Source organism: Kitasatospora sp. NPDC096128 (genome assembly GCF_040303105.1).
Lineage (GTDB): Bacteria > Actinomycetota > Actinomycetes > Streptomycetales > Streptomycetaceae > Kitasatospora.
Genome location: NZ_JBEOSP010000036.1, coordinates 1 through 54,805, shown reverse-complemented (window position 1 = coordinate 54,805; position 54,805 = coordinate 1). Strand labels below are relative to the sequence as shown.

The 54,805-nt window shown below is 74.1% G+C and carries 55 protein-coding genes (1 of these 55 cut by a window edge); 38 read left to right on the top strand and 17 right to left on the bottom strand.

The window, feature by feature from the left end; genetic code table 11:
* Positions 1-154, bottom strand: the 5' portion of a protein-coding gene (locus ABTY61_RS31555) for a type II toxin-antitoxin system Phd/YefM family antitoxin (RefSeq protein ID WP_350508538.1). 128 nt of this gene lie to the left of the window's left edge; the window shows 154 of its 282 coding nt (coding positions 1-154); its start codon is at positions 152-154; the stop codon falls past the left edge of the window.
* A gap of 101 nt (positions 155-255) precedes the next feature.
* On the opposite strand from ABTY61_RS31555, the gene ABTY61_RS31550 reads away from it, so the two are divergent.
* The 4 genes from ABTY61_RS31550 (at position 256) to ABTY61_RS31535 (ending at position 2,708) form a co-directional block, all read left to right on the top strand.
* Positions 256-891: a class I SAM-dependent methyltransferase gene (locus ABTY61_RS31550; RefSeq protein ID WP_350508537.1), complete on the top strand. Its 636-nt coding sequence runs from the start codon at positions 256-258 to the stop codon at positions 889-891.
* Between the two features lie 131 nt (positions 892-1,022).
* Entirely contained in the window at positions 1,023-1,592 is a 570-nt protein-coding gene (locus ABTY61_RS31545) for a methyltransferase family protein (RefSeq protein ID WP_350508536.1), read from the top strand.
* 184 nt (positions 1,593-1,776) lie between these two features.
* Positions 1,777-2,055 carry a Sec-independent protein translocase subunit TatA gene (gene tatA / locus ABTY61_RS31540; protein WP_350508535.1) on the top strand — a complete coding sequence of 93 codons (279 nt, stop codon included), beginning with the start codon at positions 1,777-1,779 and terminating at the stop codon, positions 2,053-2,055.
* A 128-nt stretch (positions 2,056-2,183) separates the two neighbouring features.
* Positions 2,184-2,708 (top strand): ion channel, encoded by a 525-nt coding sequence (locus ABTY61_RS31535; protein WP_350508534.1) that lies wholly within the window; start codon positions 2,184-2,186, stop codon positions 2,706-2,708.
* A gap of 128 nt (positions 2,709-2,836) precedes the next feature.
* Here ABTY61_RS31535 and ABTY61_RS31530 read toward each other — a convergent pair whose 3' ends face one another.
* Together ABTY61_RS31530 and ABTY61_RS31525 are read right to left on the bottom strand one after the other, a co-directional pair.
* On the bottom strand, positions 2,837-3,109 hold the full coding sequence (locus ABTY61_RS31530) for a hypothetical protein (protein ID WP_350508533.1): 273 nt from the start codon (positions 3,107-3,109) through the stop codon (positions 2,837-2,839).
* Positions 3,109-3,474, bottom strand: coding sequence for an ATP-binding protein (locus ABTY61_RS31525; RefSeq protein ID WP_350508532.1), 366 nt, complete (start codon positions 3,472-3,474; stop codon positions 3,109-3,111). Before ABTY61_RS31525 ends, ABTY61_RS31530 begins: the two co-directional genes overlap by 1 nt.
* Positions 3,475-3,732: 258 nt before the next feature.
* Between ABTY61_RS31525 and ABTY61_RS31520 the strand changes: the two genes are divergently transcribed.
* From ABTY61_RS31520 to ABTY61_RS31505, 4 genes are all read left to right on the top strand, one after another.
* Positions 3,733-4,593: a helix-turn-helix domain-containing protein gene (locus ABTY61_RS31520; RefSeq protein WP_350508531.1), complete on the top strand. Its 861-nt coding sequence runs from the start codon at positions 3,733-3,735 to the stop codon at positions 4,591-4,593.
* Position 4,594: 1 nt separating this feature from the next.
* Positions 4,595-4,786 carry a DUF397 domain-containing protein gene (locus tag ABTY61_RS31515; protein ID WP_350508530.1) on the top strand — a complete coding sequence of 64 codons (192 nt, stop codon included), beginning with the start codon at positions 4,595-4,597 and terminating at the stop codon, positions 4,784-4,786.
* A 62-nt stretch (positions 4,787-4,848) separates the two neighbouring features.
* Positions 4,849-5,040, top strand: coding sequence for a DUF397 domain-containing protein (locus tag ABTY61_RS31510; protein ID WP_350508529.1), 192 nt, complete (start codon positions 4,849-4,851; stop codon positions 5,038-5,040).
* 162 nt (positions 5,041-5,202) lie between these two features.
* Complete coding sequence (locus ABTY61_RS31505) at positions 5,203-5,502, top strand: hypothetical protein (protein ID WP_350508528.1); 300 nt, start codon at positions 5,203-5,205, stop codon at positions 5,500-5,502.
* A gap of 103 nt (positions 5,503-5,605) precedes the next feature.
* On the opposite strand, the gene ABTY61_RS31500 is transcribed toward ABTY61_RS31505, so the two are convergent.
* Positions 5,606-6,370: a maleylpyruvate isomerase family mycothiol-dependent enzyme gene (locus ABTY61_RS31500; protein ID WP_350508527.1), complete on the bottom strand. Its 765-nt coding sequence runs from the start codon at positions 6,368-6,370 to the stop codon at positions 5,606-5,608.
* A 149-nt stretch (positions 6,371-6,519) separates the two neighbouring features.
* The gene (locus ABTY61_RS31495) at positions 6,520-6,870 is read right to left on the bottom strand and encodes a hypothetical protein (RefSeq protein ID WP_350508526.1); all 351 of its coding nucleotides are present in this window, start codon (positions 6,868-6,870) and stop codon (positions 6,520-6,522) included.
* A 377-nt stretch (positions 6,871-7,247) separates the two neighbouring features.
* Here ABTY61_RS31495 and ABTY61_RS31490 point away from each other — a divergent pair, with 377 nt between their 5' ends.
* From ABTY61_RS31490 to ABTY61_RS31480, 3 genes are all read left to right on the top strand, one after another.
* Positions 7,248-7,730, top strand: coding sequence for an iron-sulfur cluster assembly scaffold protein (locus tag ABTY61_RS31490; RefSeq protein WP_350508525.1), 483 nt, complete (start codon positions 7,248-7,250; stop codon positions 7,728-7,730).
* A gap of 38 nt (positions 7,731-7,768) precedes the next feature.
* On the top strand, positions 7,769-8,452 hold the full coding sequence (locus tag ABTY61_RS31485; RefSeq protein WP_350508524.1) for a class I SAM-dependent methyltransferase: 684 nt from the start codon (positions 7,769-7,771) through the stop codon (positions 8,450-8,452).
* A 370-nt stretch (positions 8,453-8,822) separates the two neighbouring features.
* Positions 8,823-9,287, top strand: a complete 465-nt coding sequence (locus tag ABTY61_RS31480; RefSeq protein WP_350508523.1) for a DUF4262 domain-containing protein — start codon at positions 8,823-8,825, stop codon at positions 9,285-9,287.
* Positions 9,288-9,354: 67 nt separating this feature from the next.
* Here the strand turns inward: ABTY61_RS31480 and ABTY61_RS31475 are convergent, their stop codons facing one another.
* Both ABTY61_RS31475 and ABTY61_RS31470 read right to left on the bottom strand, forming a co-directional pair.
* The gene (locus ABTY61_RS31475; RefSeq protein ID WP_350508522.1) at positions 9,355-9,729 is read right to left on the bottom strand and encodes a VOC family protein; all 375 of its coding nucleotides are present in this window, start codon (positions 9,727-9,729) and stop codon (positions 9,355-9,357) included.
* A 7-nt stretch (positions 9,730-9,736) separates the two neighbouring features.
* Positions 9,737-10,339 (bottom strand): CGNR zinc finger domain-containing protein, encoded by a 603-nt coding sequence (locus tag ABTY61_RS31470; protein ID WP_350508521.1) that lies wholly within the window; start codon positions 10,337-10,339, stop codon positions 9,737-9,739.
* An 80-nt stretch (positions 10,340-10,419) separates the two neighbouring features.
* Between ABTY61_RS31470 and ABTY61_RS31465 the strand changes: the two genes are divergently transcribed.
* Positions 10,420-11,163, top strand: a complete 744-nt coding sequence (locus ABTY61_RS31465; protein WP_350508520.1) for an MBL fold metallo-hydrolase — start codon at positions 10,420-10,422, stop codon at positions 11,161-11,163.
* 28 nt (positions 11,164-11,191) lie between these two features.
* Here ABTY61_RS31465 and ABTY61_RS31460 read toward each other — a convergent pair whose 3' ends face one another.
* From ABTY61_RS31460 to ABTY61_RS31450, 3 genes are all read right to left on the bottom strand, one after another.
* Positions 11,192-12,799 carry a protein kinase domain-containing protein gene (locus ABTY61_RS31460; RefSeq protein ID WP_350508519.1) on the bottom strand — a complete coding sequence of 536 codons (1,608 nt, stop codon included), beginning with the start codon at positions 12,797-12,799 and terminating at the stop codon, positions 11,192-11,194.
* Between the two features lie 434 nt (positions 12,800-13,233).
* Entirely contained in the window at positions 13,234-14,271 is a 1,038-nt protein-coding gene (locus ABTY61_RS31455; protein ID WP_350508518.1) for a hypothetical protein, read from the bottom strand.
* Positions 14,268-15,167, bottom strand: a complete 900-nt coding sequence (locus tag ABTY61_RS31450; RefSeq protein WP_502895459.1) for an RNA polymerase sigma factor — start codon at positions 15,165-15,167, stop codon at positions 14,268-14,270. Before ABTY61_RS31450 ends, ABTY61_RS31455 begins: the two co-directional genes overlap by 4 nt.
* A gap of 379 nt (positions 15,168-15,546) precedes the next feature.
* On the opposite strand from ABTY61_RS31450, the gene ABTY61_RS31445 reads away from it, so the two are divergent.
* From ABTY61_RS31445 to ABTY61_RS31430, 4 genes are all read left to right on the top strand, one after another.
* Positions 15,547-16,218, top strand: coding sequence for a hypothetical protein (locus ABTY61_RS31445; RefSeq protein ID WP_350508517.1), 672 nt, complete (start codon positions 15,547-15,549; stop codon positions 16,216-16,218).
* A gap of 159 nt (positions 16,219-16,377) precedes the next feature.
* The gene (locus ABTY61_RS31440) at positions 16,378-17,163 is read left to right on the top strand and encodes a VC0807 family protein (RefSeq protein WP_350508516.1); all 786 of its coding nucleotides are present in this window, start codon (positions 16,378-16,380) and stop codon (positions 17,161-17,163) included.
* A gap of 134 nt (positions 17,164-17,297) precedes the next feature.
* Entirely contained in the window at positions 17,298-18,035 is a 738-nt protein-coding gene (locus tag ABTY61_RS31435) for a tyrosine-protein phosphatase (RefSeq protein ID WP_350508515.1), read from the top strand.
* Positions 18,036-18,143: 108 nt separating this feature from the next.
* A complete protein-coding gene (locus ABTY61_RS31430; protein WP_350508514.1) occupies positions 18,144-18,908 on the top strand; it encodes a Clp protease N-terminal domain-containing protein in 765 nt (254 codons plus the stop codon).
* A gap of 76 nt (positions 18,909-18,984) precedes the next feature.
* Here the strand turns inward: ABTY61_RS31430 and ABTY61_RS31425 are convergent, their stop codons facing one another.
* Entirely contained in the window at positions 18,985-19,476 is a 492-nt protein-coding gene (locus tag ABTY61_RS31425) for an NUDIX domain-containing protein (RefSeq protein WP_350508513.1), read from the bottom strand.
* A gap of 107 nt (positions 19,477-19,583) precedes the next feature.
* Between ABTY61_RS31425 and ABTY61_RS31420 the strand changes: the two genes are divergently transcribed.
* Entirely contained in the window at positions 19,584-19,976 is a 393-nt protein-coding gene (locus ABTY61_RS31420) for a hypothetical protein (RefSeq protein ID WP_350508512.1), read from the top strand.
* Here ABTY61_RS31420 and ABTY61_RS31415 read toward each other — a convergent pair.
* The 4 genes from ABTY61_RS31415 to ABTY61_RS31400 all read right to left on the bottom strand — a co-directional run bounded on the left by ABTY61_RS31415 (position 19,884) and on the right by ABTY61_RS31400 (position 22,649).
* Positions 19,884-20,861 carry a sigma-70 family RNA polymerase sigma factor gene (locus tag ABTY61_RS31415; RefSeq protein WP_350508511.1) on the bottom strand — a complete coding sequence of 326 codons (978 nt, stop codon included), beginning with the start codon at positions 20,859-20,861 and terminating at the stop codon, positions 19,884-19,886. The genes ABTY61_RS31420 and ABTY61_RS31415 overlap by 93 nt on opposite strands.
* 161 nt (positions 20,862-21,022) lie before the next feature.
* Positions 21,023-21,292, bottom strand: coding sequence for a hypothetical protein (locus tag ABTY61_RS31410; RefSeq protein WP_350508510.1), 270 nt, complete (start codon positions 21,290-21,292; stop codon positions 21,023-21,025).
* A gap of 120 nt (positions 21,293-21,412) precedes the next feature.
* On the bottom strand, positions 21,413-21,679 hold the full coding sequence (locus tag ABTY61_RS31405; RefSeq protein WP_350508509.1) for a UBP-type zinc finger domain-containing protein: 267 nt from the start codon (positions 21,677-21,679) through the stop codon (positions 21,413-21,415).
* A 67-nt stretch (positions 21,680-21,746) separates the two neighbouring features.
* The gene (locus tag ABTY61_RS31400) at positions 21,747-22,649 is read right to left on the bottom strand and encodes a helix-turn-helix transcriptional regulator (protein WP_350508508.1); all 903 of its coding nucleotides are present in this window, start codon (positions 22,647-22,649) and stop codon (positions 21,747-21,749) included.
* A gap of 167 nt (positions 22,650-22,816) precedes the next feature.
* On the opposite strand from ABTY61_RS31400, the gene ABTY61_RS31395 reads away from it, so the two are divergent.
* Both ABTY61_RS31395 and ABTY61_RS31390 read left to right on the top strand, forming a co-directional pair.
* A complete protein-coding gene (locus ABTY61_RS31395; RefSeq protein ID WP_350508507.1) occupies positions 22,817-23,578 on the top strand; it encodes an SDR family oxidoreductase in 762 nt (253 codons plus the stop codon).
* Positions 23,579-23,639: 61 nt separating this feature from the next.
* A complete protein-coding gene (locus ABTY61_RS31390; RefSeq protein ID WP_350508506.1) occupies positions 23,640-26,270 on the top strand; it encodes a lysylphosphatidylglycerol synthase transmembrane domain-containing protein in 2,631 nt (876 codons plus the stop codon).
* Positions 26,271-26,288: 18 nt separating this feature from the next.
* On the opposite strand, the gene ABTY61_RS31385 is transcribed toward ABTY61_RS31390, so the two are convergent.
* The gene (locus ABTY61_RS31385; RefSeq protein ID WP_350508505.1) at positions 26,289-26,486 is read right to left on the bottom strand and encodes a hypothetical protein; all 198 of its coding nucleotides are present in this window, start codon (positions 26,484-26,486) and stop codon (positions 26,289-26,291) included.
* 182 nt (positions 26,487-26,668) lie between these two features.
* Between ABTY61_RS31385 and ABTY61_RS31380 the strand changes: the two genes are divergently transcribed.
* The 17 genes from ABTY61_RS31380 to ABTY61_RS31300 all read left to right on the top strand — a co-directional run bounded on the left by ABTY61_RS31380 (position 26,669) and on the right by ABTY61_RS31300 (position 43,931).
* The gene (locus ABTY61_RS31380; protein ID WP_350508504.1) at positions 26,669-27,136 is read left to right on the top strand and encodes a carboxymuconolactone decarboxylase family protein; all 468 of its coding nucleotides are present in this window, start codon (positions 26,669-26,671) and stop codon (positions 27,134-27,136) included.
* 292 nt (positions 27,137-27,428) lie between these two features.
* Positions 27,429-28,073: a class I SAM-dependent methyltransferase gene (locus ABTY61_RS31375; protein ID WP_350508503.1), complete on the top strand. Its 645-nt coding sequence runs from the start codon at positions 27,429-27,431 to the stop codon at positions 28,071-28,073.
* Positions 28,070-28,654, top strand: coding sequence for a TrmH family RNA methyltransferase (locus ABTY61_RS31370; RefSeq protein ID WP_350508502.1), 585 nt, complete (start codon positions 28,070-28,072; stop codon positions 28,652-28,654). Before ABTY61_RS31375 ends, ABTY61_RS31370 begins: the two co-directional genes overlap by 4 nt.
* 154 nt (positions 28,655-28,808) lie before the next feature.
* Positions 28,809-29,714 carry an ABC transporter ATP-binding protein gene (locus ABTY61_RS31365; RefSeq protein WP_502895458.1) on the top strand — a complete coding sequence of 302 codons (906 nt, stop codon included), beginning with the start codon at positions 28,809-28,811 and terminating at the stop codon, positions 29,712-29,714.
* Complete coding sequence (locus ABTY61_RS31360; RefSeq protein ID WP_350508500.1) at positions 29,708-31,312, top strand: ABC transporter permease subunit; 1,605 nt, start codon at positions 29,708-29,710, stop codon at positions 31,310-31,312. The genes ABTY61_RS31365 and ABTY61_RS31360 overlap by 7 nt, the downstream gene beginning before the upstream one ends.
* A gap of 209 nt (positions 31,313-31,521) precedes the next feature.
* Entirely contained in the window at positions 31,522-32,094 is a 573-nt protein-coding gene (locus tag ABTY61_RS31355) for a hypothetical protein (protein WP_350508499.1), read from the top strand.
* Positions 32,095-32,221: 127 nt separating this feature from the next.
* The gene (locus ABTY61_RS31350) at positions 32,222-33,154 is read left to right on the top strand and encodes a 3-oxoacyl-[acyl-carrier-protein] synthase III C-terminal domain-containing protein (RefSeq protein ID WP_350508498.1); all 933 of its coding nucleotides are present in this window, start codon (positions 32,222-32,224) and stop codon (positions 33,152-33,154) included.
* Between the two features lie 47 nt (positions 33,155-33,201).
* Positions 33,202-34,626, top strand: coding sequence for a preATP grasp domain-containing protein (locus ABTY61_RS31345; RefSeq protein ID WP_350508497.1), 1,425 nt, complete (start codon positions 33,202-33,204; stop codon positions 34,624-34,626).
* 2 nt (positions 34,627-34,628) lie between these two features.
* Positions 34,629-35,912: a type III PLP-dependent enzyme gene (locus tag ABTY61_RS31340; protein WP_350508496.1), complete on the top strand. Its 1,284-nt coding sequence runs from the start codon at positions 34,629-34,631 to the stop codon at positions 35,910-35,912.
* Between the two features lie 89 nt (positions 35,913-36,001).
* Positions 36,002-36,262, top strand: a complete 261-nt coding sequence (locus ABTY61_RS31335) for an acyl carrier protein (RefSeq protein WP_350508495.1) — start codon at positions 36,002-36,004, stop codon at positions 36,260-36,262.
* A gap of 2 nt (positions 36,263-36,264) precedes the next feature.
* Positions 36,265-37,158: a hypothetical protein gene (locus ABTY61_RS31330; RefSeq protein WP_350508494.1), complete on the top strand. Its 894-nt coding sequence runs from the start codon at positions 36,265-36,267 to the stop codon at positions 37,156-37,158.
* A complete protein-coding gene (locus tag ABTY61_RS31325; protein WP_350508493.1) occupies positions 37,155-37,985 on the top strand; it encodes a hypothetical protein in 831 nt (276 codons plus the stop codon). The genes ABTY61_RS31330 and ABTY61_RS31325 overlap by 4 nt, the downstream gene beginning before the upstream one ends.
* Positions 37,982-39,142 (top strand): acyl-CoA dehydrogenase family protein, encoded by a 1,161-nt coding sequence (locus tag ABTY61_RS31320; RefSeq protein WP_350508492.1) that lies wholly within the window; start codon positions 37,982-37,984, stop codon positions 39,140-39,142. The genes ABTY61_RS31325 and ABTY61_RS31320 overlap by 4 nt, the downstream gene beginning before the upstream one ends.
* Positions 39,143-39,342: 200 nt before the next feature.
* Positions 39,343-40,014 (top strand): 4'-phosphopantetheinyl transferase family protein, encoded by a 672-nt coding sequence (locus ABTY61_RS31315; protein ID WP_350508491.1) that lies wholly within the window; start codon positions 39,343-39,345, stop codon positions 40,012-40,014.
* 154 nt (positions 40,015-40,168) lie between these two features.
* Positions 40,169-42,394 carry an MMPL family transporter gene (locus ABTY61_RS31310; RefSeq protein ID WP_350508490.1) on the top strand — a complete coding sequence of 742 codons (2,226 nt, stop codon included), beginning with the start codon at positions 40,169-40,171 and terminating at the stop codon, positions 42,392-42,394.
* Between the two features lie 345 nt (positions 42,395-42,739).
* Positions 42,740-43,036: a helix-turn-helix domain-containing protein gene (locus tag ABTY61_RS31305; protein ID WP_350508489.1), complete on the top strand. Its 297-nt coding sequence runs from the start codon at positions 42,740-42,742 to the stop codon at positions 43,034-43,036.
* A gap of 136 nt (positions 43,037-43,172) precedes the next feature.
* Entirely contained in the window at positions 43,173-43,931 is a 759-nt protein-coding gene (locus tag ABTY61_RS31300) for an AfsR/SARP family transcriptional regulator (RefSeq protein WP_350508488.1), read from the top strand.
* Between the two features lie 91 nt (positions 43,932-44,022).
* Here ABTY61_RS31300 and ABTY61_RS31295 read toward each other — a convergent pair whose 3' ends face one another.
* A complete protein-coding gene (locus tag ABTY61_RS31295; protein ID WP_350508487.1) occupies positions 44,023-51,336 on the bottom strand; it encodes a non-ribosomal peptide synthetase in 7,314 nt (2,437 codons plus the stop codon).
* A gap of 245 nt (positions 51,337-51,581) precedes the next feature.
* Here ABTY61_RS31295 and sbnA point away from each other — a divergent pair, with 245 nt between their 5' ends.
* Positions 51,582-52,613 (top strand): 2,3-diaminopropionate biosynthesis protein SbnA, encoded by a 1,032-nt coding sequence (gene sbnA, locus ABTY61_RS31290; protein ID WP_350508486.1) that lies wholly within the window; start codon positions 51,582-51,584, stop codon positions 52,611-52,613.
* 63 nt (positions 52,614-52,676) lie between these two features.
* Positions 52,677-54,805 (top strand): condensation domain-containing protein (locus ABTY61_RS31285; protein WP_350508485.1); only part of this gene is annotated, 2,129 nt, incomplete at its 3' end.

The following is a 54,805-nucleotide window of genomic DNA, read 5'->3' as shown; positions in this document are numbered from 1 at the left end:
GGAGGTGCCGGTACTCGGCGATGTCGATCACCACCGCCTCCTGTTTGCCCCGCCTGGTGATGATCGTCGGCGTCTCGTCACGTCGCGCCCGTTCGATCACATCTGCCAGATGGCTTCGAACCTCGGCCATCGACTCGATCACTGGCTCAGTCATGACACGAACGTAGTAGATGTACATCTGCTGCAGCCGGCGGTCCGCCGACCGGGTTCGCGAAGACACGGCGCGGGGGCGGGCGGCCGTGCCAGGGTGGGCGTATGGGGACTGAACACGCGCGGGTGCGCGGGAGTTACGACGCGGTGGCGGAGGAGTACCTGGGGCGGATCGGGGGTGAGCTGGCGCACAAGGTGGTGGACCGGGCGCTGCTGGGGGCCGTCGTGGAGGAGGCGGCCGGCGGGCTGGTGGCGGACCTGGGGTGCGGGCCGGGGCACGTGGCGCAGTGGCTGACCGGGCAGGGCGCGCGGGTGGTCGGGATCGACCTGTCGCCGAAGATGGTCGAGCTGGCCGCGCGCGAGCACCCGAAGGCCGAGTTCCGCGCCGGCGACCTGCTGGCCCTGCCCGCCGCCGACGGCGAGTTCGCGGCGGCCGTGGCCCTGTATTCGGTGATCCACCTGGAGCCTGGCGAGCTGCTGCCCGCCTTCGCCGAGATGCTGCGGGTGCTGCGGCCCGGCGGGCTGCTGCTGGTCTCCTTCCACCTGGGCGAGGAGGTGCGGCACCTGGAGGAGTGGTGGGGCCACCGGGTCGACGTGGACTTCCACTTCCTGCGGACCGACGACGTCGCCGCCCGGCTCGCCGAGGCCGGTTTCGCCGTCGAGGCGCGGCTGGAGCGGGAGGGCCTGCCCGAGGAGGCCGACACCCGGCGCGGCTACCTGCTGGCGCGGCGGCCGCGGTGACCCTCGCACAGCGGCCGCGGTGACCGTCCACCCGGGGGTGGACGCACTGCCGTCCACCCCCGGGTGCGTGCCGCGGGGGCGCGGCCGGAGGACCGTGGAGGGGTAGTCCGCGACCGTCAGGAGCCCCCCTCATGTCCCTGCCGTCCCTCCTCTCCCTGCTCGGCATCCTCTGCTGGGTCGGCTACGAACTGCTGCTGCGCCGCCGCGAGGACAACGCGGCCGGAAGCTGGCGCGCGGACGACCGCGACCGCGGCTCGACCCGGCTGCTGCTCGGCTGCTACGCCGCGTCCGTCCTGGTGGTCGTGCTGTTCGAACGCGCCGACGTCGGCGTGCTGCCCACCGGGCCGCGCTGGTTCGGCGTCGCGCTGGTCGCCGCCGGGCTCGCGCTGCGCGCCTGGGGCATGCGGACCCTCGGCCGCTACTACACCCGGACCCTGCGCACCGTCGACACCCAGCACGTGGTCCGCACCGGCCCGTACCGGCTGATCCGCCATCCGGGTTATGCCGGCAGCCTGCTGGTCTGGACCGGCTACGCGCTCGGCACCGGCAGCTGGGCGGCGTCCCTGCTGGTCACGGCGGTGCTGCTCGGTGCGTACGGCTGGCGGATCGCCGTCGAGGAGCGGCTGCTGCTCGGCGCTCTCGGCCCCGCGTACGCCGACTACCAGCGGGTTTCCAAGCGGCTGGTGCCGTTCGTCTTCTGATGGCCGCCGACGGCGCGGGCGGTGGGATTCGCCGTCCGGGCCCTCGTGGTCCGCTCGAACGGCACCTGGTTTTCGGCCAGCGTTTCCCAGCCGGTGTATCCGTTCGGCGTCAGGTCCAGGCATACTGGCCGACAGGGCCTAGCGCCCTCCGTGACTCTAGACAAGAAGGGACCGGTGGCCAGGGATGCTGCGGAACGGTCTTGAGCCCTGGCACATCTTGGTGGTGCTGGCGGTCGTAGTCCTGCTGTTCGGATCGAAGAAGCTGCCGGAAATGGCGCGCGGCCTCGGGAAGTCGATGCGCATCCTGAAGGCGGAGACCAAGGCGATGCGCGAGGACGGCGACCAGACGGACGCCGGCACCGCGCAGAGCACGGCCGCCCCCCAGGACGCCGCCCGCCCGGCCGTCACGCCGACCAACGTGACCAAGGCCACCGAGACGAAGCACACCGAGACGACCGCCTGAGTCGCCCGAGCTTCCAGTCGAGCCCCCCGGTGAATCCACCGGGGGGCTCGACGCTTCTCCGCTTCCGCCCCGCCCGGGCGGAGTAGTCGGGCGGGCGCGGCGCGCCCGGGTCGACCAGGCTGGGCGGGATGTCCGAGAACCCTCCTCCCCCGCCCACCGACCTCCGGGCCGGAGCGTGGCTGCTGGGCGCGTTCGTACTGCTGACGGTCGGGTACTTCACGCTGCCGCTGGAATGGTTCGGCGACCGTCGTCCGGTGCTGAGCTGGACGGTCTTCGCGGCGGCGCTGGGCGGGTTGAGCTGGCTGATAGTGGCGAAGATCGTCGGGGTGATGCGGGGGACCGCGAAGCGGCCGGTGGTCTGGCTGGCCTTCCTGATCTTCCTGACGATGATCATCTTCTCGGCGACGTACTACGCACTGGGCTCGCACAAAGCCGAGTTCGCGGGGCTGGAGACGCGGTTGGACGCGCTGTACTTCACGGTCGTCACGATGGCGACGGTGGGGTACGGGGACATCACGCCGGCCGGGCAGACGGCACGGCTCGTGGTGGTGCTGCAGATCGCCTACAACTTCGTGTTCCTCGCGGCGGCGGCCGGGACGGCGTCCCGGACGATCCGCGGGAACGTGGAACGGCGGATCCGGCGCGACGAGTGAACCCGGGACGGCGGGCCCGGCTCAGTCGTCCTCATCGGGCGGCGGCGGGGTGGCACGGAGGGCGGTGACGACGCCCAGGGCGACGGTCGCGATCGCCAGCGCGAGGAGGACGGCGAAGGCGGCGGGGATCAGGAACCGCACGTGGTGTCCCGGCGGTCGCGCTCGGCGTCGAGGAGGAGGGAGAGGAGGTTGAGGAGCGTGGAGGCCGGGGCCGTGTTGAAGCAGACCAGGACCCGGCCGTCGAGGGTCCTGTCGGTGGCAGCCGAGGGGAAGATCAAGCCGAACTTCCGGCCGCGCTCCTGCACTTCGGCGAGGAGCGTACGGATGTGCTCGTCGGTGTAGTGCCGGATCCGGGGATCGGTCGGCAGCATCGGACGGCGGCGGGGGGCGGACTTGGGCATCAGGCGGCGTCCAGGTCGCACTCGAACCAAACGCACTTGCCACGCTCCTGCGGGTCCACGCCCCAGCGGTGGGTGAGCCCCGCGACCAGCTGGAGGCCCCGGCCGGACTCCGAGAGGAGGTCGGGGGCCTGCGGGGCGGGGAGCTTCGGGCTCTCGTCGGAGACGGAGACCCGGAGGGTGTTGTGGAGGAAGAGGATCTGGGTGACCGGCGCGGGGGTTTCGCCGTGCCGCCAGGCGTTCACCAGCAGCTCACCGAGGGCGAGTTCGGCGTCGAAGGTGGCGGAGGGGTGCCAGCCGGCGCGGACCATCGCGTCGCGGAGGGACTGGCGGGAGAGGGCGAAGGAGGGCGTGTTGAGGTGACGCATGGGAGAACTCCCGGGCGTGTGGGGTGTGGAGAACCGGCGGATACGTCACCGTGAGCCAGGCCGTGGAAGAAGACGTGGCTGCTCTGCGGTGCCTGCCAGCAAGCATTACTGACGATCCGTCGGGTCGACGTGGGATCAACCATAGCGCCCATCGACCTAATCTTAGGTCGATGGGCCGAAGTTCCCTCTCCCGGGGGACAGATGGCCCCATTGACTAGCGGCGCGGCACACTGGACCCACATGATCTGAGAGGACTCCATGCCAGGCCGCCAGAACCCAACCTTCCGTCAGCGCCGCCTGGGCGCCGAGCTTCGGAGGATGCGCGAGCAAGCAGGCCTCAGCGGCAACCAGCTTGCCCGCATGCTCGGAGTAAGCGCTCCCCAGGTCACGCAGATGGAGAACGGAAAGACGAGTGCCAGCGCTGACCGCATCCGGACCATCGCCGAAGCCTGCAAGTGCGAGAACCTGCCACTCATCAACGCCCTGGGCGGCCTCGTCACTTCACGCAGGAAGTCCTGGTGGGATCAGTATCGCGACTGCCTTTCTGACGGCCTACTCAAGACCGCCGAGCACGAAGACTTCGCCGCCGGTGTCATTCGGTCGTGGACGTCGGCCATCATCCCAGGCCCTTTGCAGACAGAGGACTACGCGCGAGGAGTGTTCAGTCGGCGGATCCCTCCGCTCTCCACTGAGGAGCTCAACCTGCGCATCGAGTTCCGCTCAGAGCGCAGAAGGAAAATCCTTCAGCACCCGAGCAAGAGCCATGAGGCCTATATCCACGAGTCCAGCCTCGTCACACGCTTCGGGGGCACCGAGGTGCTGCGGAACCAGCTTCACTCCCTGATAGACGACTCCCTCCGGGAGGACGTGATCATCCGCGTCGTTCCATTCACAGCTCACACTTACCCAGGCCCGATCGAGAATCTCGTCTACTCCTTCGGGGAGGTCCCCGAGCTCGACACAATTGAGGTGGAGTTGTCGCGTAGCCCGATCTACCTCGATGACCCGACCGAGCTCGCGTCCTATCGCAAGGTCTTCGACCGCATCGCGCGCACCGCACTCAGCGAGGAGGACTCCCAGGATCTGATCCGACAGACGCTCAAGAACTTGAAAGGCTGAGATGTCTCAGAACCAGTGGCTGAAGTCGTCCTTCAGCAGCTCCGGAGAAAACTGTGTGGAGGTCCGCAGGACCGACGCCCTGCTCGAACTCCGCGAGTCCGACGAGGGCGAAACCATCCTCCGCACCAACCCCACCGCCTTCGCCGCTCTCCTCCACGGCCTCAAGAGCGGCGAATTCGACCACCACGCCTAACGCTTCAGCGGCCCCCTCGCGTTCTCGCGAAGGGGCCGCTTCACATAGCTCCAGGAGGCCAGATGTCCAGCCCCCAGTGGCAGAAGTCCAGCTACAGCGGCGCGACCAACGAATGCGTGGAGGTCCGCAACGCTGACGGGCTGGTCGAAGTCCGCGAGTCCGACGAAGGCGAAACCATCCTCCGCACCAACCCCACCGCCTTCGCTGCCCTCCTCCACGGCCTCAAGAGCGGCGAGTTCGACCACCACGCCTAACGGGCAGCGCAGGAAGTCGGCCAGGCCGACTTCCTGCGCTCAACCACTCGTCCGTCCCTGTCGGGGGTGATTCAGGGGCGTCTCAGGGCTGCACCCCATACCCAGCGCCCCGGCGGACCGGGCAAGCTCGTCACGTTGCCGCGTTGACGACCGGAGAAAACAATGACCGCTGGAATCGCGCCCCGCCTGCTTCTTGCCCCGGTGCGCCTGCTGAATGTGCGCCAATCCGGTGCGGCACGCCTGCCGTTGGGGATCGTGCTGTCCCTGGCCGGCGTGATGCTGTGGTTCGACCTCCTGGCGAGGGGCGTCTGCTTCCCCCTGACCCAGCCGGACACGAAGACGTCCTGGGGCGGCCCCACCATGGCCGGCGCCTGGTCCGTCCACTTCGCCCTCCTGGCCGCCCTCGTCCTGGCCCTGCACACCGCCGCCCTGGCCCTCGGCCGAAAGACCCCGCGGCGCTGACCGCGCGGCTGAGCCGTCGAGATCCAACAGCACACCTGCGGACCCCGTTCGCGGCCTGCCCATCCGCCGCTCTACGAGCCGCTACCGCTGGGACAGCCGGGTCTCAGCCCCCGTTCTGCAGCCGCTGGAGCAGGTCGGCGTCGCCCTCCATCCGCAGCGAGGCGTTCGGGATGCGCATGTACATGAGCAGGGCCATCTCGCTCGCCGTGCCGTAGACGGCGGCGGTCGGCTTGCTCTCGGCGGCCTCCGCCGCGGTGAGGCGGGTGAAGCGGGAACCGCCGGCGTCCACCGTCTGGCGCCAGATGCCGGCCCCCTCCGCGTGGTAGTCCATGGTGGCGGGCTCATGCGGCCACGGGACGGTGACGGTGCAGACGGTGGCGAGGAACTCCTCGATGGCGTCGACCGCCTCGGTCGTCGGCAGCTCCTGCGGCGCACCGGAGGCCAACTGGGCGTCGTAGGTGTGGATGAGCGTCTCCGGAACGCGGCGGCGGGCCACGCCGGCCCCCGTGTGCGGCGAGGCCAGCGGCTCCCACCAGGCCCAGCAGCCCCGGTCCGGACCGGCCTCGCGCAGAGCGTTGATCAGCTGCTCCGTCGAGTCGGCCAGCCAGGCTATGAGGGCCTCGCGCTCCCTGGGCGCCGTCTTCCCGTCCTTGCTCGGCCGCTCGTCGCCCGGCGCGGTGTTCAGCACGATGTAGGCCCAGAAGCGGTCCCCCTCACTGAGGTGGTTCGCCAGGTCGTACAGCGTCCAGCCCGGGCAGGACGGGACGTCCGCGTCGAGGCTGGGGGCTGCGGCGACGGCGGCGCGGAACGCGGCGGACCGCTCGTCGATCATCTGCAGCAGGGCGGGGAAGGAGAATTGCTCAGTCACGCAGACCTTGTATCACCCGGGCCGGAACTCTCGCACTCGATTAGTCGGCTCTCCCCGGGCGGGACGGTCTGCGGCCAGGGCTCGGGAAGGGCCCCGGTCGCCGGGCTGCTCGCGGTGCGCCCGGGTTCGCGGACCCGACTGTGTCACAGTCAGTGACTCTGGCCGGCCTCGCGCAGCAACTCGCGGAATCCTGCCGTCGTCTGCTCGCGGAAACCGATGAAGAACTTGTTGGCCAAAGGGACGGCCCACCTACTGCCCCGGCCGGCCACGTTGAAGACCCGATGCGTGACCCGGGTGCGCCCGGCCTCCTCGGTGACCTCGTACTCTCCTCGATACCACCAGCCGCCCTGATAGGCGAACCGACCGTGCTCCCGGTCGATCTCGGCCCGCGCCGGATCCAGCCCCGCAACTCCGTTGAACCTGCGTGCGATGAGGTCCAGCACACGGTCGGCTGAAGCGTCCACAGTGTCGGTGAGTACGATCATCAGCTTCCTCGTCATACTGCCAGTTTGCCACGGTTGCAGACCCAAGTCCGGTGCAATGAGCTGAATATGACTGCCTGTCAGTAGCGCGCCCCTGCCCTCGCCCCGAAGAGCTCGTGCCGGTAAGCGCGAACTGCCGAACCGCACGAACTCAACGAGCAGGTCTGGGTGATGGCGAGCGCGTCGCCCCGGGGGTGTACACCAGATACGTCCTCGGGCCGAGCGCCCTGGGGAGAGGTGACATCCGCCGGCCGACGCGGTGGATCGTGGTCCGTCCCTAGGTTCATGGCCATGGCGAATGCACCGATGATCGATCTTCGCGGCACGACGAAGAAGTACGACGACGGCCCGCCCGCACCGGCCGGCGTCACCTTCTCCAACCCGCCGGCCGTGCCATGAGCGTCATCGAGCGATCAACGGCGAAGGCACTGCCCGGGTCGACCCGCGAGCACGCCGCTGCGGGCAAGCAGCCCGCGCAGCATCGGCGTTGCAGCCCTTGCCGGTGGCCTGCGTCGGCACTCATCGGCTGTGGAGTCGCCGTTCTCGCCTGGGCGTTCATACTCTGCACCACCCTGCCGTCGACAGCGACCGCTGTGCACTGGTCGGCCGCCTGGGCCGGGTTGGATGCCATGGAGGCACTCGGCCTCATCGTCACCGGGGTCCTGGCCGCTCGTGGCGATCTCCGCCGGGCCCTGCCTGCCGCGGCCACGTCGATGCTGCTGCTGGTCGACGCCTGGTTCGACCCGATGACCGCGGGGCCCGGCAGCGATCTCGCCGTGGCGCTGGCCATGGCGTGCTTCGCCGAACTACCGCTTGCGGTGGTCTGTGCCCTCGTCGCCTGGCGGGCGCTCCGCGCTCCGATGCCACGACCTGCCTGACTGACCGTCAATCTACAGAAACAAGAGGACTCTTGATCATGACTCTTCGCACTGCTCTCGGCCGCCCCGGAGTGCGATGGGGGTTGACCGCGGCGGCGGCCGGCACCGCGGCCCTGTCCTGGTGGGCGTTCGACTCCGCCCCCTACCCGTACGCGCAGCGGTGGCTCCTCGATCTGCCCCTGCCGCTGCTCAACCAGCAGCGGCTCGATTCGATGCTGGAGTTGCGTCAGGGCGAGCGGGTTCTGGAGGTCGGGCCGGGCACAGGCCTCCAGGCCCTGCAGACCGCCCCTCAACTGGGCACTGACGGCCGACTCGACATCGTCGACGTCCAGCAGGAGATGCTCGACCACGTGATGGGCCGGGCCGCACGGCGCGGTCTCACCAACATCGCGCCGACCCGGGCGGACGCCCACCACCTGCCGTTCGAGGACTCCGTGTTCGACGCCGCCTACCTGGTGACGGCCCTGGGCGAGATCCCGCAACCGGAGGTGACGCTGACGGAGCTGAGCCGGGTGGTGAAGCCGAACGGACGGATCGTGGTGGGCGAGTTCTTCGACCGCCACCAGGTGCGGCGTGCCACCCTGGCTCGCCACGCCAATGCTGCGGGGCTCCACGTGACCCGGCTGATCGGCCCGCCGTTCTCCTACTACGCCCGGCTGGCGCCATGCCGCCTGCACCGCGGCGCGGTGACGGGTGCCGACGGCTGTCAGCGGCGCCGGTGACCCCTACGGGACGGTCGAGCGTGCTCCTGGCAGGCGCGGGCGACCCGCACCGGGTCGGTGATCAGCTCGACGTGGGTCCATGTCGCGGGGTGACTGGTGAAGGTCTACGTATGCGCTGAAGATGTGGCGAGCGCAGTCGGCCGCCTGGAGCATGCCGACGATCAAGGAGTTCTCCCACGCACGCATGACTGGTGGGAGGACCACGGCCGCCCGGGCTTCGAGCGGTTCGGGCTCACCGTCGGCCCGGTGGTTGGATGTCCAGGTGAACGACCAGCTCGAATCCCCCGCCTGTCCCTGCGTCCTCTGCGACCCCGCCGCTTCCGCGACCGTCCTCGCGCGGTTCCGACGCCGGAGGCACTGGGGCTCGGAGATGGCGCACGTACGTGACCACGGCTGGCACGTGGTCGGCGTGGGCGGCGGGGAGATTCCGGACTGGGCGTTCACGGTCGGCCTGTGGCACTCGTACCGGATCCCCGAGATCGCCTTGTTCGGCCTGGAGCTGACCGGGCTGATGCACTGGGTCAACGAGGCCGCCGCGCTGCTGCGGGACGGGGCGTCCACGGAACCGGGCACGCTGCTCCCCGGTGTCATCGAGGGGTATCCGCTGCGGCTCCACCCGGTGGATCCCGGTTGGCACCTGCCCCTGTTCGGGACCGCCGCCGGCTTCTACCGGCGCGCCCCGTTCCCCGTCGTCCAGTTGGTCTGGCCCGACCGCGAGCAGCGGTGGCCCTCCGACGAGCGGGCCACTCCCGGCTGCCGTGCGCAGCCCAGCCTCTGGCTCCCGGTCGGCGAGCACCCGGAGGGCGTGTGGACGGAGGAAGCCGCCCTGCTCTGAGCCGCCCTGCTCTGAGCCGTCCCGCTCCCCCACAGGGTTTTCCACAGGGTGTGGACAACCCTGTGGGTCAACCGTGGGTGGTGTCGATGACGCAGAAGCGGTTGCCCTCGGAGTCGGCGAGGACCACGAAGTCCGGGTCCTCGGGGTAGAGGTCCCAGTCCACGGGCCGGGCGCCGAGGGCGAGCAGGCGGTCGACCTCGGCAGCCTGGGCGGCGGCGCCGTCCGCGTAGAGGTCGAGGTGGACGCGGGGGTGGTCCTGGACGGGGGTCTCGCTGTAGCCCAGGGCGAGTTGGACGCCGGTGCCGCCGTCGGCGGGGACCAGCACCGTCCAGCCGTCCTCGACCAGGCCGTCGCGCGGCACGTAGTCGAGCGCGGCCGACCAGAAGGCGACCGCGCGGGGCATGTCGGCGACACCGAGGACGAGGGATCCGATCGTCAGCACGGCGCCATTATGACGTGGCGTCGCCCTTGGTCCGGCGCGCGTAGGCCCGGGCCGCGCGGACCCGGTCTCCGCAGCGGACCGAGCACCAGTGGCGGGCGGCGTGGGTGCGGACCAGGAAGCGCAGGCACGGGCTCGCGCTGCAGGCGGCGAGGCGTTCGGCGTCCGGGCCGGTGAGCAGTTCCGCCGCGTCGGCGGCGATGACGGCCATGGCGTGCACGGCGACCCGGTCGGCCGGGTGGGCCAGGGCGCGGTACGGGCCGTGCGGCTCCTCCCAGCGCAGCAGGGCGGCCGAGGAGGTGGCGGTCAGCGCGGAGTTGAGCGCATCCACGGCCTCGGGCGGCGGCACGGCGCCGTCGACGCGGGCGGCGAGCAGGACCCGCAGGTGGGCCCGCAGTTCGCGCAGCCGCCCCGCGCAGTACTCGTAGACCTCCGCGCCGACGGGGGCGAGACCCCGTTCGACCAGCCACCGGGTGGCGTCGGCGGGGGCGGCCAGCAGGTCGAGGCGGCCGGCGGTGAGCGCGAGGTCGCTGTTGGCGAAGTCGAGGGCGACGTGCTGCTCCGAGCCGGGTGCGGGCGGCGGGGCGGTGAGGGCGGCGTTCACAGTTCTCATGGTAAACCTTGCGCTCTTCCGTGAGGGAGCGTTAGGTTTCATCACGTCAAACAGTGGCTTTCTCCGTGAGGTGAACCAGCATGTCGACCATTCGCGTCTTCGGCGGCCCGACCGCCCTCATCGAGTTCGGCGGCCTCCGCCTCCTCACCGACCCGACCTTCGACGAGCCCGGCGACTACCCGCGCGGCGGCGGCCGCGCCCTCACCAAGACCGCGCCCTCCCCCGTCACCCCCGCCGACCTCGGCCCGGTCGACGCCGTCCTGCTCTCCCACGACGAGCACCCGGACAACCTGGACACCTCGGGCCGCGCGTTCCTGCCGACCGCCCCGCTCGTCCTCACCACCACCAGCGGCGCCGAACGGCTCGGCGGCACCGCGCGCGGGCTCGCCCCCTGGGAGTCCGTGGAACTGGCCCGCCCGGACGGCGGCGCCGTCACCGTCACGGCCGCGCCCGCGCTGCACGGACCGGACGGGGCCGAAGCGGTGCTCGGCCAGGTGATCGGGTTCGTGCTGACCGCGCCCGACCTGCCGAGCGTCTACATCAGCGGCGACAACGCCTCGCTGGCCCTGGTGAAGGAGATCGCCGATCGGTTCGGCCCGATCGACACCGCCGTCCTGTTCGCCGGCGCCGCCCGCCCCGGGCCCTTCGACGGCGCGCTGCTCACCCTGGACAGCGCCCAAGCCGCCGAAGCCGCCGTCCTGTTGGGAGCGCGGCGCGTGGTGCCCGCGCACTTCGACAGCTGGGCGCACTTCACCGAAGGCCGTACGGCGCTGGAGGCGGCCTTCGAGGCGGCCGGGATCAGCGACCGGCTGCAGTTCGCCTGACGGAGGGCAGGAAGGGCGCCGACGGGACTCAGTCGTCCTGGACGTTGGACGCCGTGTGGAGGGTGGCGTACAGCGCGGACAGCCGGGCGTTCCAGTTGGCGTAGGTGGGGGCGTCGATGGCGCGCTTCTTGCCCAGGTCCTTGATCGTCTTCTGGGCGGCCCGGAGCTCCTGGGCGGCGTCGTCGGGGTTGCCCTCGTTCAACCGGGAGGCGGTCTCGTCGAGGATCTGCAGCAGTTCCTGCTGCTTGTCGCGCTCCTTCGTGATCGGCGCCTGGGCGACGGCCTGACGGAAGGACTGGAGCTGGAGCTCGGCGGGCTGATTGCGCGGCACGGCCTGGGTGGGGGCGGGAAGCGCGGCCGGAGTGGTGGCCGCGGCGGAGGCGGACGTGGCGCTCGGCGTGGGGGTCGCAGCCGGGGCGGTACGGGCGGGCGCCGTTGCGGCGGGCTTGGCGGCGGCGTTGCCGGCCGGCTCGTCGAAGGCGGTCACGGCCAGGGCGGTGATCCCGGCGAGGCCGGCCACACCCAGGGCGCCGAGCACCAGGGGCTTGTTGCGGCGGCTCCGGGCGGGGGCGGGGACGGGGACGAAGCCCGGTGCGGCCGGGTGCGCGGCGGGCGGCACCGCAGGGAGCGGCGCCATCACCGAGGTGGCGGCCGGGACCGGGGGGTTCGGCGACGCCTGCGGCGGGAGCAGGGTGGTGTGCTGCTGGTTCGGGTGCACCGGCTGGTTCGGGTGCGCCGGGGCCAGCGGGGCCACCGGCGGCAGCAGTTGAGTGGCGGCGGCCGTCGCGAGCAGCTCCGCCGTCGGGTCGCCGACCGCCAAGCCCGGTACGGTGCAGAGGAGTTCGACCCGCGCCGCGGCGGCGTCGGCCGGGCGGTGGGCCGGGTCCTTGGCCAGCAGGCGCAGCACCACCGCGTCCAGGGCCGGCGGCAGGCCCGGGCGCCGAACGGACGGCGGCAGCGGCTGCTCGCTGACGTGCTTGAAGGCGATCGCCACCGGGGTCTCGGCGGTGAACGGGGTCTCGCCGGTGAGCATCTCGGTCAGCACGCAGCCGACCGCGTACAGGTCGGTGCGGCCGTCCAGGGCGGAGGCGGTGGCCTGCTCGGGCGAGAGGTAGGCGGCCGTACCGAGCACGCTCGCGGTCTGGGTCAGGTTGCTGGACGAACCGGCCCTGGCGATGCCGAAGTCCACCACCTTCACGCCGCCGTCGTCGGTGATCATGATGTTGCCGGGCTTGATGTCCCGGTGCACCAGCCCGGCCGCGTGCGCGACCGACAGCGCCTCGCACACCGCCGCCGCGATGCCCACCGCGCGCTCCACCGGCAGGTTCGGCTGGTGGGCCAGGACGGCGGCCAGCGAACGGCCGTGGACCAGCTCCATGACGATGAACGGGGTGCCCTCGTCCACCCCCGAGTCGAAGACCATGACGATCCTCGGGTGCACCAGCATCGCGGCGTGCTGGGCCTCGCGACTGAAACGCTCGGCGAAGCGGGGGTCGTCGGCGAGGCCGCCGTTGAGGATCTTCACCGCGACCTGACGGCCCAGCACCCGGTCCACACCGCGCCAGACGGTGGCCATCCCGCCGACGCCGAGTATCTCGACGAGTTCGTAACGCCCGTTCAGCGCCCGTCCGATCACCTGGAACTCCCCTCACGTGCGGCCGCCGGGGTCCCGGGCGGCCTCGTGCACCTGTGCACGATAGCCGCCCCGGCCCGGGCGCCCGAGGGGGTGGCGGCCGGGGGACCGGGCAGCGATCCCCCGACCGCCGGATCGGGGTGCGGCCCGCCCTGACTGCGGGAGGGCGGGCCGCACGTTCCGGGCCGGCCGGGCCGGAGGCGCGTCCGGGGTGAGCGCCTGCCGGGCCGGCCGGGGCCGGCCGGGTGGACGGTGGGCACGGGGGAGCCGACCGTCCACCCGGGGTCTTCGGGTGGTTGTGCGTCCTGCGGGTGGTGCGGGGTGGTCCGGTTACTGCGGGGTGGTGCGGGTGGTGCCGGGTTACTGCGGGGTGGTGCGATCCGGGTGGGCGGCGAGCCCGGGGGGAGTCGCTCGCCGCCCACCCGGAGTTCTGGGGGTCATCTCCGGGCCGCCTGGTCGTCCTCGGAGTGGCCGGTCCTGCTCGGATGGATGTCCGGCAGGGTGGGCAGGCCCGACGGGGGCGGGAGCACTCCGCCCTTGCCGGGCTTGGCGCCGCCACCGCCGTTGGTGTCCTCGCCGTTGCTGTTGCCGTTGTTGCCGGAGCCGTTGCCGTTGGTGTTGCCGTTCCCGTTGCCGGAGCCGTTGCCCGAGCCCTTTCCGGCGCCCTTGCCGGAGCCGGAGGTGCCCTGGTGGTCGTCGCCCTGGTGGCCCTGGGCGCCCGCGCAGTAGTCCTGGACGCCGTCCGCCCCGCCGGCCGCCGCGATCAGCGGGGCGAAGAACGGGTCGGCGGCCAGCTGGCGCGGGCGTTCGCCCTTGCCCGTACGGTCCGCGAAGCCCTGGCAGAGGGGGAGCAGCGCGGCGGGCGGGGCGGGGCGGTCGTCGCCGTGCCCACCGGCCGTGCGGCCGTCGGGGTCCGGGGAGACCGGGCCGGACGGGAGCACCCGGTGCGGGTCGGTCGTCGCGCCGGTGGACGGCCGGGTGGTTCTGCCCGGGGAGGCGGAGCCGGTGCCGGTGCCGGTGCCGGTGGGGGTGCCGGACGAGGAGCCGGTCGGGCTGCCCGTGGTGGCGACCGTGTGCTCGGGTTCGGACGGGCCGCCCAGGCCGGACGGCAGGTTGCCGGTGCCGGCGGCGACCGCGACCCCGCACAGCGCGGTGGCGCCGAGCACGGCGGCAGCGGCCTTCGTGCTGAAGGCCCTGGCCAGCGCGGCGGTTGCCATCGATCGTCTCCGGACGGGTGTGACTACGGGGTCGGGCGTGAGACTCGCCTCCCGGAACGCGGCCAGGGCGGCCTCCTCCCCGGCCAGTTCCGCCGCCGTCGCCGGGGCGGCGGCCGCGGCCAGCACCCGGGCGAGCTGCCCGGGACCGTCCGGTCCGGTGAGCGAGGCGTCCTGCCCGGCCGACGGGCCGCCCACGGCGCCGCCGAGCAGCTGCTCGGCGGCATCACGGTCGATCCGACGGGATCGGTTGGTGCTCATCTCATGTCCTTCAGCGTCGCGGCCCGGCGTTCTGTCACACCCTGCGGAGAAGTTTTTTTCGCGGGTTCCCCGGCGGGTTGCCCCGCGGTTCCCCGCGCACGGGTCGACGGCGGTTCCGCGACGCCCGGTTCGGCCCGTCGGGCGGCCGGGAAACCGGTGCCGGCGGGGCCTCCGGCGGTACCGGCTGCCTCGGCGGCTCCGGCGGCTCCGGCGGTACCGGCTGCCCCGGCGCCTCCGGTGGCGAAGGGCTGCTCCAGCAGCTTGGCCAGTCGCCGCAGCCCCCGGTGGGCGGCCATCCGGACGCTGCCGGCCCGCTTGCCGAGCACCCGGGCGGCGCTCTCGGCGTCCAGTTCCATGACCACTCGCAGCAGCACCGCTTCGGCCTGGTCGCGCGGCAGCCGGGAGATCAGGGCCAGCGCGTCGGCGGTGCCGACGGTGGTGAGCGCGCTGCGGGCGGTGTCGTCCCCGGCGGCCAGTTCGGCGAGGTACTCGTACGGCAGGTCGGCGACCGGGCGGCGGCGCCGGGCGCGCAGGTGGTCCATCGCGCGGTTGCGGGCGATGGTGGCGGCCCAGCCGCGGAATCCGTCGCCGTCGCCGGAGAAGCCCCGCAGGTCGCGGGAGATCTGCAGCCAGGTCTCGGAGGCGATGTCCTCGGCGTCCTGGACGTCCTCGGGCCGCCCGCCGACGAGCACTCTCAGGTAGCGCAGCAGGCCCGGCTGCACGGTCCGGAACAGCAGCCGGAAGGCCTGTTCGTCCCCCTCCTGTGCGGCGCGGACCGCCTCGGTCAGGTCGACGGGAGCGGGGCCCCCGCCCGGTGGTGGGCCGGCGGGTGGTACTGGTCCGGACCGGCCGAGGGGGCTGCCGGTGCCCGCTCCGGGGCGTTCTGCACTCTGCACCCGCCACATGATGCGCCATCCGGGCGAACGGGTCGGCTCCGGTCGAAGGACCGGGCCGGACGGGGCCAAGGTCCCGCCGACTGCTGTCGTTCGCCCGCAGCCCCGGGGCACCGCCCCCGCCTACGTTGTCGGTAGGCGAAGCGATCCGGGCCCCCACCTGCCCGGACGCCCGGCTGGGCCCGGACGCCGGGCCCGCTGACCCGTCCCCGTGACCCCGCGCCCCCGCCGCGCCCGTTGTTCCGAGGCCCGCCCGAACCCGTTCGGGCGGGCACGTCCGGGCGCCACCGAGCGCTATCAGGCACGTCCGGGTGCCCGCGGCACCGCGCCACCGGCACGAGGACCAGCACCAGCACCGCACGACCAGCAGGGAAGACCACCGATGACGACTGCCCACGAGCTCCACGCGACGGGACTGCGCGAGCACCTCGCGCCCGCCCTGCGCGCCCTGGGCCTCACCGGTCGGCACCGGACCTTCGTCCTGCCCGACGACACCCACTGGATGCTGCTCGGCCTGGTCGAGCGCCCCGCCGCCGGCCGGGTCCCGTTCACCTTCGGGCTCAGCCTGGTCCGCCGGGCCGACTGGACGGCCGACGACCGGCCCGACCCGCTGGTCCGGTACGGCTCCGAGGTCTGGCGGGCCCGGGTCGGCGAGGTGCTGCCGGTCGGCGAGGACGTCTGGTGGGAGGTGCTGCCCGGGCCGCGCTGGCAGCTGCCGCTGGACGACGCCCTCGCCGCGGTCCGCGACTACGGCCTGCCGGAGCTGCGGCGCCGGGCCGCGGCGGACCGCTCCCCCGCAGGCGGGCCCTACCTCTCCCCCGCCGAGCTGGAGGACGTCAACGCCGCGCTGCTGACCGCCTCGGTGGCCCGGGTGCAGCGCGCCGAGCTGGCCGCCGACGCGCTGGTGCTGACCGGCGCCTGGACCCGCGGCGACGGCGTCGCCCGGACGGTGCTGGCCGGGGCCGCGCAGGGCTTCCTGTCCGCCGGGGACGAGCGGTTCCGGGTGGTGCGCTGCCTGGACACCCTGGGCCGGGAGTTGTGGACCTTCAGCTGATCCATAGCAGGTCAGCGGGGGTGTCACGGGCCGCACCGTGACACCTGTCATGCGGATCGGGCAACGGACGGCACTGCTCTGACGGAGGGTCGGACCGAAAGACTGGAGGCACGACGCGGGCAGCGGCCCGCGGCCACCAGTCCGGGGGAGAAACCCACCATGAGCAGCCAGACCGTCAGCGCCGCCACTGTTCCCGCCGCCACCGCCAGCGCCGCCCTCGCCACCGCCACCGCCACCGCCGTCAACGCCGCCACCGCTCCCGCCGTGGGCGAGGGCACCGCCGCGGCGCCCAACCCGGTGGCCGCCGGGCTCCGCCCGCTGCTCCTGGACGTGGCCGCCCCGCTGGCCGGCTACTACCTGCTGCACTCGGCCTGCGGTCTGAGCGAGTTCGCCGCGCTGGCCTGGAGCAGCGTCTTCCCGGCCGCCCGGACCGTCCTCGGCCTGCTGCGCGAGCGCACGGTCAACCTGTGGGCCGCGCTGATGCTGGCCGTCAACCTCGCGGGCCTGGCGCTCACCTTCGTCACCGGCGACGCCCGGATGATGATCGCCAAGGACGGCGGGCTGAGCGGCACCGTGGCCGTGGCCGTCCTGGTCTCCGGGCTGGTCGGCCGGTCGGTGATGACCCCGATGCTGATGCCCTTCGTCACCAAGGGCAAGAAGGACCGCGCCGCCGCCTGGCAGCGGCTGGTCGAGGGCCGGGCGGCCGGCTCACGGGCCTTCCGCCGCCACGAGCGGGTGTTCGCCGGCATCTGGGGCACCGCGCTGCTGGCCGAGTGCACGGCCCGGGTGGTCGGAGCCTTCACCCTGCCGGTGTCGACCATGGCCTGGCTGTCCACCGTGTTCATGCTCGGCGCGATCGTGGCCGGTTCGCTGTTCGGGCAGATCGCGGTCGAGCCGATCGAGAAGCTGGTCGCCGCCGAGGCCGGGGCTCCGGCTGCGGCCTGACTCCCGGTCGGAATCCCGGACGAACGAGCGGTGCCCGGCGTTCGAACAATTCAGGAACCATCGGGATCTCCCGGGAGTCCATATAACGAGGGGGTAACGGGACCCCCCGAGACGACGAACCGGGGAGCCCCACCATGCGGACGAACACGCTGACCACCACCGAGGACCGCACCCTCGTCTGGGACGGCTGCCTGAACGTCCGCGACCTGGGCGGACTTCCCACCGCCTCCGGCCGCCAGACCGCCCGCGGCGCGATAGCCCGGGCGGACAACCTGGACCGCCTCACCCGCGAGGGCTGGGACGCCCTCCTCGACCACGGTGTCCGCACCGTGGTCGATCTGCGTGACGCCGAGGAGTACAGGCCGCTCCTCCCGCTCCCCGAGGACGTCGAGCTGATCCGCGTCCCGCTGGACGAACTGGCCGGCCCCGCCTGGTGGGAGGCCCACGGCCGGCAGGACGGCACCCCGCTGGCCTTCCGCCCCTACCTGGAGCACTGCCCGCACGCCGCCGCCGCGCTGGTCACCGCGATCGCCGGGGCCCGCCCCGGCGGCCTGGTGGTGCACTGCGGCGCCGGCCGCGACCGCACCGGCCTGGCCGCCCTGCTGCTGCTCGCCCTGGCCGGGGTCGACCGGGCCGCGATCGCCGAGGACTACCTGCTGAGCGGCCCCAACGTCCGCCCGCTGTACGGGATGCTCGGCCTGCCGGACCCGTACCACCGGATCGACGCGGCGCTGGCCGAGGCCGGGACCACCGCCGAGGCCGCCCTGGCCGCCACGCTCGACTGGCTCGACCCGGCGGGCTACCTGCTCGCCGCGGGGGTCACGCCCGCCCAGGTCGCCGCCGTCCGAGCGCGACTGCTGCCCGAGGCGTAGACGCCGGCGGGGTCCGACCGCATTCGACAAGGGGCGAACGCAAGCTACCCAACGGTAAGCGTCAACCAATGGTTGACGATCCTCGGATCGACAACCTACGGTTGACGCATGGAGAATCCCGTTGTTCCCAGCACCACTCCGCTGCGCCTCGACGACCTGATCGCCGCGATCAAGAAGGTCCACACCGACGCGCTCGACCAGCTCTCCGACGCGGTCATCGCCGCCGACCACCTCGGCGACCTCGCCGACCACCTCATCGGCCACTTCGTGGACCAGGCCCGCCGCTCCGGCGCCTCCTGGACCGACATCGGCCGCAGCATGGGCGTCAGCAAGCAGGCCGCCCAGAAGCGCTTCGTCTCCAAGGGCCCCGGCAGCCCGGCCGACCTCGACCTCGACCCCAGCCAGGGCTTCGCCCGGTTCACCCCCCGGGCCCGCAAGGTCGTCGTGGCCTCGCAGGAGGAGGCCCGACGGGCGAACAACCCCGAGATCGGCCCCGAGCACATCCTGCTCGGCCTGCTCGCCGAGCCCGAGGGGATCGGGGTCAAGGCGCTCCTCGCCCAGGGCGTCACCCCGGAGGCCGTCCGGACGGCGGCCACCGCCGTGCTGCCGGTCGCCGTCGAGCAGCAGGTGCCCGCGATGATCCCGTTCGACGCGCAGGGCAAGAAGGCCCTCGAACTGACCTTCCGCGAGGCGCTCAAGCTCGGGCACAACTACGTGGGCACCGAGCACATCCTGCTCTCGCTGCTGGAGCTGGAGAACGGTGCGGGCGTGCTCGCCGGGCTGAACGTGGACAAGTCCGAGGCGGAGACCTTCGTCTCGGAGGCCATCGCCGCCCTCATCGCCGCCCGGGACGCCGCGCCCGAGCAGCAGTGAAGCCCTGCGCGCCGACTGCACCCCGGAGGGGGTGACTCCCCTCCGGGGTACGGCACTTCGGGCAGTCGCCCAGGGCTCAGAACCCGGAGACGCGGGTGGTGACGATCCGGACCCGGCCGTCGCCCGCCGCCTCCAGCGCCGCCCGCAGTCGGGCCGAACGGGCCGGGCCGAGCAGCTCCAGGGCCTCGTCCAGCGGGGCCCAGCGGTGGGTGTCCAGTTCGCCGGCCGGGACGGTCACGGGGGTGCCGTCCGGGACGGTGCCGAAGTCGAACATCAAGTGCTCGGCGGGGTGGTCGAGTTCGTTCGAGGGGTGGGTCCAGGAGATGGCCAGCAGGTCGCCGGCCTCCTTGACGATGCCGGTCTCCTCCTCCAACTCCCGCTCGGCGCACTCCACCGGGCCCTCCCCGAGGTCGATCGTCCCGCCGGGGAACTGCCAGTGCTCGCGGTACCCGGCCTTCACGATCAGGATCCGGCCGGACTCGTCGCGCAGCAGGCAGCCCGCCGCCGCGTAGATCCGGGGCAGGGACGCCAGCCACTCCTCGCGGGATCTCAAGGGCTCAGCCGTCACGGTGTTCCTCCAGGGCAGGGTGGGGCAGGGCGGTTCGATCGGCCCCACTCTGCCACCGGACGCGGCCAGGACCGATGAGTCCGGCGCCCGGAACCGGTCCAACCCGCATGGAGAGCACAGCGATCGGAACAGCGGACGAAGCCGTACTGGCCTGCGACCTGGGCGCCCTGACCGCCCCCGACCTGGCCGTCGTCGACGCCCTCGCCCGACTACGGCTGGCCGCCGCCCGGCACCGGGTGGACGTGGTACTGCTGAACGCCGGCGGCCCGCTGCGCGAACTGCTGGCGTTCAGCGGGCTCGCGGCACTGCTGCCGGGTGCGGTCGATCCGCTGGACGCCGTCGATCCGCTGGGCGGTGCGGCACCGACGGACGATCGGGCACCGGCGGGCGATCGGGCGGCGGCGGGCCTATTCGGCGGGGAGCCGGGCCGGGAGGCCGAACAGCGGAAAGAGCACGTCGGTGTCGAGGAAGCTGGTGAGCCCGGTGATCCGGCCCTCTGACACCTCCGGCACGACCAGCGCCCACGGCTCGTGCCCGCCGGCCGGGCTCGGCCGGTACTGGGCGAAGGCCGGGCCGCCGTTGGCCGTCACCGGGAGCAGCCGGGAGCCCCGGCAGCCGTGCCCCGGGCCCAGCATCCAGGCCCGGACCTCCCCCGGCCCGCGCAGCCACATCGAGAACGGCGGCATGTTGAGCGTGACGTCCTCGTGCAGCAGCGCGGCCAGGCCGTCCATGTCGTACGCCTCGAAGGCACGGACGTAGCGGTCCAGCAGCGCGCGGTGCGCCTCGTCCAACGCGGCGGCCGGGCGGGCGGCCGAGGCGTCCGCGGCGAGCACCGCGCGGGCCCGCTGCAGCGCGCTGTTGACCGAGGCGACCGTGACGCCGAGCAGTTCGGCGACCTCCGCGGCCCTCCAGCCGAGCACCTCGCGCAGGATCAGCACCGCCCGCTGCCGGGGCGCGAGGCGCTGCAGCGCGGCGACGAAGGCCAGCTTCACCGACTCGCGCTGGGCGGCCACCTCCGCCGGATCCCCCGTCTCGGGGAGCACCCGGCCGTCCGGCGCCGGGCCGATCCACGTCACCTCGGGCAGCTGGGTGCCACTCGCGGTGGCCACCGTCACCGGACCGGCGAGGTCCATCGGACGGGCCCGGCCCTTGCGGCCGTTCAGTGCGTCCAGGCAGACGTTGGTGGCTATCCGGTACAGCCAGGAGCGCAGCGCCGCCCGGCCCTCGAAGCCCCGGTGCCCGCGCCAGGCGCGGACCATGGTCTCCTGCACCGCGTCCTCGGCCTCGAAGACCGAGCCGAGCATCCGGTAGCAGTAGCCGGTGAGTTCGGTGCGGTACCGCTCCAGCCGGAGCTCGACCGGCTCCTCCGTGATCGCATCCGCCATGGTGCGCCCCCGTCGTCCCGCCGCGTGCTGGTGAACGGGACGAACGTAGCGCACCCCACTGACAGCGGGCCGGTGAGCCGGGCAGCCGGTCAGCCGGCCGATGGGGCGCGTCTGTCAGTGGGGTGCGTCGGTCGGCGGGCCCGCAACGCCGGGTAGGGCGGTCAGTGGGCCGAGTGCTTCTCGGCGCCGCGGTGGCGGTGTCCCTTGAGTTCCGCGTGCAGCGCCGGGGCGGAGTGCGGCAGCGCGGACGCCGCGTCCCGCCCGCCGTGGCGGAAGGCGTCCCCGGACGGGTTCCCGGCGGCGGCGGTCAGCGCACCGGCTCCGGGCTTGGGGCCGAGCCGGCTGGGCGTGGTCGCCATGCCCCGGCGTTCCAGCAGTTCCTGGGTGCCCCGGCGGAGCTGGGCGGTGCCGCCCGCGGTTCGCTTGGTCATGGTCGGCCTCCCTTCGGCGGCCGTGGCCGGACGGATGCCGGTCCTGGGGGCCGCTCGGGTGTTATGTCCGGATTTTATCCGGTCGGCGGGCCGATGCCACCGGTGGAGCCGGGGGCGGGCTCAGCCCATCTCCTCGTGGACGTAGCACCAGCGCCAGTCCTCCCCCGGCTCGTACGAGCGGACCACCGGGTGGGAGGAGTTGTGGAAGTGCGCGGTGGCGTGCCGCTGCGGCGAGTTGTCGCAGCAGCCGATGTGGCCGCAGTCCAGGCAGATCCGCAGGTGGACCCAGTCCCGGCTGCCGGCGGCCAGGCAGTCGGCGCAGCCGTCGACGGGCGGAAGGGGCTCGATGTCCCGCGGGGCCATGGCGAGGTCTTCGCAGGCGGTCATGGTCGAAGGCTATGACGGCTCGGGCCGGTCCGCCCGCTCAGGACCCGTCCGTTCAGGACCCGTCCGCTCAGGACCCGTCCGTGGACTCTGCGGACTCCGTTCGCTCCGTACGCTCCGCGCGCTCCGGAACCGGGCCGGTGGCCGTCCAACTGGCCAGCAGGGCCAGCTTCTGGGCGGTGGGCGAGCCCGGCGGGGCGGTGTAGGCGACCAGCACCTGGTCCGGCGAGCCGTTGACGGCCAGGGTCTCGTAACCGAAGTCGAGGTCGCCGACCAGCGGGTGCCGGAGCAGCTTCACGCCGCTGGTCTTCTCCCGGACCAGGTGATCGGCCCAGAGCCGGCGGAACTCCTCGCTGCGCAGCGACAGTTCGCCCACCAGGGCGGCCAGGGCCGGGTCGTCGGGGTGCAGCCCGGCGTCCCGGCGCAGCTGGGCGACGGTCTCCGCGGCGACGGCGTCCCACTGGCGGTAGAAGGTGCGGGCGGCGGGGTCGAGGAAGCCGTCCCGGACCTGGTTGGGCGGTGAGCCTGGCTTGCCGCCGGCCCGCTCGGAGAAACCGTTCACCGCGTCGCCCAGGGCGTTCCAGGCCAGCACGTCCATCCGGCGGCCCAGCACGAAGGCCGGCACCCCGGTCATCAGGTCCAGCAGCAGCCGCGTGCCCGGACGGACCCGCCGGTCCCCCCGGAGCCGGGCGGGCGCCTCCTTCGGCGGGCGGTTCAGCGACCGCAGGTGCGCGGCCTCCGCCTCGTCCAGCCGCAGCACCCGGGCCACGGCGTCCAGCACCGCGTCCGAGGCGCTGCCGCCGCGGCCCTGCTCCAGCCGGATGTAGTAGTCCACGCTGACCCCGGCGAGCTGCGCCACCTCCTCCCGGCGCAGGCCCTGCACCCGGCGGCGGCCGTGCGCGGGCAGGCCCACCTCCTCCGGCTGGATCCGGGCCCGGCGCGAGCGGAGGAAGTTCCCCAGGGTGTTCTCCATGCCAGGCAGGGTAGCCCCGGGCCGGCGGCCCGAGGGTGGTACTGCCTTTCCCAGGCTGGGAGTTCCCGGGAAGCGCCTACCCGGGAAGAACGCAACCCTGGGTGGGCGCGCGGCGGCGTCGCAGAGTGGTCGACGTCAACCCGGCCGACCCCCTTCAGGAGCCTCCGATGAGCTACCCCGCCCTCGCCACCCGTACCGCCGTCGTCACCGGAGCCGCCAGTGGCATGGGCGCCGCCACCGCCCGGCTGCTCGCCGCGAACGGCGCCCGGGTCGCCCTGCTCGCCCGCCGCACCGGGCGGATCGACGCGCTCGCCGCCGAGATCGCCGCGGCCGGCGGACAGGCCCTCGCCGTCACCGCCGACATCACCGACCAGGCCTCCGTGGACGCCGCCGCCAAGGCCGTCCACGACGCGTACGGACCGGTCGACCTGGTGGTCAACAACGCCGGCGTGATGCTGGCCAACCCGCTCGCCGACGGACGGATCGACGAGTGGACCCGGATGATCGACACCAACCTCACCGGCGCCCTGCGGATCGTCCGCGCCTTCACCGCCGACCTCACCGCGGCGGCCGCCGACGGCCGCACCGCCGACCTGGTCAACGTCTCCTCGATCGCCTCGCACGTCTCCTTCCCCGCGTTCGCCGTGTACGGCGCCACCAAGGCCGCGCTCACCCAGCTCTCCACCGCCCTGCGCACCGAGCTCGGCCCGCGCGACGTCCGGGTCAGCGCCGTCGAGCCCGGCCTCACCGACACCGAACTCGGCGGGCACATCGACAACCCGGCGCTGCGCGAAGGACTCGGCGACATGTTCGCCGCCATCCCGGCACTCGGCGCCGACGACATCGCGGACCTCATCGCCTACACCGTCAGCCGGCCCCGGCACGTCAACCTGCGCCACCAGGTAGTGCTGCCGACCCGGCAGGCGTGACGGCCCCGGCCCCGCTGCCGCCCCGCCCACGGCCCGCAGGTGGCATGGGAGCATGCCATCCGTGGCGATCGTGACGGGGAGAACGAACGGCGACACCGGCGGGGGCGGCGGTACCACCCGCGCCGGGCGGCCGGACTGCGATGGGGACATACCCGGGCAGAGGCGCACCGAGGGGGGCATACCCGGGCGGCCGGGAAGCCCGCGCCGACGGGCCCGACCGCTGGCCGAGGCCGGCCGGGTCCGGCAGCCCGTCGCCCTGATCCGGCTGCTCACCGGCCTGATCACCACCGCGCTCACCCTGCTGCTCGCCGACTACGCCCGCGCCACCACCGGCGGCATCGCCGCCGACGTCGCCGAGGCCGCCGCCCTGGTGCCCCGGCCGCTGGCCGGCCTGGCCGGCGGGCTCACCACCGCCGCCGTCCTGCTGCTGCCCGTCGGCCTCGCCGTCCGACGCCTGCTCGGCCCCGACCGGCGGCGCGCCCTCCAACAGGTCTCCGACGGGCTGCTCGCCGCCGTCATCGCGTACGGCGCCACCCTCGCCCTCGACCTGTGGGCCGACGACCTCGCCCCCGCCTCGCTGGTCACCGCCCTCACCCAGCGGCTGCCCGCCGACGCACTCGGGCACACCGAACCGGTGTACGGCTACCTGGCACCCGTCCTCGCCTTCATGACCGCCTCCGGCAACCGCGAACGGCGCCTGCCCTGGGCCGTCCTCGCGCTCTCCGGCCTCGCCGGACTCGCCGGCGGCTACGCCACCCCCACCGCCCTGCTGCTCGGCCTGCTCATCGGCTGGACCGGCGCCCACGGCACCCTGTACGCCGTCGGCACCCCCGACCCGCGGCCCAGGCCCGGCGAAGTCCTGCGCGCCCTGCGCGACAGCGGACTACGACCGGTCGAGGCCCTCCCCGCCGGACCGGACCGCTACCGGATCCGGCAGGCCGACGACCGGCCCGAACTCGACGTCCAGCTCCTCGACCGGCAGGCCGTCACCGCCGCCGCCGTCCAGCGCGCCTGGCGCCGCCTGCGCCTGCGCACCGCCCCGCACCCCCGGGCCCTGCGCTCGCCGCGCACCGGGCTGGAGCACGAGGCCCTGGTCACCTACGCGGCCCTCGCCGCGGGCGTCCGCACCCGCCGGATCGCCGCCACCGCGGGCCTCGGCCACGACACCGCCCTGATCGCCTACGAGCACCTGGCCGGACGCACCCTCGACCGGCTCGACGACACCGAGATCACCGACGAACTCCTCACCGACGCCTGGCGCCAGCTCGCCCTGCTGCAACGCCGCGAGATCGCCCACCGCGCCCTCGTCCCGTCCTCCCTGCTGGTCGACGACACCGGCGCCGTCCACCTGGTCGACTTCGCCGACGGCGACATCGCGGCCAGCGAACTCGTCCTGCGCTGCGACATCGCCCAACTCCTCACCACCCTCGCCCTCCGGGCCGGCGCCGCCCGCGCCGTCCGCACCGCCACCACCGTCCTCGGCCGCGACGCCCTGGGCGCCGCACTCCCCCTCCTCCAGCCGATCGCCCTCGCGCGCTCGACCCGGCAGTCGCTGAAGCGGTGGCCGAGCGGGAAGCCGGTGGAGGCCCCGGCCCCGGAGGGGGCCGGGGGCGGCCGGGGTGCCGGGAGCGCCGACGCGGGCCCCGCTCCGTCCGAGCCCGGCACCGAGGCCGCGACGGCCGACGGGTTGCTGGAGGAGATCCGGGCCGAGGTGTCGCGCGGGCGGCCGGAGGTGGTGGGGCGGCCGGTGCGGTTGGAGCGGTTGCGGCCGCGGACGCTGCTGGCCGTGGTCGGCGGGGTGGTGGCCGGGTGGCTGCTGATCCCGCAGTTCTTCGCGGCGGAGGAGAACCCGATCGCGGCCATGTCGGACGCCGATCCGTGGTGGCTGGCGCTGGCCGTGGTGGCGGCGGGGCTGAGCCACGTGGCGGCGGCGATGGGGTTCGTCGGCTTCGTGCCGGAACGGCTGGACTTCCGCAACGTGGTGCTGGCGCAGGTGGCCGGGGCGTTCGTGAAGCTGGTGTCGCCCGGCGGCGTCGGCGGGATCGCGCTGAACACCCGGCTGTTGCAACGGGCCGACATCCCCACCGCGCAGGCGCTGTCCAGCGTCGGGGTGGGGCAGCTGATCGGGCTGGTGCTGCACCTGTTGCAGCTGGGGGCCTTCGTCTACCTGGTGGACGCGCAGCCGGGCGGTTCGGAGCTGGACGCGCTGCCGGCCGTGGTGGGCGGGCTGGCGGTGGCCGCGGTGCTGCTGGTGGTGGTGTGGTCGGTCCCGTCGGCCCGCCGGTGGCTGGCGGCGCGGCTGCGGCCGCTGACGGCCCAGGTGCTGCCGCGGCTGCTGGACCTGCTGCGCAACCCGGCGCGGCTGGCGGTGGGGGTGTCCGGGCAGCTGCTGGTGTCGCTCTGCCTGATCACCTGCCTGTACTGCTGCGCGCTGGCGATCGGCCGGGAGCCGTCCTTCGCCGCGGTGGCGGTGGTGTTCCTGGTGGGCAACGCGGCGGGCAACGCCGCGCCGACCCCGGGCGGGGCCGGCGCGGTGGACATGGCGCTGGTCGTCGGGCTGCAGCAGACCGCGTCGATGGAGGAGGGCGGGGCGCTGGCGGCGGTGGCGCTGTTCCGGCTGCTGACGCTGATCCTGCCCGTGCTGCCGGGCTGGGCGGCGATGGCCTGGCTGCAGCGCCGCAAGGCCCTCTGAGGGCTCGTAGGCGTGCCGCTACTCGCGGTACTCGTCCTCGTCGAGCTGGACGACGCGGCTCTGCTCGGCGGCGTCCGCGAGGTCGGTGGCCGGGTCCGCGCCGACGGCCCGGCGCTCGGCGACGGCGTCGTACTCGTCGCCGGTGGGTGCTTCGTCGTCGGGCTCTACGGTCTCGACGGCCTCGTCGATCAGGTAGTCCTCGTGATTCTGCGGCATGGCGTCCGTCCTCGCTGTTCGGAGGCTCTCACGGGTGGCGGTACTGGCAGTATCCGCCGCCGGGCGCGCGGACGCGATGTGCCGGGCCCGCTCCGGCGTGTTGACCGACCCGCTATTGACCCACGAAATATAGGCCGGAATGACCCACTGGCATGGTGCATTCTGCTCCTAGGGTCGTAGTCATGACGACGAACGACACCACCGCCGCCCCCGCCCGCCTCGACTACGCCCGCACCGTCCCCAAGGTGTTCCGCGCGATGATCGCCCTGGACGCCGCGGCCCGCGAGGGCCTGGACCCGGCGCTGGTCGAGCTGGTGCAGATGCGCACCTCGCAGCTGAACAACTGCGCGTACTGCCTGGACATGCACGCCAAGGACGCCCGCAAGGCCGGGGAGACCGACGAGCGGATCTACCTGCTGCCGGTCTGGCACGAGGCCCCGGCCGGGGTGTACAGCGAGCGCGAGCGGGCCGCCCTGGCGCTGGCCGAGGAGATCACCCGGATCGGCGCCGGGGTCTCGGACGCGGTGTACGCCCGGGCGGCCGCGCACTTCGCGGAGGCGGAGCTGGCGCAGCTGATCTCGGTCTGCTTCACCATCAACACCTGGAACCGGATCAACATCGCCACCCGCAAGACCCCGGGCACGCTCTAGCCGCCCTCCGGCACGACCGTCGCAAGCGCGACCGTGGCCGCGGCCGTGGCCGTGGCCGTGGCCGTCCCGATCATGACCGCGCCCGTCCCGACCGGTCCGGGGCCCCGGCTGCGGGGCCCCGGCTGCGGGGCCCCGGCGGGCCCGGGGCGCCGGGCCGGGCGGAACGCGCCGCAGGCCACCGGGGGTACGATCGGTGCCGTACCCAGGGCTGACCCGCACCCACCCGGTGGCCCCGAGGCCCATCCGCACGACGGCCTGACGAACGACGGCCCTTACGAACGACGGGGAACCCATGTCCGGCTCGCACTACTTCTCCAGTGCACCCGAGGTCGCCAGCGAGCGCCGGCCGATCACGGTCTCGCTCCCGGACCTGACCCTCGAACTCACCACCGACGCAGGGGTGTTCTCGCACGGCCGGCTCGACCAGGGCACCCGGGTCCTGCTGGAGCACGCCCCGCAGCCGCGGGTGCGCGGCCCGATCCTGGACATCGGCTGCGGCTACGGCCCGATCGCGCTGACCTGGGCGAGCCGGCGCAAGCGGCTGCCGGTGTGGGCGGTGGACGTCAACGAGCGCGCGCTGGACCTGGTCCGGCTGAACGCCGAGGCGCTGCGGCTGGGCAACGTCCAGGCCGCGCTGCCGGACGACGTCCCCGAGGACCTCCGGTTCGCCACCATCTACTCGAACCCGCCGATCCGGATCGGCAAGGCCGAGCTGCGCGGGCTGTTGACGCACTGGCTCGGCCGGCTGACCCCGGACGGCTCGGCGTTCCTCGTGGTGCAGAAGCACCTGGGCTCGGACTCGCTGCAGAAGTGGCTCAACGAGCAGGGCTACCCGACCTCCCGGGTCACGTCGGTCAACGGGTTCCGGATTCTGGAAGCGCGACCCCGCCCGGATGCGGGCGAGGACACCGAGAGTGGACGGGGAACGACGTCGTGAAGCAGCTGCGCGGGACCGAACTGAAGCGACTGCACCGCACGTGGCGGCGCAGCAACGAGTTCCGGCTCGCGATGATCCTGGAGAACCTGCAGTCGCCGTTCAACGTCGGCTCGGTGGTCCGCACCGGGGCGGCGATGGGCGCCGAGAAGCTGTACCTGACCGGGGACACCCCGTCGGTGCGCTCCTCGGGCGCGCAGAAGGCCGCGATGGGCACCGACAAGTACCTGAAGGTGGAGCACTTCCCGACCGTCGCCGAGGCGGTCGCGGCGGCGAAGGCCGACGGCTTCAAGGTGGTCGGGCTGGAGCTGGCGGACGACGCGGTGCCGATGTTCGCCGCCGAGCTGACCCCGGCGGTGGCCTTCGTGCTGGGGCACGAGGACCGCGGGATCACGCCCGAGGCGCTGGCGCTCTGCGACCAGGTGGTGTTCGTGCCGCAGCTGGGCCGGGTCGGCTCGCTGAACGTCTCGGCGGCCGCGACGGTGGCCTGCTACGAGGCGCGCCGCCAGGGGTACGCGATCAGCGGCACCCCGGACGGAAGCGACGCCGGGGGAGACTTCGGGGACTTCGGGGACGACGACTGACACGTGTCCTCGCAAAGGGGATTGACGCCTGATCAGATGATCGGAGGGGTGTGCCGAAAGGCCCACCCCTCCGGCGTCTTCCGCCCCCGAACCCCCTCGGATATCTGCCGAACGGCAGATGTGCGGGCGCGGCCCGGGCGGAAGCATTCAGGGCGTGACCGAACTCCAGATCCTCGACCTCACCAAGGAGTACCGCGGCGGCAGACGCGCGGTCGACTCCTTCTCGCTGACGCTCAGGCCCGGCGTACTCGGCCTGCTCGGCGCCAACGGCGCCGGCAAGTCGAGCCTGATGCGCATCCTGGCCACCGTCACCCGGCCCACCTCGGGGCGGGTGCTGTGGGAGGGGGTCGACATCGCCCGCCGCCCCGGGCCGCTGCGCCGCGCCGTCGGCTACCTGCCGCAGGACTTCGGCGTCTACCCGCAACTCACCGCCCGCGAGTTCCTCGCCTACCTGGCCGCCGCCAAGGGGCTGCGGCGGCGCTCCGCCGCGGCCCGGATCGAGCAGCTGCTCGCCCTGGTCAACCTCACCGACGCGGCCGGGCAACGGCTCGGGGCGATGTCCGGCGGGATGCGCCAGCGGGTCGGCATCGCCCAGGCGCTGCTCAACGACCCGGCTCTGCTGATCGTGGACGAGCCCACGGTCGGGCTCGACCCGGAGGAGCGGCTGCGCTTCGGCAGCCTGCTCAGCGGGCTCGGCGCCGAGCGGATCGTCGTGCTGTCCACCCACATCGTCCCGGACGTCGCCGCCACCGCCGACCGGATCGCGGTGATGGGCGGCGGGCGGCTGCTGCGCGACGGCAGCCCCGAGGAGCTGCTGCGCGAGGCCGAGGGCTCGGTCTGGGAGCTGACGGTCGCCGCCGACCGGCTCCCGGAGCTGCGCGCGCGGTTCCCGCTCGGCGGCACCACCCGCACCCCGCAGGGCGTCCGGGCCCGGGTGCTCGCCCGGCACGCGCCCGGGCCCGGGGCGCAGCCCGTACCGCCCCGGCTGGAGGACGCCTACCTGCTGCTCACCGCCGGCCGGGCGGCGCCCGGGCGGCCGGAGGCGGTGGGGGCGTGGTGACGCGCATCGGGGCGCTGGCCCTGGCCGACTTCCGGGAGCGCCGGCGACGGCCCGGCTACCTGGTGGTGCTGCTCGGCACGCTCGCGCTCGGGCTGCTGGCCGCGCCGGTGGGCGACTCCCGCTGGACGGTGTTCCAGGTGACCGACCTGCACGGCCGCTACACCAGCGGCTACGTGGGGACGGTGACGGCGCTCGGCGGCGCGGCCTGGCTCTCGCTGGCCGGCTTCGGGATCGCCCGGGGCGCCATCGGGCGGGACGAACGGAGCGGCGTCGGCCGGCTCCTCGCCGCCACCCCGCTGAGCCGGGCGGGGTACCTGGCGGGCAAGTTCGTCGGCAACCTGCTGCTGTTCGGCTCGATGCTGCTCGCGCTGGCCGGGACGGCGCTCGCGGTGCAACTGCTCAAGGGCGACTCGGGCCGGGTGGACGCGGTGCGGCTGCTGCTGCCGTACGTGCTGATCACGCTGCCGCTGCTGGCGGCGGTGGCCGGGTGCGCAGTGCTCTTCGACACCGTGCCGGGGCTGCGCGGCGGGCTGGGGGCGGCGCTCTGGTTCCCGGTCTGGCTGGTGTCGGTGCTGGGCGCGCAGGCCGGCGGCGGGCCGGACCTGCTGGGTATGCGGCGGATCACCGCCTCGATCCGGGAGGTGCTCGCGGCGGGCGGGCGGCCGGTCGCCGGGGTGGAGTTCGGCGTCGGCCTGACGGCGGACAACCGGGTGCTCGGCACCTTCGACTGGCCCGGGCTCGGGCCGGACGAGGCGGGCGGACCAGCGGCCACGGGGGTGCTGCTGGTCTGCGCGGCGGTGGGGATCGCGCTGCTCGGTGCGCTCTGGTTCCGGCGCTTCGACGGGGATCCGGCCCGGCGGGGCACCGGGCCGACGCGGCCGGGCAGGGCGGGCAGGGCCGGCGGCGGGACCAGCCCCGGCGGGAGCGGCGACCCCGGCCCCGGCGTCGCCGCCGGGCCGGCGGGCTTCGGCCTGGGGCCGGCCCCACTGGCCGCTCCCCGGCAGGGCCGCATCGGCTTCGACGCGCTGCTCGGGGAGCTGCGGATCCTGGTGCGGGGGCACCGGCTCTGGTGGGCCGGGGCGGCCGTGTTCGCCGTCGCCGCGGCGGCCGTCGCACCGGACGGGCCGAGCCACGCGGTGCTGCCGTTCGCGATGCTCTGGCCGATGCTGCTCTGGTCCCGGATGGGCCACCGGGCCGAGGGCGGCAGCACCGAGCAGCTGCTCGCCACCTGCCCGTCCCCGTTGCGCCGGGGGTTGGCCGGGCTGCTCGCCGGGATCGTCCCGGCACTGGCGGTGGCGGTCGTACCCGCGCTGCGGCTGGCCGGCGCCGGTCAGCCGCGGGCTGCGGCGGGCGCACTGGCGGGCGCACTGCTGGTCCCCGCCCTGGCGCTGCTCTGCGGCGGCCTCACCCGGGGGCCCCGGCTGTTCCAGACCGTCTACCCGATGCTCTGGTACGGGATGGTCAACCACGTCTCCGGGCTGGACTTCCTGGGCGTCTCCGGGGAGCGCGCCCCCGCACCGGCGGCGGTCGCCGGGCTGGCCGCCGCCCTGACCGCGGCCGCGCTCGCCCTGGACGCGATACGCCGGGCCGTACGGTGACGGCGGGGCGGTGACGGCGGGGCGGTGACGGCGGGGCGGTGACGCCGTGCGGCCCGGCGTCCTGCGGTGGGCCGGGCGGAGGAGGCCCGGTTCCCCCACCGGGGGGAGCCGGTCCCTCCCCGGGGCGGAGGCCGCGGGCGGTAGCGGGCTGGGAGCTTGGAGGGGTCGGGCAGCAGCCCGAACTCCCTTGACTCATCGAAGGATCGACCATGCGTAAGCTCGCCGCCGCCATCGCGCTCGCCACCGCCGTCACGGCCCTCGCCACCGGGACGGCCGGCACCGCCGCCGCCACACCCGCACCCGCGTCCGCACCCGCACCGACCGCCGTACCGGCCCGGCACCTCGCCCTGCACGGCTGGACACTGCTCAACGAGCACGGACCGGGCGCCAACCCCGGCGAGCGGCTCACCGCGCAGGTCAGCGCCCGTACGGTCGACGGCCGGGCCCGGGGGCACGCCGTGGTTCAGCACGTCTTCGAGAAGGACGGCACCATCCGGGCCGAGTTCGACGTCGACTGCCTGACCGTCGACGCGGACGGCGCCGTCACGGTGACCGGGCCGATCTCACGGATGATGCTCACCCCGCTCGGTGGTGAGCCGCAGCCCTTCCTGCCCGGGCAGCACCCCGAGGCCGGTCTGACCTTCTACCCGGCCGACGGGCAGGGCGAGCGCCGGGTCGGCTGGGAACGGACCGACCCCGCGAGGCACACCGAGGTCACCCGGTGCGGCGCCGTCCCGGCCGGCTTCTGGGTCATCGGCGGCGGCACCGTCCTGCACCGGTAGCGGCGGGGCCCGCACCGGTAGCGGCGGGGCGGCCACGGCACCGGCGGACCCGCGGCGGCACCGGCGGGGCGGCGACGGTCAGCCCGGCGTCAGCTGAGCGTCAGCGACGCGCGCGACCGTAGTGGGCATGACGTCGATCACGGCGGTCTCCAGCTGCCTTCCCGACACCATCCCGATCGCCCGCTTCCAACAGCAACTCCAGCTGACGGACGTCCAGTTGCGCCGCTACCAGCGCTTCTACGGGCTCGCCGAGGTGTGCCGCGACCCGGCAGCCACCGAGACCGAGCTACTGCTGCGCGCCGCGACCAAGCTGGTCGAACTGCGAGGCCAGGAACAGCGCGTCAAGTACGTCCTACAGGCGCGCACCATGCCCTCGCCGCTGCCGTACCCGATGACCTCGCTCGGACCGCTCCAGGCCGAACTCGGCCTGGAGCACGCCACGGCGTTCGTCGTCGCGCACCACGCCTGCGCCTCCGGCCTGCTCGCCCTGGACCTGGCCGGCACCCTGCTCGCCGCCGACCCGGACCCGACCGCTCTCGCCCTGGTCGTCGCCGGGGAGAAGGCCTGCACCACCCAGACCCAGTCCATCCCGGACGTCACCGTGATGGGCGAGGGGACGGTCGCGTTCCTGGTGAGCGCGGACCGCTCCGGCCCGGACCGGATGACCGGGTACGCGGCGCGCACCTACCCGCAGTTCGGCGACGAGTTCATCATGGGCGAGACCGCCGCCAAGGAGTTCCAGGACCTGTACGGGCCGGGCCTGTGCGAGGTGATCGGCGCAGCCCTGGCCGAAGCCGGTTGCGGGCTGGACGAGTTGGCGCTGGTGCTGCCGCACAACGTCAACCGGCTGTCCTGGATCGGCGTCTGCAAGGAGCTCGGGCTGCCGTTGGAGAAGGTCTTCCTCGACCTCGTCGGCGAGACCGGACACTGCTTCTGCGCCGACCCCTTCATCAACCTGCAGAGAGCCACCGAGCTGGGGCGGCTGCGCCCCGGCGACCGCTATCTGATGACCAGCGTGGGGCTCGGGGCGACCTTCGCCGCCATGGTCTTCGAGCACTGACGGACTCTCAACCGACCGAGCGCACACGAGAAATGGACGAGGTCGACATGCACCTTCCCTCCGCCGGCTTCGGCGCGCGGCTCAAGCGCGCGGTCACCGGCTCCGCGGACACCCCGCTGGTGTTCCTGGGCAACTTCGAGGTGGAGAACCACTGGGCGCTGGGCGAACCCGCCCTGCCCCGGGTGGCCTCGCACGCGGGCAGCGCGGTGGTCAACCGGATGGACGAGTTCACCCTGCTGCTCGGCGGCAAGGGCGACCACGTCGTGCTCAAGACCGCACTGGACGTGGGCTACCGCGACTACCTGGAGGGCCTCGGCCTCGCCCTGCCCACCGTGCACGTGGTGGCCGCCCAGGACCCGCAGCGCACCGTCAGCGAGGACGCCCTCGCCGACCCGGTCCTGCTCGACGCCCTGGCCGGACTCACCGCCGAGGGCGCCCGGCTGACCGCCCACGGCATCTCCGCGGTCGAGGAGCAGCTGGCCGCCCGGACCGGCCTCGCCCTGGCCGCCCCCGCCGCCGCGGTGTGCAAGCGGGTCAACAGCAAGGTGTACAGCCGCCGCCTCTCCGACGAGCTGGGCATCCGGCAGGCCCGCGGCTGGGCCTGCGAGACCCTGGAGGAGCTGGCCGAGGCGGTGGCCGCGGCCGGTGAACTCCTCGACGCCGGGCGCAAGGTGGTCCTCAAGGACGCCTTCGGGGTGTCCGGCAAGGGCATCGTGGTGCTGGACAGCGCGGCCCGGCTGGGCCGGCTGCACCGGATGGCCGTCCAGCAGGCGGAGAAGGCGGCCCGGGCCGAGGGCGGGGCGCCGCGCACCGCGCTGGTGGTCGAGGAGTGGGTCGCCAAGCGCTGCGATCTCAACTACCAGTTCACCGTGGGCCGGGACGGCTCGGTGCACTTCGACTTCGTCAAGGAGCTGCTCACCGAGGGCGGGGTGCACAAGGGGCACCGGATCCCGGCCCGGCTCTCCGACCGGCAGGTCGAGGAGATCGCCGCGACCGCGCTGCGGCTCGGCGAGCGGCTGGCCGCGGACGGCTACTACGGCGTGGCCGGGGTGGACGCGATGGTCGACCCGGACGAGGGCCTGTACCCGGTGATCGAGATCAACGCCCGCAACAACATGTCCACCTACCAGAACGTGGTGCACGAGGGCGGCCTGGCCGGGCCGGAGGACGTCGCCGTCGCCCGCCACTACCCGCTGCGGCTGACCCGTCCGGTGCCCTTCGCCGAGCTGGCCGAGGTGCTGGACGGGCTGCTGCTGGCCGACCGGGGCCCGCGGCCGCGCGGCCTGTTCGTCAACAACTACGCCACCGTGAACGCCGCACACGGAACGGCCGCACACGGAACGGCCGCGGACGGCCCGGAGGGCTTCGAGGGCCGGCTGTACGGGGTGCTGGTCGGCGCCTCCGACGAGGAGATCGCGGCGATCGACACCGACATCACCCGCCGCCTCGCGGCCTTCCCGGAAAGGAGCTGAGCGTGAGCGTCGCATTCGAGGTGCAGGGCCTCGGGATCACCGAGCTGGCCGAGGAGTTCGGCACCCCGCTGTACCTGTACGACGGCGAGGAGATCACCACCCGCTTCCGGGGCCTGCGCGCGGCGCTGCACCCCGCGCTGGAGGTCTTCTACTCGCTGAAGGCCAACCCCAACATCTCGGTCTGCGCCCTGCTGCACAGCTGCGGTGCCCGCGCCGAGGTGTCCTCGCTGACCGAGCTGGTCACCGCCCAGCGGGCCGGGGTGCCCCCGCAGGACATCATCTTCCTCGGTCCCGGCAAGAGCCGCGCCGAGGTGGCCGCCTGCCTGGACCAGTCCATCCACGCGATCGTCTGCGAGTCGGTCGAGGAGCTGGGCCTGATCGACGAACTGGCGGGCGAGCGCGGCGTCACCGCACGGGTCGCGCTGCGGGTCAACCCGAGCTTCCAGGTGAAGGGCTCGGGCCTGACCATGGGCGGCAAGCCGCGCCAGTTCGGCACCGACGAGGAGCTGCTGCTGGCCGAGGGCAAGGGCCTGGCCGCACGCCACCCGCACGTGCGGCTGATGGGCGTCCAGGTCTACCTGGGCACCCGGATCCTGTCCGAGGAGTCGGTGGTGGAGAACACCCGGCGGATCCTCGACCTGGCCGAACGGCTGTCCGGCGAGCTGGACTTCCCGCTGGAGACGGTGGACGTCGGCGGCGGCCTCGGCATCGCCTACTTCGACAACGAGAAGGACCTCGACGTCGCCGTGCTGGCGGCCGGGCTCAACCCGCTGATCGAGGCCTTCACCGAACGGCACCCCGACACCCGGCTGATCATGGAGCTGGGCCGCTTCCTGGTCGCCGCCTCCGGCACCTACGTGACCAGGGTGCGCTACACCAAGACCTCGATGGGCGAGAACTTCGCGGTCACCGACGGCGGCACCAACCACCACATGGCGGCGGTCGGCATCGGCTCGTACGTCAAGCGCAACTTCCCGATGGCCGCGCTGGAGCGGATGGACGAGCCGGCCACCGAGCCGTGGCACATCACCGGTCCGCTGTGCACGCCCAACGACGTGATCGGCAAGAAGGTCCCGATGCCGCCGCTGCGGCCCGGCGAGCTGATCGGCGTGCAGCGCTCCGGCGCGTACGGGCCGACGGCCTCGCCGGTGCACTTCCTGAGCCACGGCTACCCGGCCGAGGTGCTCGTCCTGGACGGCCGGGCGCACCTGGTCCGCGAGCGCGACGACGTGGGCGCGCTGCTGGCCGGCCAGCGGCTGTACCGGTCGGCCGGGCAGGACGACTGATCCGCCGCCCACCGACCACCACGCCCCACCTCACCTCACCCCACCCCGGGCCGTCGACCGACGGCCCGGACCCACAGCGAGGAGCACCCATGAGCACCGCGACCGACCCCAAGTTCGTCGAGGCCGTCCGCAAGGGCCTCTCGGAGGTCCTCAACAAGGACGTGTCCGGCGCCGACGAGAACGTCCGCCTCTTCGACGAGCTGGGCCTGGACTCCAGCAGCGCGCTCGAACTGCTCATCACCATCGAGGAGATCCTCGACGTGCAGTTCGACGCCGACGAGCTGGACATGACCCACTTCGAGACGGTCGGCTCGCTGGCCGGCTTCGTCGCCGGGGAAGCGGGCGCCTGAGCATGTTCCGCGCGACCGCAGCCGTCCGGCGCCCGCACCCGGCCGGTCCGGCGGCCCTGCCCCGGCTGGTCCGGGCGGCCGGGTACGTCCCGACGGGCCGGAGCACGCCGTACCTGCCGGGGGACGCGCGGGAGGAGTTCTACCAGGAGCTCGGGGCACCGTACGGGGTGGACTTCGACCGCGACCGGTTCGCCGCCGGAGGGCGGCGCACCTCGGTGGAGCTGGCGTACGGCGCGCTGGACGCGCTCGGCCCGCCGGCCGCCGGGGAGGCCCCCGAGCTGGCGGTGATCGCCTACGCCGCACCGGACTTCGAGCACACCGAGCTGGTCGCCTCCTGCGTCCGGCGGCGACTGCCGGGCGGGCCGCTCGCCTTCGCGCTGTCCGACCAGGGCCGGCTGACACCGTTCAGCGCGCTCCGGGTGGCCGTGGAGTACGCCCGGCGGTGCGGCTGGTCGCGCCTGCTGCTGCTGGTCGTGGACCAGGGCACCCAGCCGTTCCCGCCGCCCGCCGGACCGTCCCCGGCCGAGCTGCGCGGCGACGCGGCCGTGGCGCTGCTGCTGCACTGGGAGGGCGGCGACCGGCCGCTGGGCGGCCAGGCCCAGGGGCGGCCCGGGCCCGAGCTGTTCGACCACTGGCCGGCGGACGCCGCCCTGGTGGCCGGCGCCGGTCTCGCCGACCTCACCGAACCGGTGCCGCCCACAGAGCTGCTGGCCGAAGGGGCGGCCGGTCGCCCGGCCACCGGCAGCTGGACCGCCCTGCTCGACGCCACCGCTCGCGCCGGTGCCGGCACCGACGCCGACGCGAGCGGCCGGCCGGTCGTGGTCGCCGACTACGACCGGGAGCGCGACGCCCTGGCCTACTGCACGCTCCACACGGGGGAGTTGAGACACTGTTGACCGTTCCGGCCGAAGTCATGGAGCACTGGCGGGAGGCGAGGGCGAGCGCGCGCAGCGACGGCCTCGTCCCCGCGCTCACCCTGCTGTCCCGCGCGCTCTCCCCCGGCGCACCGCCCCGCGGCCTGCGCGGCCACGCCGTGGTGCCGCGCGAACTCCTGGACGGGTACCCGGAGTCGGCGACCGGCGGCGGACAGCGCGGCCCGACCACCGAGGCCGGACCGCCCGACCCGATCCCCGACCCGACCCCCGGTCTGGCCGTCCTCCCGCCCGCCACCGCCCCGGCGCCCGCCCGCACCCGCCCGGGAGCGGACCCGCACGCCTGGGGCACCGGCCTGGCCTGGCTGCGGCTCGGCGCCTCCGAACGGCTACGGGAGGCCTGCGTCGCCTACCTCGCCGCCCGCACCGTCGAGGGCACCTCGCTGCTGCTCCAGCAACTGGTCAAGGGCGCCCTCGCCGACGCCCTGATCGAGCAGTTGGAGATCGGCGGTGTGCTGGACTCCCTGGCCGCCGACCACCACGAATCCGACGACGCCGACAGGGCAGACGCGGACCCGGGCGACGGAAGCCCGCTCGCCCCCGTCCGCCCACTGGACCCCCGTGCCCTCGCCCGGCTCCAGGCGCAGATCACCGAGGTGGACCGGGCCCTGCTGCGGCTGCTCGGCGCGCACGGCTTCACCGCCGAGGGGCCCGGCCGGGACGCCCACGCCTCCGAGCTGCTCGCCGACGTCTACTGCGGCTGGCCCGGCCCGGCGGAGCCCTTCGCCCCCGACCCCGAGGACGACCGCCTCCACGGGACCGCCCGCGAAGCCGCCGGGGAGGCACGGTGACCGCCCTGCCCGCCGCGCTCCGGACCGCGCACCGCCACATCCGCCACTGGGCCGACGACCTGCGGGCCGGCGCCCTGGAGCTGGACCGCGACCCGGAGGCCGTCCACCGCTACCTGGACCTGCCCGCCGTCCGCTTCCTGGCCGGCCACCTCACGCCCCCGGGCTGGGAGCGCGCGGGCACCGAGCCCGACAGCGGTCCCGCGCACGGCCTGGCCACCCTGGAGCGGGCGGTGCTGTGCGAGGAGCTGGCCCGCGGCGACGCCGGGATGATGCTCGGCGCCCCCGGCGCCTCGATGACCGGGGTGCTGCTGGGCGTGCTCGGCAGCCCCGCCCAGCGGGACTGGGTCCACGGCCGGCTCGCCGAACGCCCACGCTGGACCTGCTTCGCCCTGTCCGAACCGGACCGCGGCTCCGCCATCGGCGAGATGACCACCACGCTGACCCCGCTGGGCGACGGCTCGTACCGGCTGGACGGCGAGAAGCGCTACGTCGGCAACGGGGCCCGGGCCGACCTGGGCGCGGTCTTCGCCCGGGTCGCGGGCACCGAGCGGCTCGGCGTGCTGGCCGTCCTGGTGGACGCCGCCGACCCCGGCTACCGGGCCGAGCCGCTGCCCACCCTGGGCCTGCGCGGGGTGCAGCTCAGCCGGATCACCTTCGACCGGGTGCACATCCCGGCCGAGCGGGTGCTGGGCGCCCACCTGCCGCCGACCCGGCGCGGCATGTGGGGCATCGTCTCGGTCTTCAACCGGCTGCGGCCGACCGTCGCGGCGGTCGCCCTCGGCATCGCCCGGGCCGCGCACGACTACGTCGGCGAGAACCGCAAGGAGCTCTGCGGCGCGGAACGGGACGCCTACCAGGAGCTGGGCCGACGGATCGACGCCGCACGGCAGTTGACCTACCGGGCGGCGCTCGCGGTGGACCGCCGCCCCTCCGACGGCTACCTCGCCTCGGCGGCGAAGGCGCGCGCCTGCCAGGTGGCCGAGGAGGTCACCCTGCGGGCGCCCGGCTTCTTCGGCCCCGGCGCCCGGCTGGACCACCCCCTGCTGGACAAACTCGCCCGGGACGCCCGGGGCGTGGAGTTCATGGAGGGGACCAGGAACATCCAGAAGCTCAACCTCTTCCAGGGGCTGCACACCGGAAAGGTGGACCGGCTCTGAACAGAACCGGACCGGCTCCGCACGGGCCGGGACCGGCACCGATCCCGACGGGGGAAGCCGTCGGGATCTGGTGCATCCCGCTGTCCGGCGGTCCGCCCGTCGGACACCGTCCGGACCTCGCCGGGCTGGAGCGCCTGCTCGACCCGGAGGAGCGGGCCCGAGCCCGCAGCGCCCGACTGCCCGGGCTGCGGCGCCGCTTCGTGATCGCGCACGCCGCCACCCGGATCCTGCTCGGCGAGCGGCTGGGCCGCCCGCCGGAGCGGCTGCGCTTCACCCGCGGCCGCTGGGGCAAGCCGGCCGTCGCGGACTCGCCCGGACTGCACTTCAGCCTGTCCCACTCGGGGGAGCTGGCGCTGCTCGCGGTGGCCCCGCGACCTGTCGGGGTGGACCTCGAACTGCTCGGTTCCGGGCGGGACGTCGAACGGCTGTCCCGGCGGTTCTTCCCCGACCGGGAGCGGGAGTTGGTGGCCCGGGGCGGCCGTCCGGCGTTCGCCCGGCTGTGGACCAGGAAGGAGGCCTGCGTGAAGGCCTCCGGCGGGCGGCTCACCGAGGGCCTGGCGCTCCCGGTCGCCCACCCCGTGGGGCAGGCCACGGTGCACGCCCCGGCGCCGGGCGGGCTCGCCGGGCCGTGGCGGGTCGCCGACCTGCCGCTGCCACTGCCACTGCCACTGCCACTGCCACTGCCACTGCCAAGGGAACACGGACGGGGGCCGGAGCAGGAGCGGGAGGCGGAGGAGGAGGAGGAGGAGGAGGAGTACGCCGGGTCCGTCGCGCTGCTCGGCGACGGGCCCTTCGACGTCCGGTGGGGCGTGTGGTATCCAGGAGCACCCGCGGGATCCGGCCCGAAACCGCCCCGACAGGGTGTCAAGTAGAAGAAACTCCCCCTCGAATCGGCGTAGTTGTACCCGTGGTCGCGGGTCGGATCGTCACTAGATTTCCTCGGTAGGACGCACACCGCGCCGCACCGTACGGACCGGGCCCCGGTCCGGGGTCGGGCCGGTCGATCCCGCCGAGGAGGAGGGGAACGTGATCGTGGAAGGCAGGAACGTGATCACCAGGGCGGCTCGGTGGAGCGCGGTCCACCCCTGGTGGGCGATCGCGCTCTGGATGGCGTTCGTGGTCGGCGCGCTGGTGGTCGGCAGCCTCACCGGCACCAGGCAGGCGACCAACTCCGACCTCTCCATCGGCCAGTCCGGCCGGGCCGCCTCGATCGCCCGTGCGGGAGGCCTCCAGGAGCGCGCCGTGGAGAACCTCCTGGTCAGCTCCTGGGGCGGCGGGGCACTCGATCCGGTCCGGGCCCAGGCCGCCGTGGACGACGCCACCCAGGGCCTGCGCGGCCTCACCGGGATCGCCTCGATCGGCCGGCCGCAGCCGGCCCCGGACGGCTCCGCCCTGCTCGTCCCGGTCACCCTCGCCGGGGACCCGGAGACCGCGGCCGCCCGGGTGCAGCCGCTGCTCGACAGCGTCGCCCGGTCCCGGCAGGGGCACAGCGACCTGCGGATGGAGCTGGTCGGCGCCGGCTCGATCAAGGCCGGGCTGGACGACATGCTGAGCAAGGACCTCGGCAAGGCGACCGTGCTCAGCCTGCCGGTCACCCTGCTGTTGATGGTCTTCGTCTTCGGCGCGATCGTCGCCGCGAGCGTCCCGGTGGTGCTGGGACTGTCCGCGGTGCTCGCCGGGCTCGGGCTGTGGGGCGTCGCCTCCCAGGTCGTGCCCGACCCGGGGCCGGTGACCCAGTTCATCGTCCTGATGGGCATGGCGATCGGCGTCGACTACTCGCTGTTCTACCTCAAACGCCAGCGCGAGGAACGGGCGTTGGGGGCCAACAACATCGACGCGATCGAGATCGCGGCGGCCACCTCCGGGCACTCGGTGCTGGTCTCCGGCGTGGTGGTGCTGGTCTCGATGGGCGCGCTCTACCTCGCCGGGCACATCGCCTTCGAGTCGATGGCCACCGGCGCGGTGATCGTGGTCTCGATCGCCATCATCTCCTCGCTGACCGTGCTGCCGGCCATGCTGTCCCGGTTCGGCCGCTACCTGGACGCGCCCCGGGTGCCGCTGGTGTGGCGGCTCACCCAGAAGGGCGGGGTCAAGCCGCGGCTCTGGTCGACCATGCTCAGGCCCTCGCTGCGCCACCCGGTGATCGCCCTGGTGGCCTCGGTCACAGCGCTGCTGGTCCTCGCGCTGCCCGCGCTCGGGCTCAAGCTCAAGGCCACCGGGATCGACGACCTGCCCCGCTCCATCCCGGCGATGCAGTCCTACGAGCGGCTGACCCACTCCTTCCCGAGCCAGTCCGACACCCACACCGTGGCGGCCCGGGTCCCGCCCGGGCACAGCGCCGAACTCAGCGCTGCCGTACACGAACTGGTCCGTCGCACGCTCAAGGACGGGCTCTTCGTCCACGAGCCGGCGCCGGTGGTGCGGACCTCGGCGGACGGCACGGTCGCCACCGTGGCGATCGGCACCCAGTTCGACAGCGGCTCGGCACAGGCCCGGGCCTCGCTGGCCCGACTGCGCGAGGACCTCGCCCCGCAGACCCTCGGCACGGTCGAGGGCGCCCAGTTCGCGGTCGGCGGCAGCGACGTGGCGTACGACGTGGACTACCGGGCGAATGTGATGGACAAGATGCCGTGGGTGCTGGGGGTGGCGCTGGCGCTGACCTTCCTGGTGATGGCGTTCGCCTTCCGGTCGATCATCCTCGCGCTGATCACCGTGGCGCTGAACCTGCTCTCCACGGCGGCCTCCTTCGGCGTGCTCGCACTGATCTTCCAGCACACCTGGGCCGAGGACCTGCTGCACTTCGAGTCCACCGGCCGGGTGGTGGCCTGGATGCCGCTGATGCTGTTCGTGATCCTGCTCGGGCTCTCGATGGACTACCACGTCTTCGTGGTCAGCCGGATCCGGGAGGCGGCCCGCGGCGGGCTTTCGCTGCGGGAGGCGGTGGAGCAGGGCATCACCCGCACGGCCGGGGTGGTCACCAGCGCGGCGGCGGTGATGGTCTGCGTGTTCGCGCTGCTGGCCTCGCTGAACTACATCGAGATGAAGCAGCTGGGCGTGGGGATGGCCTGCGCGGTGCTGCTGGACGCGACGATGATCCGGATCGTGGTCCTGCCGGCGATGATCACCCTGCTCGGCTGGAAGACCTGGTGGCCCTCCCGGCTGGCCCGGCAGTCCGTCGCCAAGACCCCGCGGATGCCCGCGATCGTGGCCGCCGCGGCCGCCTCGACGGCGGCCCGCACGACGCTTCCGTGACCCCGCCCGACGTCGGCCCGTCCGGCGCCCGCACCGCGCCTCCCGACGGGCCGTAAGGCCCTCCGCAACACCTCAGACGACCCGTCCGACGACCCGTCCGCCACTCCGGCGACGGCTGCCACCACCGGCCCGACGGCCGGGCGGGCCCGCGCCCGCCCGGCCGTTTGGTGCGTGTACAGCGCCACCGGCCAAGCTCCGTAAGGGGTTTGACGCCAGCGTGCCAGCGGTGGTTTGTTACGGGAGTTGTAGAATCGCTAACGCGTTCGGCGGTGCGCGGACGCCCCCCGACGGGGGGCCGGCCACCGGCGGCGGGGCGCGCCACAAAATCGGGGGCGGTTGTCGGTGGTGGGTCAGCACAGTGACGGCGGCCTGACCTCGGCGCGCTGGCACGACGAACTCGCGCGGGTGCGGAACCTGTCGGGACGGGAGCGGCAGGTCTTCGACCTGATCGGGGCCGGGCACTCCAACCGCGGGATCGCCGACCGGCTGCACGTCACAGAACGCACCGTGAAGGCCCATGTGGCCAGCATCCTGGCGAAGTTGGGGGTCGAGTCCCGGTTGCAGGCCGGCCTGGTGGCCCAAGTCCACCAACTCATGTACGAAGGTACATGGCCGGACCGGCCACCGGTGTCCGATACTTGACCGGCGCGAATGATACCCGGGCTTTTCCCCCTTCTCGGTCCCCTTCAAACAAGCCGACCACTTGGAACGGTGGCGCCTATGAGGACTCAACGGACAAGCTCGTGGCTGGAGTTCACCGCTAGGGACGGGGAATTTGGTGCATATCTCCATACTGGGTCCACTACTGATCGGCGACGGTCAACGCACGGTGGGATTACGGGCGAAGAAGAACCGCGTCATGCTCACCATGCTCGCTCTGAACGCCGGTCAGGTGGTCGCCTTCGACGAACTGATCGACGAACTGTGGGGGGAGGCGCCGTTGAAGAACGCGCGCAACGCCCTTCAGGCCAACGTCAAACGCATGCGGAAGTCACTGGCCGAACTCGGCCTGGAAAGACCGGACCAGGAACTCATCCGGACCGTCGACAACGGCTACATGCTGACGGCCCCGGAGGAGGCGGTCGACGCGTACCGCTTCCTGAGAACGGCGGAGAAGGGCGCGGGGCTGGTCGAACACCGGCCGTACGAAGCGATGGACACCCTCCGGTCGGCGCTCGCGATGTGGCGCGGACCGGCCCTGCTGGACACCAGTGACGGGCCCTGGTGCCGAGCCGTGGCACTGCGGCTGGACGAACAGCGCAAGACCGCCCGCGAGGACCTGATCGCGGCGCAGCTGCAGGCGGGCGAGGCGGGCACGGTGGTCGCCGAACTCAAGCAGCTGCTCGCCCAGTACCCCGAACGGGAGCGGTTCAGCGAACAGTTGATGATCGCGCTGTACCGCTGCGGCCGCCAGTCGGAGGCAGTGGACATCTTCCACCGCACCCGCAAGTGGCTGGACGAGGAGCTGGGACTCAAGCCGAGCCGCCGGCTCCACCACCTGTACCAGGCGATCCTGATGCAGGACCCGTCGCTGTGACCCCGGGGTGAGGGCAGCTCACCCCGGGGCCACGGCGGCCACGCGGTCACCGAGGTAGCGGAGGCCGCGAGCGCACGGAGCCCGACGAGGGTCAGCGGAGGCGGCGCAGGGCGGCATCGGTGAGCGCACCGATCCGCCCGGCCGCCTCTTTGCCCAGCATCTCCTCGTGGCCGCACGGCACCCGGTGCACCGTGAGCGGGCCGCCCAGGTACGGCTTCCAGCGTTCGACGGCCACCGCGGTGCCGCTGTCCGCGCCGGTGCCGTCCTCGGCGTCCTCGGCGTCCTCGGCCCCCGTGGCGCCCGTGGCGACGAACAGCAGCAGCGGCCCGTCGAACCGCCCGGGGGTGAACTCCCGGGCGATGTCGGTGTGGTGGCGCATCACGACCATCAGCCGGTCCAGCTCCGCCTCCTCGATGCCCGTGCCGGCGGCGTGGTGGGCCAGGAAGGCGGCGCGGATCTCCTCGTCGGTCGGGTTCGGGTCGCCCGGGTACACCGGCTGCACGTCCAGCGCCGCCAGGAAGGCCACCGGCTCGCCCGCCGCGCGCAGTTGCACGGCGAGCTCGTGCGCGACCAGCCCGCCGAAGGACCAGCCCAGCAGGTGGTACGGGCCGTGCGGCTGCACCGCCCGGATCCGGGCCAGGTACTCGGCGGCCAACTCCTTTACGCCGACGGGCTTGCGCCATTGCCCGGCGGGCGCCGCGATGCCGTCGGACTGCAGCGCGTGGACCGGCCGGTCCGGATCCAGGTGCGCCGCCAGCTCGGCGTACGGCAGGCCGAAGCCGACCCCGCCGTGCACGCAGAACAGCGGCTCGGCGCTGCCGCCGGGCCGGATCGCCAGCACCGGCTCCAGCAGCGCCGCCGGAAGCCGCCCGGCCCCGGCCCCGCCCCCGACCGGTCCGGGCGCGGCGGGCCGGGCGACGGCGGCCAGCGCGGCCACCGTCTTGTGGGTGAACACATCGGCCAACGACAGGGTCAGCCCGGCCTTGGCGGCCCGGCCGACGATCTGCACCGAGCGCAGGCTGTCACCGCCGAGCGCGAAGAAGTCCCCGTCCGCGTCGACCCGTTCGAGCCCGAGCACCTCACCGAAGACGGCCGCCAAGGCCTGCTCGGCGGGCGTGCCCGGCGGACGCCCCGACGGCGCCGGGTCCGAGACCGCCCCCGGCTCCGGCAGGGCGCCGACGTCCAGCTTGCCGTTGGCGGTCAGCGGCAGCGCGGGCAGCGTCACCAGGGCGGCCGGCACCATGTGCGCGGGCAGCGACTCGCCGAGGAAGGCGCGCAGCACCGGCCCGTCCACGGCGGCCACCCCGGGCAGCGGCACCACGTAGCCGACCAGCTGCGGGACCCCGGTCCGGGTCGGGCGGACCCGCACCGCCGCCTGCACCACCACCGGGTGCCGGGCCAGCGCGGCCTCGATCTCGCCGAGCTCGATCCGGAAGCCGCGCAGCTTGACCTGGTGGTCCGCCCGGCCGACGTGCTCCAGGGTGCCGTCGGCCCGTCGGCGGACCAGGTCCCCGGTGCGGTACATCCGGGTGCCGGGCGGGCCGTACGGGTCCGCGACGAAGCGCTCGGCGGTGGTCACCGGGCGGCCCGGGTAGCCCCGGGCCAGGCCGGCCCCGGCGAGGTACAGCTCGCCGGTGACGCCGACCGGCGAGGGGGTCAGCGCCGCGTCCAGCACGTACGCCCGGTGACCGCCCAGCGGGCGGCCGATCGGCGGGCGGCCGTCCCCGGGGCGCAGCCGTCCGCTCCAGGTGGCGCAGACCGAGGCCTCGGTCGGGCCGTAGGCGTTGCGCAGGTCGAGCCGCCCGGCGAGCCGGTCGACCAGGGCGGGCGGGCAGGCCTCGCCGCCGACCGCGAGCAGCAGTCCGGCGGGCAGCGGTGCGTCGTCCGGCAGGCCGGCCGCGACGGTGGGCGGCAGGATCGCGTGGTCGACCCGGTGCTCGGCCAGCAGTGCGGCCAGCTGCTCCCCGGAGAGCCGGCTCTCGTCAGTGGCGAACACCAGGGTGCCGCCGGTGCACAGCGAGGCGCCCAGCTCCCACACCGTGGCGTCGAAGCTGAACGAGGCGAACTGCAGCACCCGGCGGCCGGGCCCGAGCAGCCGGTGCAGCTCGGCGACCAGGTTGACCGCCCCGGAGTGCGGCACCGCGACGCCCTTGGGAAGGCCGGTGGAGCCCGAGGTGTAGATCAGGTACGCGGTGTCCTGCGGGGTGAGCGGCCTGGTGCGGTCGGCGTCGCCGGGGTCGGTGTCCGGGCTCCCGGCCAGTTCGGCCAGCGTCCCGGGGGCGTCCAGCAGGAGCGGGGTGACGCCCTCGGGCAGTGTCACGCCCTCGGCGGCCAGCACCTGGACGGGCGCCGCGTCGCCGAGCATGTGGGCGATCCGCTCGGCCGGGTACTGCGGGTCCACCGGGAGGTAGGCGGCGCCGGTCTTGAGCACCGCCAGCAGGGCGACGACCAGCTGCGGGGAGCGCGGCAGGGCGAGCGCCACCACGTCGCCGGGGCCGATCCGGCGGGCCAGCAGCAGGTGGGCCAGCCGGTTGGCCCGGACGTTCAGCCCGCGGTGGTCCAGGCGCAGGGTGTCCGGCCCGGCCGGGACGGCGTCGGGGGCGATCAGCGCCGGGCGGTCCGGGTGCCGGGCGGCGGCGTGCTCCAGCAGCGCGGGCAGGGTGCCGGCGCCCGGCACCACCGGCGGGGCCGGCGGGGTGTCGCCCTGCGCGAGCAGGGCGTGCCGCTCCTCGGCGGTGAGCAGCTCCAGGGCGCTGAGCGGGGCGTCCGGGGTGCGGGCGGCGGAGTCCAGCAGGGTGGCCAGCGAGCGCACCAGCCGGTCGGCGGTGTCGGCGGTGAAGAGGTCCTCGCGGTACTCCAGCAGGAGGTCCAGCCCGGCCGGGGCGCCGTCCGGGGCGGTGTGCTCGCGGACCTGGAAGGACAGGTCGAACTTGGCGGTGGTGGTGTCGATCGGCAGCACCTCGGCGGTCAGCCCGGGCATCGGCGGCAGCGGCGCCCCGGGGCCGCCGGGGGCCCGGCCGCCGGGGACCTGCCCGCCGTCGGAGTCGGAGCTCTCGAAGGCGCCGGAGCTCTCGAAGGCGCCGGAGCTCTCGAAGGCCAGCACCACCTGGAACAGCGGCTGGCGGCCCATCGAGCGGACCGGGTTGAGCTCCTCGACCAGGTGCTCGAAGGGCAGTTCGGCGTGGGCGAAGGCGGTCAGGTCGGTCTCCCGGACCCGCCCGAGCAGCGCCCGGAAGGCCGGGTCGCCGGAGGTGTCGGTGCGCAGCACCAGGGTGTTGACGAAGAAGCCGACCAGCTCCTGGACGGCCTCCTCGCTGCGCCCGGCCACCGGGCTGCCGAGCGGGATGTCGGTGCCCGCGCCGAGCCGGGTGAGCAGGGCGGCCAGCCCCGCCTGGACGGCCATGAAGGTGCTGGCGCCGCCGCCCCGGGCGAGCTCGGAGAGCCGGGCGTGCGCGGCGGCGGGCAGCGCGCAGCGGACCTCGCCGCCGCGGTGGCCGGCCCGGGCCGGGCGGGGGAAGTCCGCGGGCAGCTCCAGCTCCTCCGGGATGCCCGCCAACTCCTTCCGCCAGTGGGCGAGTTCGGCGTGGGCCAGGCTGTCCGGGTCGTTCTTGGAGCCGAGCAGGGCGCGCTGCCACAGCGCGTGGTCGGCGTACTGCACCGGCAGTGGCGGACGGTCCGGCGCCCGGCCCTCGGAGCGGGCCCGGTAGGCCTCGGCCAGGTCGCGCACCAGCGGGCCGAGCGACCAGCCGTCGGCGGCGATGTGGTGCACGGTCAGCAGCAGCGCGTGGTCCTCCGGGCCGAGGACGAACAGCCGCGACCGCAGCGGCACGTGGGCGGAGAGCAGGAAGGGCCGGGCCGCCTCGGCGGCCAGCGCGGCGGGCAGCCCGTCCGGGTCCGTCTCCACCGACTCCAGCCCGCCGCCCGCCGGTTCGGCCTCGGCGGCGGTCAGCACCAGCTGCGCGGGCCGCCCGTCCGCCTCCGCGAAGACGGTGCGCAGGCTCTCGTGGCGCTCCAGCACGTCCCGGACGGCGGCGGCAAGGGCGGCCCGGTCCAGCGGGCCGGTCAGTCGGACGGCCAGCGGGATGTTGTAGGCGCCGGTCGGGCCGTCCATCCGGTCCAGGAACCACAGCCGCTCCTGGGCGAAGGACAGCGGCACGGTGGCGGGCCGCCCGGCGGCGCCCAGCACCGGCCGGGCGGAGGCCGTACCCGCCGTACCCGCCGTACCCGCCGCACCGGCCGCACCCGCCGCACCCGCCGCACCCGCCGCCGCGGGCTCCTCGGCGGCGGCCAGGGCGCGGGCCAGGCCCTCGGCCGTCCGGGCGTCGAACAGCGCCCGCAGCGGGACGTCCGCCCCGAGCGCGGCGCGCAGCCGGTTGACCACCCGGGTCGCGGAGAGCGAGTGCCCGCCGAGCGCGAAGAAGTCGTCGTCCGCGCCGACCCGCTCCAGCCCGAGGACCTCGGCGAACACCGCGCAGAGCAGCTCCTCGCGCTCCCCCACCGGCGGGCGCCCGCCGCCCGAGCGCTCCTCCGGCGGGGCGGGCAGGGCCTTGCGGTCGACCTTGCCGTTGGGGGTCAGCGGCAGCTCGTCCAGGGCGACGTACCCGGCCGGCAGCATGTGCGCGGGCAGCACCGCCGCCGCCCGCTCGCGCAGCCCGTCGCGGTCGACCCCGGCCGGCACCACGTAGGCGATCAGCCGGGTGTCCCCCGCCCGGTCGGTGCGGGCCGTGACGACGGCCCGCCGCACCCCCGGCTGGGCGGCCAGCACCGACTCGATCTCGCCCAGCTCGATCCGGTGGCCGCGGACCTTCACCTGGAAGTCGCTGCGCCCGGCGTACTCCAGCGCCCGGCCGGCGGCGTCCCAACGGACGATGTCGCCGGTGCGGTACATCCGGGTGCCGGGCGGGCCGTACGGGTCGGCGGTGAAACGCTCGGCGGTCAGGCCGGGGCGGCCCAGGTAGCCGCGGGCGAGGCCGGCGCCGGCCAGGTAGAGCTCCCCGAAGGTGCCGTCCGGGACCGGCCGCAGCGCGCCGTCCAGCACGTAGGCCCGGGTGTTGGCGATCGGGGTGCCGATCGGCGGCGGGCCGGACGGGTCCGCGGTCAGGGTGGCGGCCGTGGACCAGACGGTGGTCTCGGTCGGCCCGTAGACGTTGGTCACCGAGGCGCAGTGCGCGGTGAGGGCGCGGGCCAGCGGCTCGGGCAGCGCCTCGCCGCCGACCAGGGCGCGCAGCCCGGCCAGGCGCGGGGCGTGCTCGGCGGCGAGCGACTGCCACAGGCTCGGGGTGGCCTGGAGGACGGTGGCGCCGAGGCCGGTGACCGCCTCGGCCAGGGCGGCCGGGTCGCGGACGGTCTCCCGGTCGGCGAGCAGGAGTTCGGCGCCGGTGGCGAGCGGGACGAACAGCTCCAGGTTGGCGATGTCGAAGCCGAAGGTGGTGACGGCGAGCAGCCGGTCGGCCGGGGTGACGGCGAAGCGCCGGGCCATGTCCCGGACCAGGTTGACCAGCGCGGCGTGCGGCACCACGACGCCCTTGGGGCGGCCGGTGGAGCCCGAGGTGTAGATGACGTACGCGGGGTGGCCGCCGTCCGGCTCCGGCGGCGCACCGCGCCCGGCCGCCACCGCGGGGAGGCCGTCCGGGTCGTCCAGGACCCACAACGTGCTTCCCCCGGGCATCAGTTCGCGCACCCGGCGGTGGGTCAGGGTGACCACCGGGGCGGCGTCGGCGAGCATGTAGTGCAGCCGCTCCACCGGGTAGTCCGGGTCCAGCGGCAGGTAGGCGGCGCCGGTCCGGAGGACGGCCAGGGCGGCCACCACGAGGTCCACCGAGCGGTCCAGGGCGATCGCCACCACCCGCTCCGGGCCCGCCCCGGCGGCGCTCAGCCGATCGGCCAACTCCTCGGCCCGCCGGTGCAGTTCGCGGTAGCTCAGGCGCTGTCCGGCGCACCGCAGGGCGGGCGCGTCCGGGGTGCGGGCGGCCTGCTCGGCCAGCAGCGGGGCGAGCCAACGGCCGGGCGGCGCGGTCGCGGTGGCGTTGCGGCGCTCGACGATCCGGGTCCGTTCGGCCCCGTCCAGCACGTCCAGGCGCCCGCAGGGCCGGTCCGGCGCGGCCACCGCGGCGGCCAGCAGCCGGGCGAAGCGCCGCCCGATCAGCTCGGCCTCGGCGGCGTCGACCAGGGTGGGCAGGTGGTTCACGGCGAGGCCGAAGGGCGTGCCGGGGAAGACGGTGAGGGTGACCGGGAAGTCGGTGGCCGAGCGGATGTCGACGCCGGTCACCCGGGGGCCGTCGCCCTGGTCCAGCCGCAGACTGCCCATCGGGTAGTTCTGGAACATCAGCGCGGTGTCGAAGAGTTCGCCGCGGACGGCGGTGAGCTGCTGCACCTCGGCCAGGGTCAGGTGCTCGTGCGGCAGCAGCTCGGCCTGGGCGTGCTGGACGGCGGCGAACAGCTCGGCCGGGGTGCGCGCCGGGTCGACGTCCACCCGGACCGGCAGCGTGTTGGCGAACAGCCCGACCATCCGCTCGACGTCCGGGAGCCCGGCCGGGCGGCCGGAGCTGACCGCGCCGAACACCACGGTGTCCTGGCCGGTCAGCCGGGACAGCAGCAGCGCCCAGCAGCCCTGCACCACCGCGTTGACGGTCAGGCCGCGCGAGCGGGCGAAGCCGGTCAGCGCCTCCGACACGGCGGGGTCGAGGTCCAGCTGGACGGACCGCGGCAGCGCGTCCGCCCCCGCGCCCCGGGTACGGCCGGCCGGCACCAGCCGGGTCGGCTCGGTCACCCCGGCCAGCGCCGCGCTCCAGGCGGCACGGGCGGCGGCCCGGTCCTGGGCGCCGAGCCAGGCCAGGTGGGCGGGGTAGCGGGCGGCGGGCTCCAGGGCGGCGGGCTCCAGGGCAGCCCCCGGCTCGCCCCCCGCCCGGGCCAGTTCGGCCAGTTCGCCGAGCAGGGTGACCATCGACCAGCCGTCCAGCAGGATGTGGTGGACGGTCCACAGCAGCCGGCACCGCCCGTCCCCGGCACGGGCCAGGGTGAGCCGGTGCAGCGGCGGCCGGGCGAGGTCGAAGCGGCGCAGCCGGTCCTCCTCGGCCAGCCGCTCGAACCCGGCGTCCGCCTCCGCCCCGGCGCCGGCCACCGCGACCTCCCGCCAGGGCAGCGCGACCGTGGTCGGGACCACCTGGATCGCCTCGCCGTTCTTGCGCGTCCGGAAGCACGCTTTGAGGTTCGGGTGCCGCTCCAGCAGCGTGCCCGCCGCAGTGCGCAGCGCCGCCGCCCCGGCGTCGGTCAGCTCCTCGAAGTCGAGCACCAGCTGAATGGTGTAGACGTCCGTCCCCGCGCGGTCGTACTCCGAGAGAAAGAGCAGTCCCTGTTGCAGCGGCGAGAGCGGAAGGACTTCACTGATGGCGGACGGCCGATTCAAACCGGGCTCCTCACGGAAGGCCCGCACAAGTGCGGTGCGAGTGCGGTGCACGTACGGAATAACAAACGTTTTCCGATCGCGCTGACGGGCAACTGACCGGCAACTGACGGACGGCTGACGCACCCCGTCGAGCTGTGCCGATGCCCGGACCGGCGGGGGCCGTCAGCAATCCGTCAGCACTGCGTCAGCGCGCGGCGGGAGGCTGGCCGCCGAGGCTAATTCGTCACCGAAGGCCAGGAGTCTCCGTGCCGGTCATTTCCGCGTCGCACGAATTCGAGGTCAGCGACCTCTTCGTGAATCTTCAGCCGATCTTCGGGCACCGTCTCTTCCTGAAAGTGGAGGGATTCAACTTCGCCGGTTCCATCAAGCTGAAGGCGGCCCGGGAAATGGTCGCCCGGGCCGAGGCGGCCGGCCTGCTGGGGCCCGGCTCGACCCTGGTGGAGTCCTCGTCCGGGAACATGGGCGTGGCGCTGAGCGTGCTCGCCGCGGCGCGCGGCTACGGGTTCGTCTGCGTCACCGACTCCCGCTGCAACGAGGCCACCCGGCAGATCATGGAGTCCTACGGCACCGAGGTGCACGTGATCACCGAGCCGCACCCGACCGAGGGCTTCCTCGGCGCGCGGATCCGGCACGTCCGGGCGCTGCTGGCCGAGGACGAGCGGCGGGTCTGGCTCAACCAGTACCTCAGCCCGGGCAACTGGATGGCCCACTACCGCACCACCGCGCCCGCCATCGCCCGTCAGTTCCCGGATCTGACCGTGCTGTTCGTCGGCGCGGGCACCACCGGCACCCTGATGGGCTGCGCCCGGTACTTCCGGGAGCGGCGGCCCTCCGTGCGGGTGGTCCCGGTGGACAGCGTCGGCTCGGTCACCTTCGGCGCCCCGCCGGCCACCCGGCACATCCCCGGCCTGGGCACCAGCGTGCGCCCGCCGCTGCTGGACGACTCGCTGGTGGACCACCCGGTCCACGTCGAGGAGCGCGACACCGTGCGCACCTGCCGGGAACTGATGCGCGGCGGCTTCCTGTTCGGCGGTTCCACCGGTACCGCGGTGAGCGGGGCGCTGCGCTGGCTGGACGAGCACCACGGGGACGGCGCGGGCGGCGTGCGCGAGCGGGTGACGGCCGTGACCATCGCGCCGGACCTCGGCGAGCGCTACCTGGACACCGTCTACCGCGACGAGTGGGTGGCCCGCTCGATCGGGCCGGAGGGCCTGCTGCCGGGCGTCGACCGCACGGGGCTCGGCGTCGGCGCCGGGCTGCACGCGGTGACCGGCTGAGCCGGGTCCGGGGTTCCGAAGGTTCCGAGAGTTGCCAGAGATTTCGAAGCGGCTGAGGCGAGGATGACGGAGAACGAAGCAACGACGACGAACCCGGGTGCCGTGCTGCCGCTCACCGCGGCGCAGGCCGAGATCTGGTTCGACGAGCAGTTCGCCGCCGGGCCGCTGGCCTACAACATGGCGGACTACATCGACCTGCACGGATCGCTCGACCCGGACCGGCTCGCGCTGGCCCTCGGGCGCCTGGGCCACGAGGCCGAGGGGCTGCGGGTGCAGTTCGTCGAGGAGGACGGCGGGCCCGGCCAGATCATCCGCCCGCTCGCTCAACTCCCCCTGAAGCGGCTGGACTTCGCCGACCACCCCGATCCACTGGCGGCCGCCGAGCAGTGGATGCGGACGGACCACGCCGACCCGATCAAGATCACCGACTTCCCGCTGTTCCGCGGCGCGCTGATCCGGCTCGGCCCCGACCGGCACCTGCTCTACCTGTGCATGCACCACATCCTGTCGGACGGCTTCAGCCGCGGGCTGCTCTACCCCAAGCTCTCCGGCCTCTACGGCCGGCTCGGCGACGCAACCGGTGCCAAGGCCGACGGGGCCGACGGGATCGACGGGCCCGAACCGGCCGCCGAGGCGATGCCGCCGTTCCACCACCTGCTGGACGCCGAGCGCCGGTACCTGGACTCCAAGATGGTCGGCAAGGACCGCGACTACTGGACCGACCGCCTCACCTCCGACCGGCACGGCCCGCTGCCCGAACTGGTCTCGCTCTCCGAGCAGGAGCCGGCCCCCGCCCGGGTCGCCCTGCGCGAGACCGCCCGGCTCTCCCCGGAGACCACCGCCGCGCTGCACGCCCTCGCCCAGGACGGCAAGGTCACCCTGCCGGTGCTGATGGTCGCCGCGATGGCCGCCTACACCCAGCGGGCCACCGGCGTCGCCGCGCCGCTGCTCACCCTGCCGGTCACCGGCCGGGTCGGCGCGGTCAGCCGCGCGATCCCCGGCATGCTCGCCAACTACCTGCCGCTGGCCGTCCCGGTCCGCCCGGAGCTGACCCGCACCGAGCTGCTGCGCGCGGCCTGGCGCGAGGTCGCCCGCGCACTGCAGCACCAGCGCTACCGCGGCGACCGGATCCGCCGGGACATCGGCCTGCGGATCGACGACCAGCGCGCCTTCGGCCCGTTCATCAACGTGCTCGACCAGGACCCCGAGCTGGCCTTCGGCCCGGGCTGCCGGGGCGTGGTGGTCAACCTCTCCACCGGCATCGTCAAGGACCTCATCCTGACCGTCCTCAACGCCGCCGACGGCACCGTGGACCTCCACCTCGACGGCAACCCCGAGCTCTACACCGGCACCGAACTCGCCACCCACCTGGCCCGGTTCACGACCTTCCTGGACACCCTCGCCACCATGCCCGCCGACCGCCCGCTCGGCCGGGTCGGCCTGGGCGCGAGCGGCGAGCCGCTCGGGCTGCTCGGCGACCGGGCTACCACGACCGCACCCGACCAGGGCCTGGTCGACCGGGTGCGCGTCGTCGCGGCCGAACGGCCCGACGCGGTGGCGGTCCGGGACGGCCGCGAACAGGTCGACTACCGCGGGCTGCTCGCCCGGGCCGCCGGAGCGGCCGCCCGGCTGTCCGCCGCCGGAGCGGGCCGCGGCTCGGTCGTGGCGATGCTCGCCGAACCCGGAGTGCCCTTCCTGGCCGGGCTGCTGGCCGTCCAGGCGGTCGGCGCCGCCTACCTGCCGCTGGACCCGGCCGCGCCGGCCGCCCGCAACGCCGCCCTGCTGGCCGACAGCGGCGCCGCCCACCTGCTGCTCGGGGCGGGCTGCGAGATCCCGGAGGCCGCCGGGGTCACCGTCCTGCCGCTGGCCGACCCCTCCGACGCCGACGGCACCACCGAACTCCCCTCCCTGGGCGGCGGATCGGACCTCGCGTACGTGATGTTCACCTCCGGCTCCACCGGCAGGCCCAAGGGCGCCATGGTCCAGCGCTCGGGAATGATGAACCACCTCTGGGCCAAGGTCCGGGACCTCGACCTGGCCGCCGGCCAGACCGTCGTCCAGAACGCGCCACTGACCTTCGACGTCTCGGTCTGGCAACTGCTCGCCCCCCTGATCGTCGGCGGCACCGTCCGAATCGCCGGGACACAGACCGCCGCCGACCCGAGCGCGCTGTTCGCACTGGTCCAGGCGGA

What these genes read in the sequence shown, in the direction of transcription:
- ABTY61_RS31550 (WP_350508537.1), top strand. Translation starts at nt 256, where the DNA reads ATGGGGACTGAACACGCGCGGGTGCGCGGGAGTTACGACGCGGTGGCG.
- ABTY61_RS31545 (WP_350508536.1), top strand. Translation starts at nt 1,023, where the DNA reads ATGTCCCTGCCGTCCCTCCTCTCCCTGCTCGGCATCCTCTGCTGGGTC.
- tatA (WP_350508535.1), top strand. Translation starts at nt 1,777, where the DNA reads ATGCTGCGGAACGGTCTTGAGCCCTGGCACATCTTGGTGGTGCTGGCG.
- ABTY61_RS31535 (WP_350508534.1), top strand. Translation starts at nt 2,184, where the DNA reads ATGTCCGAGAACCCTCCTCCCCCGCCCACCGACCTCCGGGCCGGAGCG.
- ABTY61_RS31530 (WP_350508533.1), bottom strand. Translation starts at nt 3,109, where the DNA reads ATGCCCAAGTCCGCCCCCCGCCGCCGTCCGATGCTGCCGACCGATCCC.
- ABTY61_RS31525 (WP_350508532.1), bottom strand. Translation starts at nt 3,474, where the DNA reads ATGCGTCACCTCAACACGCCCTCCTTCGCCCTCTCCCGCCAGTCCCTC.
- ABTY61_RS31520 (WP_350508531.1), top strand. Translation starts at nt 3,733, where the DNA reads ATGCCAGGCCGCCAGAACCCAACCTTCCGTCAGCGCCGCCTGGGCGCC.
- ABTY61_RS31515 (WP_350508530.1), top strand. Translation starts at nt 4,595, where the DNA reads ATGTCTCAGAACCAGTGGCTGAAGTCGTCCTTCAGCAGCTCCGGAGAA.
- ABTY61_RS31510 (WP_350508529.1), top strand. Translation starts at nt 4,849, where the DNA reads ATGTCCAGCCCCCAGTGGCAGAAGTCCAGCTACAGCGGCGCGACCAAC.
- ABTY61_RS31505 (WP_350508528.1), top strand. Translation starts at nt 5,203, where the DNA reads ATGACCGCTGGAATCGCGCCCCGCCTGCTTCTTGCCCCGGTGCGCCTG.
- ABTY61_RS31495 (WP_350508526.1), bottom strand. Translation starts at nt 6,870, where the DNA reads ATGACGAGGAAGCTGATGATCGTACTCACCGACACTGTGGACGCTTCA.
- ABTY61_RS31490 (WP_350508525.1), top strand. Translation starts at nt 7,248, where the DNA reads ATGAGCGTCATCGAGCGATCAACGGCGAAGGCACTGCCCGGGTCGACC.
- ABTY61_RS31485 (WP_350508524.1), top strand. Translation starts at nt 7,769, where the DNA reads ATGACTCTTCGCACTGCTCTCGGCCGCCCCGGAGTGCGATGGGGGTTG.
- ABTY61_RS31480 (WP_350508523.1), top strand. Translation starts at nt 8,823, where the DNA reads ATGGCGCACGTACGTGACCACGGCTGGCACGTGGTCGGCGTGGGCGGC.
- ABTY61_RS31470 (WP_350508521.1), bottom strand. Translation starts at nt 10,339, where the DNA reads ATGAGAACTGTGAACGCCGCCCTCACCGCCCCGCCGCCCGCACCCGGC.
- ABTY61_RS31465 (WP_350508520.1), top strand. Translation starts at nt 10,420, where the DNA reads ATGTCGACCATTCGCGTCTTCGGCGGCCCGACCGCCCTCATCGAGTTC.
- ABTY61_RS31455 (WP_350508518.1), bottom strand. Translation starts at nt 14,271, where the DNA reads ATGAGCACCAACCGATCCCGTCGGATCGACCGTGATGCCGCCGAGCAG.
- ABTY61_RS31445 (WP_350508517.1), top strand. Translation starts at nt 15,547, where the DNA reads ATGACGACTGCCCACGAGCTCCACGCGACGGGACTGCGCGAGCACCTC.
- ABTY61_RS31440 (WP_350508516.1), top strand. Translation starts at nt 16,378, where the DNA reads ATGAGCAGCCAGACCGTCAGCGCCGCCACTGTTCCCGCCGCCACCGCC.
- ABTY61_RS31435 (WP_350508515.1), top strand. Translation starts at nt 17,298, where the DNA reads ATGCGGACGAACACGCTGACCACCACCGAGGACCGCACCCTCGTCTGG.
- ABTY61_RS31430 (WP_350508514.1), top strand. Translation starts at nt 18,144, where the DNA reads ATGGAGAATCCCGTTGTTCCCAGCACCACTCCGCTGCGCCTCGACGAC.
- ABTY61_RS31420 (WP_350508512.1), top strand. Translation starts at nt 19,584, where the DNA reads ATGGAGAGCACAGCGATCGGAACAGCGGACGAAGCCGTACTGGCCTGC.
- ABTY61_RS31415 (WP_350508511.1), bottom strand. Translation starts at nt 20,861, where the DNA reads ATGGCGGATGCGATCACGGAGGAGCCGGTCGAGCTCCGGCTGGAGCGG.
- ABTY61_RS31410 (WP_350508510.1), bottom strand. Translation starts at nt 21,292, where the DNA reads ATGACCAAGCGAACCGCGGGCGGCACCGCCCAGCTCCGCCGGGGCACC.
- ABTY61_RS31405 (WP_350508509.1), bottom strand. Translation starts at nt 21,679, where the DNA reads ATGACCGCCTGCGAAGACCTCGCCATGGCCCCGCGGGACATCGAGCCC.
- ABTY61_RS31400 (WP_350508508.1), bottom strand. Translation starts at nt 22,649, where the DNA reads ATGGAGAACACCCTGGGGAACTTCCTCCGCTCGCGCCGGGCCCGGATC.
- ABTY61_RS31395 (WP_350508507.1), top strand. Translation starts at nt 22,817, where the DNA reads ATGAGCTACCCCGCCCTCGCCACCCGTACCGCCGTCGTCACCGGAGCC.
- ABTY61_RS31385 (WP_350508505.1), bottom strand. Translation starts at nt 26,486, where the DNA reads ATGCCGCAGAATCACGAGGACTACCTGATCGACGAGGCCGTCGAGACC.
- ABTY61_RS31380 (WP_350508504.1), top strand. Translation starts at nt 26,669, where the DNA reads ATGACGACGAACGACACCACCGCCGCCCCCGCCCGCCTCGACTACGCC.
- ABTY61_RS31375 (WP_350508503.1), top strand. Translation starts at nt 27,429, where the DNA reads ATGTCCGGCTCGCACTACTTCTCCAGTGCACCCGAGGTCGCCAGCGAG.
- ABTY61_RS31355 (WP_350508499.1), top strand. Translation starts at nt 31,522, where the DNA reads ATGCGTAAGCTCGCCGCCGCCATCGCGCTCGCCACCGCCGTCACGGCC.
- ABTY61_RS31350 (WP_350508498.1), top strand. Translation starts at nt 32,222, where the DNA reads ATGACGTCGATCACGGCGGTCTCCAGCTGCCTTCCCGACACCATCCCG.
- ABTY61_RS31345 (WP_350508497.1), top strand. Translation starts at nt 33,202, where the DNA reads ATGCACCTTCCCTCCGCCGGCTTCGGCGCGCGGCTCAAGCGCGCGGTC.
- ABTY61_RS31335 (WP_350508495.1), top strand. Translation starts at nt 36,002, where the DNA reads ATGAGCACCGCGACCGACCCCAAGTTCGTCGAGGCCGTCCGCAAGGGC.
- ABTY61_RS31330 (WP_350508494.1), top strand. Translation starts at nt 36,265, where the DNA reads ATGTTCCGCGCGACCGCAGCCGTCCGGCGCCCGCACCCGGCCGGTCCG.